This is a genomic window from Dysgonomonas sp. 216, from assembly GCF_010501065.1.
GTDB lineage: Bacteria > Bacteroidota > Bacteroidia > Bacteroidales > Dysgonomonadaceae > QVMM01.
In genome coordinates, this window is sequence record NZ_QVMM01000006.1 from 57,672 (window position 1) to 115,342 (window position 57,671).

The window sequence follows — 57,671 nt, forward strand, 5'->3', positions numbered from 1 at the left end:
AATCGCAGGAGCTTTTAAAAAATCATCCCGTAAACCTGAAACGTATAGCAGAAGGGAAAGATCCTGCAAATAGTATCTGGCCTTGGTCGCCGGGCTATCGTCCGCAAATGGAAACTTTACAACAGCTATATGGTATAAAGAGCGGTTCGGTAATTTCGGCCGTCGATCTTATAATGGGTATAGGTGTTTATGCGGGGTTAAAGCTCATTCATGTAGAGGGTGCGACAGGCTTATACGATACCAATTACGAAGGAAAGGCTCAGGCTGCAATCGACGCATTAAAGAACGATGATTTTGTTTATTTGCATATCGAGGCCAGCGATGAAGCCGGTCACGAAGGCGATTACGAACTTAAAACTAAAACAATAGAGTATCTCGATCAGCGGGTTGTTAAAACCATATACGAGGCTACAAAAGATTGGGACGAGCCTGTTGCTATTGCCATATTACCCGATCATCCTACTCCGTGCGCCATAAAAACACATACCAATAAACCTGTTCCGTTTATTATATACAGGCCCGATGCCGAAGGCGATTCTGTGCAGATGTACGATGAATTTGAATCGGCAAAAGGAGCTTACGGAATGCTGAAAGGTCCTGAGTTTATGGAAACTTTTTTAAAGAAACAATAATATCCTAAAATAATGAAATACTACAGTACTAATAAACAAGCACCCGAAGCAAGCCTTCAGGAAGCAGTAGTGAAAGGGTTGGCTCCTGATAAGGGACTTTATATGCCCGAAAAGATAAAGCAATTACCTCAGTCGTTCTTTGATAATATTGAGGACATGAGCTTTCAGGAAATAGCTTATGTTGTAGCCGATGCGTTTTTTGGTGAAGATATAGAAGCCGATACGCTGAAAAAAATAGTATACGATACACTGAATTTTGACGTGCCATTAGTACATGTCGATAAAAATATTTACAGTTTGGAGCTTTTTCATGGCCCTACGCTTGCTTTTAAAGATGTAGGAGCCCGTTTTATGGCTCGTTTGTTAGGCTACTTCATTAAAAAACAGGGGCAAAAGGATGTAAAGGTTCTTGTTGCTACTTCGGGCGATACAGGCAGTGCCGTTGCTAACGGATTTTTAGGTGTAGAGGGTATACATGTTTATGTTCTATATCCGAAGGGAAAAGTCAGCGCTATACAAGAATGCCAGTTTACAACCTTGGGACAAAACATTACATCGCTCGAAATAGATGGGACATTCGACGATTGTCAGGCTTTGGTTAAATCTGCATTTATGGATGATGATTTAAACAAGGCACTGAATTTAACATCGGCAAACTCAATTAATGTAGCTCGTTTTTTGCCACAGGCATTCTATTATTTTTATGCTTATGCGCAATTGAAAAAGCAGGGTAAAGCTAATAAAGTAGTTGTTTGTGTACCTAGCGGAAACTTTGGTAATCTTACAGCCGGATTAATTGCCAAACGTATGGGATTGCCTATCGAGCACTTTATTGCTGCAAATAATGCGAACGACGTGTTTTTTGAATACCTCGAAACCGGAGAATACAACCCTCGTCCATCTGTTCAAACATTGGCTAATGCCATGGATGTTGGCGATCCTAGTAACTTTGCGCGTATACTCGATTTATATAATCATTCGCATGAAGCTATAACAAACGAGATAGAAGGCTATACCTATCGGGATGAAGCTATCCAAAACATTGTTAAATACACATACGACCGTACCGGATATATTCTCGATCCTCATGGGGCTTGCGGGTATGCGGCATTGGAAGATGGTTTGAGAACCGATGAAACAGGAGTGTTTTTGGAAACAGCGCATCCAACAAAGTTTCTTGATACGGTTGAATCTATTCTCTCCCGAAAAGTAGAAATACCGGCTAAGCTACAAGCTTTTATGAAAGGTGAGAAAAAAAGTATTGAGCTTCCTGTTGATTTTTCGGCATTTAAAAACTTTTTATTAAAGGAGGCTAATTAAACTTTTTGCCTTTTTATTTGTCTTAAGTTTTATACAAAACTAATAACATATGAAAAAGAGACTACAACAATTTGCAATTATTGCTTTAACCTTGACAGGTTTTTTATCATTAAACTCATGTGGAGATGATATAACTGAGCTGCACGAGCATTATTACGAAGATCCGAGTACCTATTGGGATATTGTATTCCTAACCGTTGGAGATTCCAGTTCGGGCGAGAAGTACAAGTGGAAATGGAATTCTGATATACATAAATATTATTGTGTGATACCGGTGTCCGAAATTTCAGAAAAAGCGTATGACTATGGTGCAATCTTAGCTTATACTTTTTACGGTAAGTATGATGAAGATGAAACACAACATCAATTGAGGCATTATGCAAATAATGGAGCAATAATAGATTATGATATTTCGTATGATATGGAACAAACTATCTGTTTCTATTATTATTGGGACGATTACATGAATACCACGCCTCCCCCTACTTTCAACTTTAAGGTAGTATTGCTAAGCCCGGGCAAATTGAATTAAAAAAAACAGACAAGAATTTGTCTTGTCATTTTATTATATGAATAAAGGCTTCCTGTTACGGAAGCCTTTATTGTTAATCTACATAATGCCTTTTTCTCTTAGCTTTAACTGCCATTTCCAGGCCGAAAGCATTGTATCTTCAATATTTTCTTTAGCTGTCCATCCCAGCACTTTGTTTGCTTTGGTTGGTTCAGCCCATATTTTTTCGATGTCGCCTTCACGACGTCCAACAATCTTGTAGTTTAGTTTTACGTCAGCAACTTTTTCGAACACCCTTATCAGTTCAAGAACCGAAACTCCGTTTCCTGTGCCAAGGTTAAATAGTTCTACTTTATCTTCGCTTTTATTGCCTAACATTCTGTCGATAGCAATTACGTGAGCTTTAGCCAAGTCTACAACATTAATAAAATCGCGTATGCACGAACCGTCAGGCGTATTGTAATCGTCTCCAAATACACTCAATTCTTTACGTACACCTATGGCTGTTTGAGTAATATATGGAACAAGGTTTTGAGGTACACCATTTGGCAATTCTCCGATTTCGGTGCTGGGGTGTGCCCCTATAGGATTAAAATAACGTAGAATTATGCTTTTGATGGTAGCCCCCGAACGGATATAATCCTGAATGATTTCTTCGTTTATTTGTTTTGTGTTTCCGTACGGAGAAGCAGCAGGTTTAATAGGAGCTGTTTCGTCAATTGGATTCACATCGGGTTCGCCATATACAGTGCATGACGAAGAGAAAACAATGCCTTTTACGTCGTATTTTGGCATTAGTTCCAACAGGTTTATTAGCGAAACTATGTTGTTGCGGTAATATAGTAGAGGTTTTTCAACCGACTCACCTACAGCTTTGCTTGCTGCAAAGTGGATAATACCTTGTATTCCTTTGTGTTTTTCAAACAATTTTTTTAATCCTTCCAGATCGTTACAGTCAAGTTGTTCGAAAACGGGACGAATTCCTGTGATTTTTTCAATACCGTCAATCGAATCGGCAGTCGAGTTCGACAAGTCATCAATTATTACAACTTCATACCCTGCGTTCTGTAGTTCAACAGCTGTATGCGAACCGATATATCCGGTGCCGCCCGTTACTAAAATTTTACCTTTCATACATTTATTCTTTTATCTGGTTATCCTACCATAGTTAAAGCACAAAGATAGTTAAAGATGATAATAAAAACTTGCATTGATTTGTCAAAATTTCACTATATTGTATTATTGCAAGTATAGTATGAATTTGTTTTTTTACCTTTGCTTTAAATTTAAGAAATGGTCAGGATTAAGATATTCTTTGTTTTAACAGCAGTTCTTTTTATCTTCGTATCTTGCTTGGGCGACAAAATAGAGAGTGATGCAATAAAAGCAGTTGAGTTAACTAATGCCTCGCTGCAATATACGGAGGAGAAAAATCTGGAATCGGCAGAGAGGGCATATTTAGAGTTTCGGAGAATTATCGAAAAATACGAAAAGGCTGGTCAAGGAGAAGAATTTTATAATATTTACAATAACTATTTATTAAATCCTGAAGGTTAATTAATATATTCTACTGGAATTTATGGAAGAGATAGTAAACAACAATGCAGAAGAAAAGAAAAAGAGCCTGAATTTTATTGAGGTTATAGTTGAAGAAGATTTAAAAGAAGGTGTTGTTGACAAAATACAGACGCGTTTTCCACCCGAACCCAATGGGTACTTACACATTGGGCATGCTAAGGCTATTTGCATGGATTTTGGGTTGGCAAAAAAATATGGAGGTATCTGTAACTTAAGATTTGATGATACCAATCCGGTAAAAGAGGATGTAGAATATGTCGATTCTATAATGGAAGATATTCAATGGTTGGGTTTCGACTGGAAAAATGTATTTTATGCATCAGACTATTTTCCTCAGCTTTGGGATTTTGCTATCCGGTTGATAGAGGAAGGAAAAGCTTATGTTGACGAACAGTCGGCCGAGGTTATAGCCCAACAAAAAGGAACTCCTACTCAGGCCGGAATAAATAGCCCTTACAGAGACAGGCCTGTTGCTGAAAATCTTGATCTTTTCAGAAAAATGAACGAAGGCGTTTTCGAAGAAGGCAGTATGGTGTTACGTGCTAAAATAGATATGGCTTCGTCTAATATGCATTTTCGCGACCCTATTATATACCGTATTATAAAACATCCGCATCACCGCACAGGTAATACATGGAATGTTTACCCTATGTACGATTTTGCGCATGGACAGTGCGACTATTTCGAAGGAGTAACACACTCTCTCTGTACTTTAGAGTTTGTTGTGCATCGTCCGTTGTACGATTGGTTTATAGATCAACTGAAAACCGGGGATTATCGTCCACATCAATACGAATTTAACCGTTTGAATCTGAATTATACGGTTATGAGTAAACGCAAGCTTCTGCAATTGGTAAAAGAAGGGCTTGTCAGAGGTTGGGACGACCCTCGTATGCCAACCGTATCGGGATTGCGACGCAGAGGATATACGCCCGAATCGGTAAGAAATTTTATAGATAAAATAGGGTATACTAAATTTGACGGTATAGTAGATGTTGCTTTGTTAGAGCACTCTGTCAGAGAAGATTTAAATACCCGGGCTACCCGTGTTTCGGCGGTGCTCGATCCTGTAAAGCTTGTTATAACTAATTATCCCGAAGGTAAAACGGAGGAACTCGAAGCTCAGAATAATCCGGAAGATGTATCTGCCGGAAATCATATGGTGCAGTTCTCCCGTGAATTATATATCGAGCAGGATGATTTTATGGAAGATGCTCCTAAAAAATATTTTCGTTTGACCCCCGGACAAGAAGTACGCTTAAAACATGCTTACATAATAAAATGTACAGGATGTAAGCGCGACCAAGAAGGTAAAGTAGTGGAAGTGTATGCCGAATACGATCCTACCACCCGTAGTGGCATGGAAAATAGCGGACGCAAAGTGAAAGGTACAATACATTGGGTGTCGTGTGCTGATGCTATTGACGCCGAAGTGCGTGTATACGATAGGTTGTTTATGGTTGAAGATACGTCGGAAGATAAAGATCGTGATTTCAGGGAAATGATGAACCCCGATTCGTTGAAAGTGCTGAAAGGATGTAAGATAGAACCTTTTTTGAAAACAGCGAAACCTTTCGATAATTTTCAGTTTCAACGTTTAGGCTATTTCAATGTCGACCCCGATTCTACTAAAGATAATTTGGTGTTTAATCGTACAGTCCCATTGAAGGATTCGTGGAGTAAAATAAAGAATAAATAAACATATTGTTTTTTGTCTTTTATGAGAGAAAAAGATATTTCTGATTTACTGAAAAAATATAAGCAGATGCTTGAATCGGGCAGAAGTATCTATTTTGATGCCGAAGAATTTGAAGAACTGTCTGATTATTATGATATGCTTGATGAGGGTCAGACGGCTAAAAAAATTATAGAGATAGGATTAAATATTCATCCTACGAGTGAGATTCTGCGTCTGAAAAAGGCTAAGTTTATGCTTTACGAAAGAAAGTATGAACAGGCGCTTGAATATCTTCAAACAAACTTTAATGGATATAGCCTTGAGCTATACCTGCTTAAGGTCGAAAGCTTTTTACAACTAGGCTTATATGACGATGCACAAAGGTTAACCCGTGATATATTAGAGACTGAAGAAACAGATAGGGGCGATGCTTATGCCGAATTAGGTTTTTTATATACCGAGGCTGATTATTTTGATGATGCTGTTTTCCTTTTCGAAAAAAGTATAAAGTATAAGCCGGATAATATAGAGGCATTAACCGAGCTTGCTTATGTTTATGAAATGCAAGACGACTTTGATTCGGCTATCAGAATAAATAATAAAATACTGGATGTTGATCCTTACAGCTACGAAACATGGATTAACATAGGAAAACTATATACAATAAAAGAAGCATACGAGAACGCTATAGATGCTTTCGATTTTGCGCTGACTATCAATGACAGCGATATAAATACACTGAAACTGAAAGCGCACAGCTTGTTTTTGAACGAAAATATAGATGAGGCGATAGAATTGTTTAAGGCGTGTATAGAATTGTTTCCGGACGATGCTTCGCTATATTATTCGTTGTCGGAATGTTATATGGTTGTTGAGCAATATGATAAAATGTTGCAGAGCCTTGATAAGTATCAGGAAATTGAAGGCGAATCGATCGAAATACTTGCCAAAAAGGCTTTTGCATTTATGCAGGGAGGCGATTTGCGCACTTCGGCTGAACTGATAGAGAAAGGGCTGGAATCAGAACCCGACTCGGAAGATATGAACGCCATAGCCGGAGAACTGTATTTTCAGCAAGGCGAATATGAAAAATCCGAAATGTATTTTTTGAAGGCATATCGTACCAGTATCGAAAATAGTACAATACTCGATCGTCTGTCAATTATCAGTATACAAAAAGGAGAATATGAAAAAGCCATTGAGTATTTGGAGGAACTGCTGACTGTAGATGTTCAGCCGGTAACAAAAGTGCGTTTGGCCCTATTATATTTCGAAATTGGCGACCAAAACAGGTTTAACCAATACCTCGATTATTTCAGTAATGACGATCTAAAAAAACTATTTACTGTTTTCTTTCCTGACGATCAGTTCGATACCGATAATATAGCACGCGAATCATTGGTCAAGCGTTTGATCGACGCTCGTGAATGCAGGCAACTATTCAAGAATATTAATTTATAAGATTCATTTATAGAAGATCTACGCTTTTTTCCAGTTCTAACCCTCTTGAACCTTTAATCAGTATGTAGCTGTTCTCCAATACGTTTTTTTTCAAATAGTCTTTAAAATCGTCCAATGTTTTATAAACAGAGACATTACTGTTTTCCGAAATTTTTACTTTATTAAAATTTTCGCCGATAAGAAATGCTTTATTAAAGTTTTTTGTTACAATAAAGTCTGCAATTCTTTGGTGTTCTTCTATACTTTCGCTCCCTAATTCGCGCATGTCTCCTAAAATGAGGACTTTATTATTTACATTCATTTCGGCAAAGTTGCTTAACGAAGCTATCATGCTTGTGGGGTTTGCATTGTATGCATCTATTATTAAATAGTTTTTATCCGTTTTGGTAAGTTGCGAACGGTTATTCGTAGGTTCATACTCTTCAATGGCTTTGCATACTAATTCCGATTTTACACCAAAATACTTACCTATGGTAACAGCAGCTAATGCATTAGATAAGTTGTAACCTCCTATCAAATGCGTTTTTACTATATGTGGATTTTTAGAAAATCGCCACTCGAAAGTTAAGTATGGATCGTTGGCAACAGTACGCCCCGATACAAAAAGATTTTCGTCAGTTCCGTACGAAATGGTGGTTATGCCTTCCGCTATATGATTCAGAAATTCGTTATTATTGTCTATGAATATTTTACCGTCTTTTCGGCTGCGTATAAATTCGTACAGTTCCCCTTTGGTTTTTTGAATATTTTCGAATGACCCGAATCCTTCGAGGTGAGCCTTTCCTATGTTGGTTATTAAACCATAATCGGGCTCGGCTATGTTACACAAAAACATGATTTCGCCAAGATGACTGGCTCCCATTTCTATAACTGCTATTTCGTGCTCTTTCTTTAATTGCAACAGTGTTAAAGGAACCCCTATGTGGTTGTTTAGGTTTCCTTGTGTATAAAGTACATTATATTCTTTTTTCAATACCGATGCAAGCAGCTCCTTGGTTGTTGTTTTGCCATTTGTGCCGGTTATGCCTATAATAGGTGTCTTCAATTTTCGCCTGTGATAATTAGCTAAATCCTGTAGCGTTTTTAAAACATCGTCAACTAATAATATATTGTTTGGCTCGTCGGCATATTCGGCTTCATCAACAATTGCATATTTGCAGCCTAGTTCTATTGCTTTTGCTGCATATTTATTACCATTGAAATTCGCCCCTTTCAGAGCAAAAAAAATAGAATCGTTTGTGTTACTACGTGTATCGGTAGTTACAATAGGGTGTTTTTTATAAATTTCGTACAACTGAGCTACATCCATGGTTGTTATTTTAACAAAATAAAGTTTAGATATAAACGTGCGTTATATTTTTTTTGTTCATCCGGCATAGAATTCCATACTATAAATGTGGTATGTAAAATACCACATTTAAACGATTTATTTACTGATAAAATCGAGATGTTTTTGCCTTTGTAAAATAACGAAATAAAATTGTGAAAAGATTAAGATAAAATGGAAAAGATTACTAAAAACAAACGAGCCTGATTACGAATACACCTTTGTTAGAGTTAACAAACTATAATAAAGAATAGTGTAGAAGCTTGAGTAATTACAAAGCTTGAGTATTTTAGCCCTACATCAAAGGACTAAAAATTGTATTACCTCTTGTTTTAAATATTTCAGACATTATAAATTTCAAAAAAGTAAAGAATATAAATCTTTTTGTAAAATAAACTTGACTATTTGAAAAATATAATTTACATTTGTGATGTAATACTAATAATTTAAATATATGAAAACGAACAATTTCTTATTGCCTGCCTGTTTCAGGAAAATCGGTTGGATTATATCATTGCCTCTGGCAGCAATTCTTATTTTCTATTTATTGGGATATTTTGATTACAGCGAAGCATCAACGACATGGAATTTCTTTGACGGCATGTTTAATAATTCCTCAGGGCGTGTACTTAACCTTATAGCGGGAAAGCTGATTCTTTCGGTATGTATGATTTTACTTGTTATAGGGCTACTTTTCATCGCATTCTCTAAAGAAAAAATAGAGGATGAATATATTGCCAAGTTAAGAGGGGATTCCCTTATTTGGTCGGTTATTGTAAATTCAGTATTATTAATTGTTACATTCCTGTTTGTTTATGGAGATGGTTTTATATTTGTATTGTTTTTGAATCTTTATGCACTGCTCATTTTATTTATTATAAAATACAACATAGCATTGCGAAATTTCAAAAAATCCAATGATTATGAAGAATAATATTAGAGTTGAACGAGCAATACTCAGGATAACCCAACAACAATTGGCAGAACGGATTGGGGTTAGCCGCCAGACAATAAATGCAATAGAATCGGAAAAGTATGTACCGTCAACCGTATTGTCATTAAAAATCGCAAGGGTATTTGAAAAACCCGTTGAAAGCATTTTTACATTGGAAGATACCGATTAAGTAATATAAGTGAAACTAAAAACAAAAAAGCGGCTAACTCATTCGGATAGCCGCTTTCAATATTATCATAAAACAGTTTTACAATGTAACTCCTGTTTTGAATATCGCGATTTCCTTAAATCCTGTTTCTTCGTGTTTCAACAGTTTTCCGTCACATGTTTCAACAATGAAGTTGACAAAGTCCTTCAACACTTTCTCCATGCTCTGACCTTCAAGAAGGCTTCCTGCATTGAAGTCAATCCAATTGTTTTTGAATTTGAACAGGTTCGAGTTTGTCGAAATCTTCATCGTAGGAACAAAGCTACCAAATGGAGTTCCGCGTCCTGTGGTAAACAATACCAACTGACAACCCGAAAGAGCCAGCGCCGATGCCGCCACAAGGTCGTTTCCCGGAGCATTCAACAAGTTCAGCCCGTGAACTGTAACAGGTTGAGCATAATCCAACACGTCAACTACTTCGGAATTACCGCCTTTTTGCGTACATCCCAACGATTTATCCTCAAGTGTTGTGATACCACCTTTTTTGTTACCCGGAGACGGATTTTCATATATCTCCTGATCGAATTTGCGGAAGTAATTTTTGAAGTTGTTAATCAGCGAAACAGTGTCGTTGAATACCGATCCGTTTTTCGCACGGTTCATCAGGATAGTTTCCGCTCCGAACATTTCAGGCACTTCGGTCAGTATAGTCGTACCGCCCTGAGCTATCAACCAGTCGGAGAATTGTCCGACAAGCGGATTAGCTGTAATTCCGGAGAAACCATCACTGCCACCGCATTTCAAACCTACTTTCAACAACGACAACGGAAGTTCTTCGCGCTTGTCTTTCTTCATATTCTCAACAAGTTCCTTCATCAGTTGGAATCCTGTTTCGATTTCGTCTTCCACCTCCTGAGCAATGACAAAGCGAACACGGTTTTCGTCCCACGTACCCATCGCCTTCTTAAACTCAGATTGCTGGTTGTTTTCGCAACCCAGACTGAATACAAGCACACCTCCCGCATTCGGATGTTTTGCCAATGCAGCTAATGCTTTTTTAGTGGTTTCGTGGTCATCGCCTAATTGCGAACAACCATAATTGTGCGTATACACACGGATATCGTCGATATGGCTCGTATCGAGTTCTTTTTTCACACGGTCGATAACCATTTGCGCCTGCCCGTTAACACAACCTACGGTCGGAACAATCCACAGTTCGTTGCGGATCCCCATTTGTCCGTCATAACGCAGATAACCGTTGATTTTCAAATCGCTTTTCGGTATATCCAGTTTCGGATAAACAGGCACGTATTTATATTCCAGATTGTCGTGCAGGTTGGTTTTTACATTATGCGTATGCACGTGCTCCCCCACCCCGATGTCCAACAACGCATGCCCTATCGGGTAGCCGTATTTTATTACGTTTTCATCCTTCTTAATCGGACGGATGGCAAATTTATGCCCCGTTTCGATCGGGTTTTTTATCGTCACCTCCGTTCCGTTCACGTTAACAATATCACCTTCGCTCAGGCTGTCGATTGCTACCGCTACGTTGTCGGAAGGGCTAATTATCAAAAACTTACTCATTTTCCTAACTCCTTTTTAATTTTGTCAACCATTTCGCTGTATTCGGTGTCCGACAGATATTTCTGCTGCGGATTCATCACAAATACACCTCCAAAATCCGTGCCATCGACGTATTTCGGCACGAGGTGCATATGCAGGTGTTTCAGCTTATCCGAATAAGCTCCATAATTGATCTTTTCGGGATTGAACAGCTTTTTCATTGCTGCCGCAACCTTGTTCGTATCTTTCATATACGCCAGCAGATCTTCGTCGTTCAGCTCATACAGTTCCACATTGTGGTCTTTGTAAGCGACAATGCATCTGCCGTAGTATGTTTGCTCCTTGAACAGGAAAACCGTGGATACGCTCAAATCGCATATCTCTATCATCAAATCTTTTTGTGTCTCGTTCCTGTCGCAGTATAAACAACCTGTTGCCATATTTGTTTTTTGTTGATTATTTTAGATGATTTCCTTCAAAGCAGCCGGCATTCCTTTCGCAAGGATAGCTTCCACGCCTTTTGCCACTTCGTCGACGAAGAAAGGAACTTCCGCAAAGTTTTCTTTCCACATTTGCTTGTTGTTTACAACACCGGCAACCCAACCTTTGATGTCGTCAGCCTTGAATGTAGACTGAATGAATTCGAGGAATTCAGGCGTATCGTTCGGCGTGAAATCAGGAGCAGCCGATTTTCCGGTATATAATACCAGTAAAGCAGCAAACGAGAAGATTGTCAGTTTAGCATCTTTGTTCAATTTCTTATAGTTATCGAAAACAGTAGGATAATCGCGAGTTTCCCATTTAGAGATCGAATTCAACGAAATATCTTTCAGATAGTGTTTCAGATAAGGATTGTAGAAACGCTCCAGAATTTTATCTGCAAACACTTTCAGTTCGGCAGGATCTTCGTCGATAACCGCCAATACTTCCTTGTACACCATTTCGTTGATATACCTCTCAACTTCAGGCGTATTGAAAGCGTCCATTACTGTTTGGCAGCCCAATTGCAACGCTACAGGAACCATAGCTGTGTGTGCACCGTTAAGGATACGTACTTTTTTGGCACGGAAATCCTTGATATCGTCCATAAACAATACGTTCAAGCCTGCTTTATCCAACGGGAATTTTTGTTTGATGATGGGATCGCCACCGATTGCCCATACATGGAAGTACTCGCCTTTCACTACCAAATTGTCGTCGAAACCGATTTCTTGTTTGATTTCATCGATGTTTTCGCGTGGGAATCCCGGCACGATACGGTCAACCAATGTATCGTAGAAATGTACCGAATTTTTTACCCAGTTGATGAAGTCGGCACCCAAGTTGTTTGCTTCGGCATGTTTCAGCACATATTCACGCAATGTAGAACCGTTATCCTCGATCAATTCGCAGCAAATAACCAACAAACCTTTATTCGGGTCGCCGTTGAATTTTTTGAAACGTTTGTGCAACAAGGCTGTCATTTTAGCAGGGAACGATTTAGGAGGCTGTGCATTCAAATCGTCGCCTTCTTCGTAGCGGATACCCGCTTCCGTTGTGTTAGAAATAATCATTTCCAACGCATCGCTCAGGAACAGTTCTTCGTATTTTGCATATTCGTCGTAAGGATTCAACGCATCCATGATGCTTTTTACCAACGCTATTTCTTTAACGGGTTGTTTGTCTTTTATACCTTCCAGATATACATGGTACATGCAATCCTGTTTGCGAAGCATATCCGCCATCCCTTGCGCGATAGGCTGAACGGCAACAACACCGTGATTCATAACACCTGCATTGTTTGCTTTGTCGATCATCCAGTCAACAAACGCGCGAAGGAAGTTACCCTCTCCGAATTGGAGGATTTTTACAGGAATATCCTTCTTTTCTACTGTGCTTTTATTTAATTCTTTCATTTAATACGCTTTTTATTAGTTAGATATAGGGGTTAATTCAAAATTTAAAGAAGTTTTTTGCGTTGTAATAAGATATATCTCCAACCATTTTGCCTAAGAATGGTAACTCGGATGATGGTAATAAACCTTTTTCTACATCGTTACCTATCAGGTTACATAGAATACGGCGGAAATACTCGTGACGGGGATAGGACAAGAAACTGCGTGAATCGGTTAACATTCCTACAAACCGGCTCAAAAGTCCGAGATTGGATAACGAGTTCATTTGCGCTTCCATTCCTGTTTTTTGGTCAAGGAACCACCAGCCCGATCCGAATTGGATTTTTCCGGCAACCGAACCATCTTGAAAATTACCAATCATGGTCGCAATCAAATCGTTATCTCTTGGGTTAAGATTGTAAATGATTGTTTTCGCCAATTTATTATCTGTATCTAATCGGTTAAAGAATTTCGACATAGCTTTAGCTACCGAAAAATCGCCGATAGAGTCGAAGCCTGTGTCGGGGCCTAATTGATTAAACAAACGGGTATTGTTGTTGCGGATAGCACCATAATGGAATTGCTGTGTCCAGCCTTTTTCCCAATCCATGATTGCTCCTTCGAACAACATTGCAGATTTAAACTTGATTATTTCTTCTTTTGTAAGCTGTGTTCCGCCATATACTTTATTGAAGATGTTCTCTATTTCGGCTTGAGTAAAATCTTCGGCATAAAACTCTTCTATTCCATGATCGGAAAGTTTACAGCCTACGCTTGCAAAAAAATCGTGACGGTTACGTAATGCTGCTATAAGATCACTGAATTTATTGATTGTAATGCCCGAAACCTCAGAAAGTTTCTCCACATAAGCACGGTAATCGGTAGGAACTTCAACAGCCATTGCCTTGTCGGGGCGCCATGTTGGGAGTACTTTAACAGAGAAGCCTTCGTTTTTCAACGAAATATGATGCTCAAGGGTATCAACAGGATCGTCAGTTGTACAAACGGCTTCAACGTTGTACTTCTTCATAAGTCCGCGAGCCGAATACTCGGGGGTGCGAAGCTTTGCTGTACATATATCGAATATTTCTTTGGCAGTATCAGGATTTAGTAAAGTTTCAACTCCAAATGCCGTTTTAAGTTCGAGGTGAGTCCAGTGATATAACGGATTTCGCATTGTATAAGGTACGGTTTCAGCCCATTTTTCGAATTTTTCCCAATCGGTAGTATCTTTTCCTGTGCAATAACGCTCGTCAACACCATTAGTACGCATCGCACGCCATTTGTAATGATCGCCTTCGAGCCATATTTGTCCAAGGTTGTCGAACTTATGATCGTTGGCTATATATTCGGGTATTAAATGGCAATGATAATCGATAATAGGCAACGATTTTGCATATTCATGATACAGCATTTGGGCTGTTTCGGTTTCGAGAACGAAATTTTCGTCTAAGAATTTCTTCATGGTTACTTTATTTTATGGTTATTCTTTTATTTTGACTGTTATTTTTTTGTTTAGGCGATTCATTACCTCATCAATACATTTTTGAAGGTCTTCTTTTGTCCTGACAGGCTCCCAATCGAGTTCCCATGTAGGCATAAAGTAATAATCTACATATCCGTTATCGGGTTTTAGCACCACCACATGATTTAGCTTATCTTCGGTAATCTCTTTCAATTGCTTTGTTCTGAAGAAGATGACAAGCCCTTGCATATCTTTATTCAAACTTTGTTTTCCGAATGTTGCTATGTAAGACCATTCGTTGCTATTATCCGATTTCAATATCTCAGTCTCTTTGCTTTTTATTATGCCTGTAGCCAGATTTTCAAGGTTTTTATCTGTCAGTAACTCCATATGTGAAGCGCGGCTTCCTGCATCAATTGATATAAGAGACTCCAGTGTGCATTTTGTTCCGTTTGCGTTCCATCCGTAATATGTTGTCATTACCTGCGAACGGATTTTGCCATCGGCTTTAATGTACGATACAATGCTATCGGCATTGTTTACACGCACAGCTTTTTCTCCATCCCAAACGGCAATCGAGCCGATGCCCAAACCATCGCCCACTTTCATATTATCCATACCCCAAATGCCCATATTGTGATAATTGTCGTATCCGTCAACACCAACGAATGGTAGTACTATTTCGGGTGTTTTTTTTCCGAATACATCTATTCCGTTACGCCAGTCAAGATAAAAACGGAATGCCGCCTTGTCGCTTTCCCAGCCCGGACCTTCGTATTTAATGTAATAAGCATGGTCGGTAAAGTCGTCGGGGACACGCAAATAATTAGGCTTTACCCATGCAAAATCGCCTTTGTATTGATTCCAGTTATGGCGTTCGGTAATTGTTCTTTCAAACTTGCCTCCAATCTTGTGCACAATCTCGGCATATGTGCGTTTCGGATATTTGTGTGCGCACCCACCTTGTATATTTAAAGAAATTGATGAATTGGGCATAATTGTAGAAATAGGGAAAATAACCGAAGCATTACCTTTTATATCGGATACAACTTCTACGGGAACGATTTCGCTTTCATTTACAGCAACATAATTGTTTATTGGCAATTTCAATTGATTTGCAGGTATCTCAACCGTATAATCTACAATCTTTTTTTCAGCCTTGTTTTCCAGTACAACAGTCTTTGTTTGCGCAAACATTCCGGCGGAGAAAAGAAATTGTCCGGCAAAAGCATAGTAAAATACTTTTGTCAGTTTTGCTCGTGTTCTGAATATATTCATAGTTAAATTGCAAGTTTTTGATTTTAATACAGAGATACTATTCGTATAATTGATTTTCAACGAGACAAATATAAGGCAATCATTTCTTTCGAGAACGATAAAAATTACTTTTATCATGGAAAATCTGTTATTTTCTATTAAAAAAATGACACGAAAGCACTACTTTTTTATTAGGTAATTGTTCTTTGTGTTTTTAATAAAATTAGTGGCTGATGTCTTGGCCCGAAACTCGATAAAAAAAGTTACCTTTGTGAGATTTATATTCTACATAACATATTTGTTTGTACTTTATTATACGAATGGCAAAAAAGAAAAAAACGAAGAAAAAAGGCGGAAAAGGAAAATTCTCTATACTCCTCGATTTCATGAAAAGTGAAAGAGGCAATTTTATACTTGGAGTATCAATATTGTTTATTGCAGCTTTTATGTTGTTGGGTATGGTGTCTTTCTTTTTCACAGGGGCTGCCGACCAAAGTAAAGTTGTGAATAAAACTTTTTTTGAACTGATTCCTCTAAAGAAAGAGATAAGTAACTGGGGCGGTGTTGGCGGAGCCTATATTTCCGAACAATTTGTAAATGGGTATTTTGGTATTTTTTCTCTACTGATTCCGATTTATGTTGGGCTTATTGGAATGAGATTAATGAATATACTGTATATATCGTTAATCAGATCGTTTTTTGTTCTGGCATTTGTTCTTATATGGGGGTCGGTAACAAGTTCTCTGATCTTGTCTAACCTGTTTAGCGACAGCTATATAATATGGGGCGGAAGTCATGGCTTGGTTATCGAACAATTCTTAGAGTCGGCAGTAGGGATTCCCGGTGTTGTGATGATAGTGCTGTTATTACTTATTTTGTTTATAGTTGTAGTACGAAGCACTTCTGTTACTTTTTTCAGAGATATGTTTGCAAAACCTTTCAACCTGAAAAGAAACAGGGTTTTACAAGAGGAGGAAGAAGGTGCTTTGGTTATCGATAATTTTGATGATGATTTACTTGCGGTTGAAGAAGAAAAACCGAAGAAATCTATTTTTGATATTTTCCGTAGAAAGCAAAAGGACTTGAATAACAATACGGAATCAGGAAATGAATTTGCTTTTGTTGGTAATATCGAAACAGCCGATAAAGAAGAGGAGCAGCATATAACAATGGATGACGATTTTGAGATTGTTGTGCCTACTGACGAACAACCTTATCGGAAAGAAAACGAAAATAATACAGCCCAGCCAAATTCGGAAGAAGATGATGACGACTTGGATAAGGATACAGAGGGAGAGGATTTTGAGGAAGAAGAACTTGAAGATTATGACCCCACGGCTGATTTGTCCCGCTTTGCATTTCCTTCTGTAGAGCTTCTGAAAATATATGACTATTCGGGCAAAGGCGTCGATATGAACGAACAGCGCGCCAATAAGGAAAAGATTATAACTACTTTGCGTAATTATGGAATAGAAATTACATCGATAAAAGCAACTGTAGGTCCTACCATAACTTTATATGAAATTGTGCCGCAAGCAGGCGTGCGTATTTCCAAGATACGAAACTTGGAAGATGATATCGCCCTCAGCTTATCGGCATTAGGTATACGTATTATTGCACCAATGCCGGGTAAAGGTACCATAGGGATAGAAGTGCCTAATAAAGATCCGCAAATAGTGTCGATGCAGTCGATAATAGCTTCCCGTAATTTTCAGGAGTGTGCTTACGATTTACCTGTTGCGTTAGGTAAAACTATTACCAATGAGGTGTTTATGTTCGACCTGTGCAAAATGCCCCACCTTTTAGTTGCCGGAGCAACAGGGCAGGGGAAATCTGTCGGATTGAATGCTATAATAACTTCGTTGTTATATAAGAAACATCCTGCCGAAATGAAGATGGTATTGGTAGACCCTAAGATGGTCGAATTCAATATTTATTCGCGTATTGAGAAACACTATCTGGCAAAGTTGCCTGACGCAGAAAAAGCTATTATTACAGATGTAACGAAAGTTACTCAAACCTTAAACTCCCTGACAAAAGAGATGGACGACCGTTACGAATTGTTGATGGCGGCCAGTGTAAGGACAATAAAAGAATATAACGAAAAGTTTAAGAAGCGTCGTCTGAATCCGTTGAAAGGGCATCGTTTTCTTCCGTATATTGTTGTGATAATAGATGAGTTTGGTGATTTGATAATGACCGCAGGAAAGGAAATAGAAATGCCTATTGCCCGTATTGCGCAAAAGGCCAGAGCAGTAGGCATACATATGATTATTGCAACGCAACGTCCTACAACAAATATTATTACAGGTACTATAAAAGCTAACTTCCCTGCCCGTATGGCATTTAGGGTAACTTCGCAGATAGACTCCCGAACCATACTTGATATGTCGGGGGCAAATCAGCTGATTGGACGAGGCGACTTATTGTTTTCGCAAGGTAGCGATCTTATTCGTATACAGTGTGCGTTTGTCGATACGCCCGAAGTTGAGGGACTTGCTCAATTTATCGGAAATCAGCAAGGGTACGCCCATGCTTTTGAATTGCCCGAATATGTTAGCGAAGGCGGTGGAGATGATAAACCCGGAGCTGTGGATTTAAACGATAAAGATCCTTTGTTTGAAGAAGCGGCACGTTTGCTGATTATTCACCAACAAGGTTCAACTTCGCTCATTCAACGTAAATTTTCGATAGGGTATAACCGTGCAGGTCGTCTTATGGATCAGTTGGAAGCTGCAGGAATTGTAGGGCCAACCCAAGGAAGTAAGGCTCGCGATGTGCTTATTGCAGACGAATACAGCCTGGAACAAAAATTAACAGCATTAAGATAAGCAGAATTAAACTTTCGGGTAAAAAAAAAGTCTATTTATTTAAACAATAAAAGTAAAAATGAAAGCAAGGTTATTATTCTTATTTATATTTATTTCGGCTCAAATAGCTGTGGCACAAAATGCAAAGGACATACTAGATAAAGTTGCTACAACATACAAGCAATCGCCGGGATTTATCCTTTCGTTTACGATAAATACAAATGATATTGCAAATAAAACAACATACAGTCACGATGGCACAGCACATATAAAAGGGAATAAATTTAAAATACAAGTTCCGGATGGAATAACTTGGTTCGATGGAAAAACTCAGTGGGTGTATATGACAGGAGGCGACGAAGTGAATGTTAGCAACCCAACGGGAGAGGAGTTAGCGGCTATAAGCCCTGTAGCGTTGCTCAATTTATATAAATCGGGCTTTAAGTTGAAGAATAAAGGGGAGAAAACCGAAAACGGAAAAAAAGTATATTTAATAGAAATGATTCCTGAAAAAAAAGGATCTGATGTAGAGAAATTCGATCTTAAAATAGATAAGGCTTCTAATTTATTTACTTCAATATCTATCTATCAAAAAGATAAGGTAAATAATCAGTTGATTATAAAATCGACAAAAGAGCAATCGTCGATAGACGACAAAGTATTTACCTTTAACCAAAATGATTACCCTGATGTTGAGGTTATAGATCTTAGGTAAAATCAGTTTTCTGCCAATATATAGATAAATATTATATCTATATAGATAAAATAGAATGTATTTATTTTGAAAATAGGGTTTGATGCCCTATTTTTGTTTTATTGAAATTAATAGAAAAATAATATTTAATATGAATGAAAAAGTACGTTGCTTAATAATTGGTTCGGGTCCGGCAGGATTTACGGCAGCTATTTACGCATCCAGAGCAAATCTGGCACCGGTTTTATACGAAGGAATTCAGCCCGGTGGACAGCTGACAACCACTACGGATATTGAAAATTTTCCCGGATATCCCGAAGGAATAAGTGGAACCGAAATGATGGAAGACTTGAAAAAACAAGCTACGCGTTTTGGTGCTGATATCCGTGCCGGAATAGCTACATCTGCCGACTTGACTGCTACGCCTAAAAAAATAGTGATCGACGGAGAGAAGACAATAGAAGCCGATGCTGTGATTATTGCAACCGGCGCTACAGCTAAATATTTGGGAATGCCCGACGAGACAAAATATGCAGGTATGGGCGTTTCGGCTTGTGCTACGTGCGATGGTTTTTTCTATCGAAAAAAGGTTGTGGCTGTTGTGGGCGGAGGCGATACTGCTTGCGAGGAGGCTACTTATCTGTCGGGTTTGGCCGATAAAGTTTATATGATTGTTCGTAAACCTCAGCTTAGAGCGTCGAAAGTTATGCAGAAAAGAGTATTGAACAATCCTAAAATAGAAATGCTTTTCGAGACAAATACACTCGGCCTGTTTGGCGATAATGGAGTAGAAGGGGCTCATCTTGTAAAAAGAATGGGTGAAAAGGATGAAGAAAAATTTGATATTGCAATTGATGGCTTTTTTCTGGCAATAGGACATAAACCAAATACAGACATATTTAAAGGTCAGATCGACTTGGATGATTCAGGTTACATAAAAACAATGCCCGGAACGCCCAAAACAAATATAAGAGGGGTGTTTGCTGCCGGCGATGTTGCCGATTCTGTTTATCGTCAGGCTATAACTGCTGCCGGTACAGGATGTCAGGCTGCATTGGAGTCGGAAAGATATTTAGTGGAGCTTGCCGAAGCCGAATGTGAATTATCTAAGTAAGATATACACTTGCCAAAGTGAAGTAGCGACTCTGTTTTATGGGGTCGCTTTTTTTATCGAAAAAGTTACAAACCTATTCGCTTTTTTATGAATCGGAATATAATAGATTGCATTATTCCGCGCATAGCCAGATAGATGATAAATGCCAACCATAGCGCATTATTACCAAGGCTGTTTTGGAACAGGTAATATATTAAAAAGAACGAAGCCGTGGCAACAAACATGGAGTTTCGCATTTGTGCCGATGCTGTCATACCTACAAATACCCCATCCCATAAAAATGCCGAGAATCCGGCGAATGGGATAAGTAATACCCAAAACCTGTATTCGTGCGCAATATTTATGATGTTTTGTTTATCGGTAAGTATACCTAATATATTGTCGGCAAATAACCAATATCCGATTGTAAAGAATATCATTAAACCTATTCCCCAACGAAACAGGCGGCTTATAAGTATTTTTAGCTGCAAAGGTTGTTTTGCTCCTACATACCGTCCGGTTAAGGCTTCGGCGGCGTATGCAAATCCATCCATCATATAAGAGAAAAGTATAAATAATTGCATCAGCAAACTGTTAACCGCTAATAATGTATCGCCCATTTTTGCCGATGTTGAAGTAAAGAAGGTTGTGACTGCAACTAGGGCTAAAGTACGAAGAAAAATATCGCTATTAACTTTAAAGAATGGAACAAAATCCCTGATGCTTTTTATAAAACTTATATTCAGAAACGGTTTAAGTTTCCTGTATTTTCTGCTCCATATTATTAATGATAAAATAAAACCCGAATATTGAGCAATGAGCGAGCCTAACGCAACCCCTTTCAGCTCAAGATGTAGAACGAATACCAATAATATACTCACGCATATATTAATAACGTTTACGGCTATAGATATGTACATAGGTGTTTTCGAATCCTGCATACCTACAAACCAACCCGAAAAAGCATACATGCTCAGAACCGCAGGGGCTGCCCAAACGTATATATAAAAATAGGAGGATGCATATTCTTTTATGCCACTGCTTGCTCCAATAAGAATAAAAGCCAATTGCAGAATAAAATATTGCAAAATTACAATGAGCAACCCTATTACTATAGCTACCAATAATGAACGTAGCAAGATATTTACTGTTTCTTGCTTATCTTGCGCTCCAAACGCTTGTGCCGTAAAACCACTGGTACCCATACGCAGAAAACCGAAGTTCCAGTAAATAAAGTTGAATATCATTGTGCCCACAGCGATAGCTCCTATAAAAAGTTCGGAGCTGAGATGTCCTACAATAAACATATCTACCATTCCCAGCAAGGGTACAGTAATATTCGATATAATATTGGGGATTGCTAACCGTAATATCCGTTTGTCCAATTCTTCCTTTTTTTTACAAAGGCAAAGGTAGCTAAAAGCAAGATATAAAAAATGGTAATCCTTTTATATTAGCTGACAGCGATACAATAATTAAAGACAATGCCTAAACATAGTAGTTGATGTTGATTTTTAAGATGAAAACTCGTAACTCCATAAACAAAAAACCGATGAATATAAATCCATCGGTTCTTATAATATTTTAGAACAAACACTGTTACCTTATTTCGGGGGCGAGACAGTAAAGCAATTAAATAAGTTTAATACTTCTGTTTATAAAGTTACTTAAAGCTTCGCCTTTAAGCATTCCATTCGAAAGTAATGCTAGATCTATTAATTGACGAACAACTGCGTTGTCCGACGCATAAGCATTTATCGCCTCCGTATCTTTACCCTCAACCTCTGACAGAACCTGCTTAATCAATGGATGCTCTACATTTAACACCATATTCATATTATCGGGCATCTCGCCATACAAGCCAAATCCTGTTTGCATAGCCGACATTTCCTTCATACGCCTCATAAACTCGTTCTGAGTTATTTGTATAGGCTTAGCATTGGTGCCCAAAGCTTTATACTCTATTGTAAAGTCAACCTTGTCAATTTTAGGTAATTGCGATTTAAAAGTTTCGCTAAGCTCCTCCTTTTGTTTGTCGGTAAGCGTAACTTCAGCCTCGTCTCCTTTTTTTATCAGATTATCAACAACATCACTATCGACGCGTACGAAATGGCTTTTTTCGAATTTTTGCTCTAGCAAACCGGCCATATGTACATCCAATTGTCCATCAAATAATATCACGTCATACCCCTTGTCCAGAGCATTATTGATGTAAGAGAACTGTTCGTCTTTATTGCTTGTGTACAGATATACTAAATTTCCATCTTTATCAGTCTGATTAGAACCTATAAGCGTTTTATATTCTTCAAACGTAAACGCCTTTCCGTCAACATTCTTCAGTAAACAGAATTTTTGAGCCCTGTCGTAAAACTTTTCATCGGTAAGCATGCCGTATTCGATAAACACTTTAAGGCTATCCCATTTTTCTTCGAATTGGGGGCGGTCATTTTTAAATATTTCTTCAAGCCTGTCCGCAACTTTTTTCGTAATGTGATTCGAAATCTTTTTTACATTTTGGTCGCTTTGCAAGTAAGACCTTGAAACATTCAAAGGAATATCGGGCGAATCTATTACCCCGTGCATTAAAGTCAAAAACTCGGGAACAATACCTTCGACCGAATCTGTTACATATACCTGATTCGAATACAGTTGTATTTTATTCCTGTTCATATCCACATTGCTCTTTATTTTAGGAAAATAAAGAATACCTGTAAGTTTAAACGGGTAATCGACATTCAGATGTATCCAGAATAAAGGTTCGTCGCTAAAAGGATAAAGATCCTGATAAAACTTCTTGTAATCTTCATCGGTTAACTCGGTTGGTTTACGAGTCCACGCCGGATTTGTTTCGTTTATTATATTGTCTTCATCTGTTTCGACTGACTTTTCATCTTTCCACTCGGTTTTTTTGCCAAATGCAATAGGAATGGCTAAGAACCGACAATACTTTTTCAGCAGTTTGTCAACTTCGTTGTTCTCCAGAAAGTTTTGATTCTCATCGTCGATATACAGAATGATATCTGTTCCTCTGTCGGTCTTTTCTACACTTTCTATTGTATATTCGGGTGTTCCGTCGCAGCTCCATTTTACCGGTTGTGCACCCTCTTTATAAGACAAGGTTACAATTTCGACTTTTTTAGAAACCATGAACGATGAATAAAACCCTAAACCGAAATGACCGATTATAGAATTCGCATCGTTTTTATACTTATCAAGAAATTCGTTTGCCGACGAAAGAGCTATCTGATTGATATACTTCTCTATTTCTTCGGCTGTCATACCTATACCTCTGTCCGAAATAGTTAATGTGCCTTTTTCTTTATCAATACTTACTTTTACAGTAAGGCTGCCCAATTCGCCATTAAACTCGCCTATAGACGATAATGTTTTAAGCTTTTGTGTAGCATCTACCGCGTTTGAAACGATTTCACGCAAAAAAATCTCGTGATCGCTGTACAAAAATTTCTTAATAATGGGGAAAATATTATCGGTTGTTACCCCAATGTGTCCTTTTTGTTGCATAATTTGTAAATATTTAGTTTTTCGTTAAAATTCTATGATCCATAATTACAAAAAAAATGCCACTAACTAATTAGTGACATTTTGTCATTATATTTTTTTTGAGAAATTAATACCAAGTGGGGTCGTAAGCAGTCTGACGTCCACGTTGTTCATATTTCAAATCTTGCAGCAGTTGAGAACTTGCTCTGAGCGACACAAAATAGCTTTGATATACCCCCACCGGAACAAATGTGGCAGAGATGCTCCAGCAATGCAGGTTACGTGTTAATGAACAGTTTAAGTAGGAAAATCCACCTGTGTCGAAATTATAACTTGTTGTAAAATTAAAGTTCCAGTTTTTGGTGGGTTGTATACTTCCACTAAGTCCTAAACTATGAGTTACCTTTCGTTTATATTCCATATTCTTTACATCAATCTCGCTCGAGTTAGCATAGGTAAACGAATAATTAGCCGAAAGATTCCACTTTACTTCATTTTTTAAGTACCCGTCATCGTCGTACTCTCCGTCTTTCTCCTTGGATTTATTTAAGATGCTTCCTCCGCCCGAAGATTCTTCTTCACTTGTTGAAAAAGAACTTTCTTCCGAAGTTGATTCTGTTGACGAAGAGGTTTCGTTTTCACCTTTTGCTTTATCGCCTCCTTTTCCAAACCATTTTTTGAAAGTATCCTGATTGATAGATGGAGAAATAGAGTAGCCTGTGCGTATAAGGCGTCCAATGCCTTTTCCGTTCGATATACGTAAACGATCTACCTTGTTCAATCTTACAGGAGTTTCCCTGCCCGGATCAGAAGCCGAATATACAGGGTCGTACATATATGGGTCGAAGGTTCCATTTACGTTAACCGTCAGGTTTTTACTTAATTTCAACCTGAGAGATGCATTTATATCACTCCATTTTAGGGAGTCCTTCATCATATTATAGCTGAATCTTACCCCAAAGTTATCGATAAGGCTAATGATGCGGGTCGAGTCGTTAGGTGTGTTAAGTTTCATTTCGATATTATTATCGAAACTGAAGTTTAAACTACCCTGTTTGCCCGAAGGAGCCGTTCCGAATATACCTCCCTCGTAAGGCGAATAGTCAATGTATTGGCGTTGCCCTTGTGCATCCTCGTAATAAACCCGTTCGTAAAAGCCCCACGATGGATCGCTAAAGTCGGGACGGGCGCTTAAGCTAATAGATGGAGTAAACACATGTCTGATTCGGTTTATTGTACCGGCCTTAAAAATAGGGACCTTAAATATGGGCTCGAAGAATCCATATAATTTAGTTTGAAAGCCTAACGCAAAATTAAAGTCATAGACTCTGTTAAACGAATATGTTGTGTCAGAATTAACAAGTGTGTTTCTCGCTACATCCCAATGCTTGTTTATCTTTTGAGTATACCAACGTTCTTTATAGTTTAGCGAAGGGGTAATATTCAGATAATTAAACACGCTGAAAGTTGCACTTACGGGAATAGAATGCTGCATGGCATTGCGCCAGTCTTTCTGTAAACTCGATTTTAAAAGTTTATCTTCCTTTGTTGTTATACTGTTTCGTAAATCGCCCGTATAGCTCATTTGTATTTTCTCGTACCACCGTTGAGTACCCACAGCCTCTTTACGTTTAAACGGATAAATACGGCTCATCGAAACCGTAAGGTTAGGAAGCGTAAGCGCAACTGTAGAGTCTCTCGAAATTTGTGCGGCACTCATATTTGCCGATACAGTAAATGGCGAGTTCGGAAAACGCTGGGTTAATGTAACTGTAGAGTTTTTAGTGTTTTCGGTACTATATTGGTTCTGTATACTATTTAAATTGTTCTGATTATACGAACTTGTTTTAAAGTTAACACTAGCCGAGAGCGTACGATACATGTTCGCTTTAGGGTCTTGTGTGTGACTCCATGTTATGCCAAAGTCTTTATATTCGCTATAATCGGGGTCGGCCTTTTCGCCATATCTGGTGTAGCGATACGAGATGTTAAAATTACCCGAATGTCTGTAACGTTTACGGTAAGTAGAACGGGCATTTAATGCCCACGACCCCTTGGTGTATATATCGCCTGTTACGGCAAGATCCACGTAATCGTTTATTGCAAAATAATAACCTCCGTCCCGAAGCCCAAATCCACGATCCATCACATCGTCGAAACTGGGCATTATAACTCCCGACTGATATTTATTGGTAAAAGGGAAAAAAGCGAAAGGTAGCCCCAGAAAATAAATAGGGACATCTTCTATCACAAGGTATCCGGGTCCTGATATAACATCTTTCTTTGGCCTTACTTTTCCTTTGGTAACCATAAAGTAGAAGTGGGGATGCTCGTGATGGTCGCAGGTTGTATATTTTCCGTTACACATAAAAAACGAATCATCTTCGTTTTTCTTTGCATTTTCGGCAACAATATAACCTTCGCCTTGCGTAGTTACAACGTGTTTAATAATACCTTTCTTGGATTTAAAGTTGTATCGCATCGATTTTGCTTCGTAATCGGTGCCGCCGCCCGAACCTCCATCTGTAAAAACTGGATAGCCGAACTCTTGCCCTATCGAATCGAGACCATATGTAGCACTAACAATACTGCTATCCATACTAATCTCAATATTTTCGGCTTTCAGCGCAATTGTTTGGTAATTTATATGCCCATCGCCGTAAAGATATCCTATATTACCTTCCGAGAAAAGGAATACAATAGAATCGTTCGATTCATAATCGACAGGGGCTTCTATGGCTGGTTTTTTCTTTTTTACCGAATCGGTTGCAATACTATCAACCGATAATGTGTCTGAAATAAAGGTACTATCGATGGCTGAAGAGTCAGCCGGTATACGATTATCGGCTATGACAGAATCGTTAAGCAAAGACAAACGCTCGTCGGCTACATTGAACGCAAATAGGGAACCGACAAGCGGTACCGTAACAAACGTTAAAAATAATACATATATGAATAGCCGAAAGTTTCTCATTTAAAATAAGGGAGTTCGTACTTTTTATTCCAAACTGCAAAACTAATCAATATATGAAAAACGAAATGCAAAAAATATAAAAATATGAATTAAAGTATGTAGGTTTTCCTTTCTTATTGTAAAAAAGCGAATATTATGCCGCTAAATTTTATTAAATCACTTATTTTACAAAGCCTATAAGTATAACATAAACTTATTTTTTAAATAATTTCTAATATATTTGCATCGCATAAAAACTAATAACACTTAATTAATTATGAATAAAACGCTTCTTTTATTATTAAGCACATTTGCAGTGTTCTCAAATGTAAGTGCGCAGGACAACGATCCGGTTTTAATGAAAGTTAACGGACATCCTGTTCATAAATCGGAGTTCGAATATTTATACAAGAAAAACAGTGCCTCGGTACAACAGTCCTTAGATGAATATTTACCTTTGTTTATCGATTATAAGCTGAAAATCGAGGAAGCAAAAAGTCAAAAACTCGATACAATTCCTGCATTTATTAAAGAGTTTGCCACTTATAAAAAGCAACTATCGCGTCCTTATTTAACAGACACGGTAAGTATACAAACTGTGGCTCATGAGCTGTATGACAGCATGGGCGAAGGCGTAGAAACAAGCCATATTTTATTTAGATTTCCCGAAGGCGTAATTTTACCGAAAGATACACTGGCAGTATACGAAAAAGCTTTATCGGTGCGTCAAATGTTGGAAAAACCAAAAGGAAAAAAAGCGAAGAAGAATTCGACAGTTAAATCTTTCGAAGATTTAGCACTCGAATATTCAGAAGATCCATCGGCAGCAAGAACCGAAAAACCTGGTTATTTAGGATGGACCACCGCCGGGATGCTTGTCGAACCATTCGAAAAAGTAGCTAACACAACCCCAGTGGGCGAGGTAAGTATGCCTGTACGTACATTGTTTGGCTACCATCTAATAAAAGTGCATAACCGCCGCCCCAGCCAAGGTAAAATAAATATTGCTCATATTATGTTTGGGTTTTCTCACCCCGACACATCTGTTGAACAGAAAGACAGTATTAAAAAGATTGCTCAAGAGGTATATAATAAGCTTGTTGCGGGAGCCGATTACAGCGAACTGAGTAAAGAATACTCAACCGACAGACAATCTGCTGAAAAAGGTGGGAAAATGGGGTGGATAGATGAATATACTCGTTTGCCTCGTTCTTTTACGCAAGCAGCATACTCTATAAAAAAAGAAGGTGATATAACCGAGCCTATCGAAACCGCTTACGGATATCATATATTGAAATTAGAAGGCAAAGCTCCACGCGATTCATGGAAACAATCGAAAGAGCGTTTGGTTAATATTGTAAACAGTTCCGACAGAGTTGAAGATGTCAGAGCTTTGAAAAACCAAAGATTAGAAAAGCTTTTTAACTTTAAAGCGAACAAAGCAGCCTACGACGAATTAAATGCCTTGGCAAATGACTATAGTCCAGCCGACTCTGTATTTAACGAAAAAACGGCGAACAACAATGAAGTGTTGTTTAACGCTGATGGCGTAAATTATAGAATATCCGATTTTTCGAAGTATGTTGCTAATAATGCAAAAAGTTCGAGAACACGTTTTTCTACCGATATGCTTAAACAGTTGTTGAGTAGTTACGAGGAATCGGTTCTGTTTAATATAGAAGAAAACTCGTTGGAAAAACGTTTCCCCGAATACCGCAACCTGCTACGGGAATATAACGATGGAATACTTTTGTTCAATGTAATGAACGAAGAGGTTTGGGATAAAACGGCAAAAGATGATGAAGGTTTGGCCGAATATTTCAAAAATAACAACTCAAAATATGTATGGGAAAATCCTAAACACAAAGGATTGATTATACATTGCGCTGATGAAGCGACATTGAAAGCCGCAAAAAAACTTGCAAACAAAAATAAAAAAGCTAAAAACCAAGGCGAAATTATTCTAGAAGCTTTAAACAACGATAGTGTAAAAAATGTAAGGGTACAGCGCAGCTTATTTGCAAAAGGAGAAAACAAATTTGTAGATCAGGAGGTGTTTAAAACTGGAGAAAAAGCTGAGCCTCTAGATAAATATCCATACTTTTTTGTTATAGGAAAAGTAATCCCTAAACCCGAAGAATATTCCGATGTTAAAGGACAGGTAATTTCGGATTTGCAAGAAGTAAGAGAAAAAGAATGGATGGAGGCGCTTCGTAAGAAATACCCTGTTGAGGTTAATGAAGCCATTCTAAAATCAATCAAATAAATTAAGCAATATATAACAGTCACAGGAAATACGTTTTCTGTGACTGTAATTTAGAACGCTATTATCAGCATAACATAGATAAAGAGGAATGAGATTTATTTCACGGTTACTATTTTCAATTTTGTTTATTACCACAACTGTATCTTCATGTATCAAACAAGAAGGAACAAATAAGGTAACAGACAATACTATATTGGTTGAAGTAAACGGTAAAGCTCTTTATCTGGAGGAAGTTGCTGAATCTATTCCTAAGGGACTATCGCCAACCGACAGTACTTTAAATGCTGAGGCATACATTAAAATGTGGATAAAAGACGAGTTGATGTACGAAAAAGCCTCGGAGAACATTACCGACAAAAAGAAAATTGATGAGCTTGTCGAAAATTACCGACAAAATCTAACGATTTTCACTTATCAGGAACAATTGCTTAAGCAACGCTTGTCGAAAGAAATTTCGGAAAATGAATTGAAAGATTATTACGATAAAAATTCGCAGAATCTGGATTTACAGACCGATATAATTAAAGGTCTTTTTCTGAAAGTGCCATTAACTTCTACTCGTTTAGAAGATTTGAAAAAATGGTACAAATCGACATCGGAAAGCGCTATTGAGAATATTGAGAAATATTCGCTCGAAAATGCCGTTATTTACGACTTATTCTATAACAATTGGGTAAGTTTCGACGATGTTTTACTAAATATCCCCCAAGTTATCCCCGACAAAAGAATATTTCTGAAAGAAAATAAACAAATAGAAGTTGAAGACTCGTTATATGTTTACCTGCTTAACATAAAGGATTATAAACTTGCCGGCGATAATGCTCCTTTCGAATTTACAAAAGGTCAGATTATGGAAATCCTTTTAAATCAGAGAAGAGAGGATTTCACAAAGCAAATCGAAGCCGATTTATACGATGAAGCACTAAAACAAGGAAAAATAACCTTTTTCGACAAGTAACAACAGTACTGTATAACTTCTTTTAATAATATTAAGACAAAAGAATAGGTAGTATATAGCTATATTTACGACCTCTTTAAAATTCTAAACAAGAATGAAAAAAATATTTTGCAAAGTAATCCTTCTGTCGGCATTGTTGATGTCTGTGAATTATTCCGAGACTAAAGCCCAAAATAATGTTATAGACGAGATAGTATGGATTGTAGGAGATGAGGCTATTCTTAAATCGGATGTCGAGAATACCCGTTTACAAATGCAAATTGAGGGCGAACGTTTCGATGGCGACCCATACTGTATTATACCCGAACAAATAGCGGTAAACAAACTGTTTTTGCATCAGGCAAAGATCGATAGTATTGATATTCCGGCGGCATCGGTAACGCGTGAAGTAGAACGACGTGTAAATAATGCTATCGGACAGGTTGGCTCACGCGAGAAGCTTGAAGAATGGCTCGGTAAATCAGTTAGGGACTTACGCGAAGAATGGAAAGAGCAGATACGCGAAGGAGAGATTGTTCGTGAAGTACAAAAAAAGATAGCGGGAAATATTCGTCTTACTCCTGCCGAGATAAGAAAATACTACACAAGTCTTTCTCAAGACAGTTTGCCATTCATACCTACGTCGGTAGAGGTGCAAATAATAACAATGCGCCCTATTATTCCGATGAAAGAGGTTGATGCTGTTAAAAACCGTTTAAGAGAATACACCGATCGAATAAACAAAGGAGAAACCTCTTTCTCGTCGTTGGCTCTATTATATTCGGAAGATACAGAGTCGGCTAAAAAAGGAGGAGAATTAGGATTTATAGGTCGGGCCATGTTAGCTCCCGAATATGCAAGTGCCGCTTTCTCTTTAACCGACCCAAATAAGATATCGAACGTGGTTGAAACCGAATATGGTTTCCATATCATACAGTTAATCGAACGTCTGGGCGATCGAATTAATACGCGTCATATATTACTTAAACCTAAAGTTCCGACAGAAGAAATGCGAAAAACCATTTCCAGAATGGACTCTTTAGCAATAGAAATCCGAGACAGCAAATTCTCGTTCGAAGAAGCTGCCATGTACGTTTCGTCCGACAAAGACTCTCGTAACAATGGAGGTTTGATGGTTAACAAAAAGGAGTATAGCAGTAATGCAGGTACAAGCCGTTTCGAGATGAAAGACTTGCCACAGGAAGTAGCCCGTATTGTAGATAAAATGAAGATAGGAGATGTATCGACAGCCTTCTCTATGATTGACGAAAAGGGCAAAGAAGTGGTAGCTATTGTGAAACTTAAGCAAAGAATAGACGGGCACAAAGCCAACATGTCGGACGACTATCAGGTAATGAAATCGATAGTAGAAGCTAACAAACGTACTGAGATATTAAAAAAATGGGTTCAAGATAAAATTAAAACTACTTTCATCCGTATTGACAGCGATTGGGTTAACTGCGACTTTCAATATTCGGGGTGGGTAAAGGATAATAAATAAAACGAATATACCCTATAAAACAAGGTATGTTAGAAAAAATAAAGAAATTCTTTTCAGATGGGCACAGAATACGGTTAACCGCTATTTTGTGCTTCATCGTTCTATACCTGTCGGCACAAACAGCCCTTCAGCCTAACAATGACCCGGTGCCTGAGAAAAAGCGTGTGGAATTGAAAAGAGCAGGAGAACTGAAAACACGCGAAGGGTTTGAACCGCAAATACTTATCGATAGTGTTGTCTTTTTTCACGATGGAGCTTACATGCATTGCGATAGTGCATACCTCGATCAAAAAAGCAATAGTTTCGAGGCTTTTAGCAATATTGTGGTAGAACAAGGTGACACCCTGTTTCTTTACGGAGACTATCTGTATTACGACGGAAACACAAAGTTACTGATGGTACGCAACAATGTACGTCTCGAAAATAAAGGAGTAACGCTTTTTACCGACAGTCTGAATTACGACCGAATACTCAATTTTGGTTATTATTTTGATGGAGGAATGCTTGTAGACTCGCTGAACGAACTAACTTCGTATTGGGGACAATATGAGCCCGGTATAAAAATAGCTACATTTAGCGATAGTGTTAAGTTAGTAAACAATAAATTTACCCTTTATTCAGACACTCTGAAATATAATACCACTACTAAAATAGCAACCATACTGGGGCCTTCGGTAATAATATCAGACAGTGGTTACATCGAAACCCGAAAAGGTTGGTACAATACGCAAACCGAAGAATCGTTACTACTCGATCAATCGCTTGTTACCAGTAAAGACGGAACTAAAACCCTTACAGGCGATTCAATTTCGTATCATCGAGCCAGTGGATATGGAGAAGTATTTGGAAATATGGTAGTGACCGATACTTTACAGAAAATGATTCTGCATGGGCACTACGGTTATTATAACGAACTCACAGGCTATGCAATGGCTACCGATTCGGCTTGGTGTGTAGACTATTCGCAGGGAGACAGCCTTTATTTGCATGCCGATACTCTGAAAATGATAACCGACTCTATATTCAAACAAGTAAAAGCATATTATGGAGTGCGCTTCTATCGTTCCGATTTTCAAGGAGTTTGCGACTCCATGCAATTCAACTCGCGCGATTCTATATTGTATTTATATAAAGATCCTATTTTATGGAATGAATCGTATCAGCTGACCGGCGATACAATAGAGATATTTATGAACGACAGTACAATCGATCATATTCATATGAAAAAGTACTGTTTTGCTATAGAAGATAAAGACTCGGTACACTTTAATCAGCTGAAAGGGCGTGATTTGAAAGCATTCTTTAAAGATAAACAAATACATCACATACTTGTAGAAGGCAATGCCGAATCGATATTCTATCCGGAAGAGAATGATAAAACAATGATTGGGCTGAACCGAACCGAGAGTGGTTTTCTGTCTATTGGCTTAAAGAATAAAAAAATAGATAAGCTGAAAATATGGCCTAAACCGAAAGGAAAAATTACTCCTTTAGCCGACCTTGTACCGGATGAAATGAAGTTAGAGCAATTCAGGTTATTTGATTATATCAGACCTTTAGATAAAGACGATATCTTTAGAAAAATAAAAATAAGAAACGATCAAATAATTAAACGGATAAACGTACCTGATAATTTATTCGATCAAGGAGGCGACTACTAATCCGAGTTGTGAAATTTGGGGGGAGTATTTATCTATAAAGTAGGGTATACCTGTAACAACAATAATTCCAGAAGTAGAATGAAGATTATAAAAACTGTCAGGTTTTTATAGAATACCTATAACAGAAATTGATAATCCAAATCCAGTTCTGTATAAATAAAGTTTCGATATAGCCAAACTAAACACCATCTTCGAGTGCATGGTTTCTAAAAATGAAAAAAGTGTCAGGTGTGTCAGGTTTTTTTAATTTTAGTCTTTTCAGAGTGTTTTTTGCTAGGGGTAATTCTATATTGATAGAATAAGCCTATAGCAAGTGTTCTTTAAAATAATACTAATTTACTGTTGTTACTGCGCGTGATCGAAGATCACTTGCATTCCTTTTGCCCTATGCCGCAAAAGGAATCAAAAAGGCATTTTGCGGCTCTACCTTCTTGGGGACAGCATTGCAGGCGCAGTCTTGATTTTTTGGTTCGTTTTGCATCAAGGCAAAATGAACGAAGGCAAGCATCGGTAAGATGCGCGGCAGTAAATAAGCATAATTTAAAAAAACGATAAATCCGTCAGATGTGTCAGGTTTTGTAAAAAACATATGTAGGAACGGGATAAAACGGGTGTGCAATTCTATATAAATAGAATTATTAACGGCATTATCGAAAAAAGATTAAAAAACAAATACGTTCTCTGTGATTTTTTATACTTTTATTACACTTATTAGGTAAAATATTAATTAACCGAAATGTGTTTACAATTATGAGAAAGAAAATTTTCCCCATTTTTAGTCTTGCCATTATGCTGGCAACAATCTCAGGATTCTTCTATTCATGCGAGTCGGGCGTAAAACATGCGCCTATTTTACCACTCGAAGACTTTTTTAAGAACCCTGAAAAAACATCATATCAGATTTCGCCCGATGGCAAATATTTTTCGTTTCTAGCCCCATACGAAAACAGGATGAATATTTATGTTCAGGAGATAGGGCAAGACTCGGCTATGAGGTTAACCTCCGAAACCGCGCGCAGTGTAGCCGGATATTTTTGGGGAAATAACAATCGTATACTATTTTTGAAAGACACTGGAGGTGACGAAAATTTTCAACTATATGGTGTCAACATCAATGGATCGAACCTGCTACCCTTAACCGCTTTCGAAGGAGTAAGGACTACGATAATTGACGATCTTCCCGAAATAGAAAAAGAAGTAATAGTAGGGCTTAATAAAAGAAACCCTCAGATATTCGACCCTTACCGTTTGAATATAGAGACCGGAGAAATGACAATACTAGCCGAAAATCCCGGAAACATTCAGGGATGGATGACCGACCATGACGGTAAATTACGCATTGCCATAGCTTTAGATGGTGTGAATCAAAGTTTACTTTATCGCGATAGCGAAGATCAACCGTTCGGCATAGTTATTACAACCAACTTTAAAGAGTCGCTCTCGCCCCGTACCTTTACCGAAGACAATAAAAAATTGTATGCAACCTCAAACTTAGGACGCGATAAAAGCGCTCTTGTTATATACGATCCGCAAACGGCAACAGAAGAAAAACTTATTTACGAAAACGATACTTACGATATAACCGGTATTATATACTCTAACAAAGACAAAAAACTACAGGCTGCATCGTATATGGCACATAATGGAACGCAACGTAATTTCTTTGATTCAAGCTTGAAAAACGTATACGATAAGATTTCAGAAAAGGTTTCGAATATGCCTTTCGGAATAGCAGACAGAACCAAAAATGAAGATGTATACATTATACGCACATATAATGACAAAACGCCCGGAGCGTATTACCTGTACGATTCGTCGAACGATAAACTTACGCATATTTCGGATGTATACCCTTGGCTGAAAGAAGAAAATATGGCAGCAATGAACTGCATAGAATACACCAGCCGCGACGGATTAAAAATAGAAGGATATTTAACTCTACCTGTTGGTTACACAATGGAGACAGCTAAAAAACTGCCGGTTGTGATAAATCCGCATGGTGGCCCATGGGCACGCGACACATGGGGTTTCAACCCCGAAGCTCAGTTTCTTGCAAACAGAGGTTATGCCGTTTTGCAAATGAACTTCCGAGGCTCGACAGGATTCGGACGGAAATTTTGGGAACTATCGTTTAAAGAATGGGGGAAAACCATGCAAGACGATATTACCGACGGTGTAATCTGGTTGACAGAAAACGGAATTGCAGATGCTGACAGAATCGCTATTTATGGTGGTAGTTATGGCGGTTACGCCACTCTTGCAGGCTTAACATTTACACCCGATTTGTATGCTTGTGGTATAGACTATGTGGGAGTATCTAACCTCTTTACATTCCTTAATACCATTCCTCCGTATTGGAAACCAATGTTAGATATGATGCACGAAATGGTGGGCGACCCTCGTGCCGATAGCACATTATTAGTTAGTTCGTCGCCAGTGTTCCATGTCGACAAAATACAAGTTCCTTTGTTCATTGCCCAAGGCGCAAATGACCCTCGCGTGAACAAAGACGAGTCGGATCAGATGGTTAAGGCTTTGGAAGAACGAGGTATAACTGTACAATATATGGTAAAAGACAACGAAGGGCATGGATTTCATAACGAAGAAAACCGCTTCGAGTTTTACAAAGCTATGGAAACCTTCCTCGAAGAAAACATGACGATAGGTGCAAACTAAAAATCTTATAAACAACAGACAGCTTGGATGCCAACATCCTGGCTGTTTGTTTTATCTATAGCTATATAGTTCTGCTGATGTCGATATTCGAAAAGCTAAAACTTAAAGATTTCTTCTCTTATAACGAAGGAGACAAAAGAGCGATTATACTATTGTCTGTTCTCATTATTATATGCGGAGGTATTTGCCTGTTTTCGGAATATCTGTTTAACGGTAATCAGCCTATCGGAAATTCTGCGGCTTTTGCCGAGTTCGATAAGTTGCAAAAAAACAGAATCGAAGCTGCCAGTTCCGATAAAACAATGGAAGAACAGGAACAACCCCCTTTAGCTACCAATAATAATAGCACGCAGCTAAAAAAACTCGCAAAAGGAGAAGTAATAGATATAAACAATTGCAATGCAATCTCTATAAAACAAATACCGGGAATAGGCAATGAATATGCAAAACGGATTATAACATACAGAAATAAACTCGGAGGCTTTGTTTATAAAGAACAATTGATGGAAGTAAAAGGTATCAGCCGGAAACGGTATGATAACATATCGCAATATGTTATTATAAAGAAAGGTCACAAGGCTATCGACATAAATAACGTTACAGAAGCAAACTCTGTTTCGCATCCTTATTTGAAGCAAGCGCATATAGCCGCCATTATTAAACATATTGAAAACAATGGACGCCTAAGCTCGACAAAAGAGTTGTCAAAAATACCGGGTTTTACATCTGAAGAAATAAACAAGCTGTCTCCTTATTTAAGCTTCGAATAATAAATTGCGCTCTTTTATTTTTAATTAAATATTATTTTTTACCTTTGTGCCACAATCAGACTCCGTAGCTCAGTTGGTAGAGCAACTGACTCTTAATCAGTGGGTCGAGAGTTCGAGCCTCTCCGGGGTCACACATAAACCAAAGGCAATTAAATTTACCTAGGTAGCATAATGGGGCATTAGCTCATCTGGCTAGAGCGCAACACTGGCAGTGTTGAGGTGATCGGTTCGAGTCCGATATGCTCCACAAAGAATAAAATCCTCAGACAGAAATGTTTGGGGATTTTTATATATCCATATGGGCATACTAACCCCATATTCTTATTCGTCTGATTTTTGTGCCTTTTCTAAATTCCGAAGGTTTTAATATTGTCATATCACTTTCGAAAACGGGCCCCGATTTATCTATAAAATCGCTTCCATCAAGAAAAAATTGAATTCCTTCTAGTTTCGTTGTTTCAATTACATATATTCCACTTATGTAAGAAAACCAAATCTTGAAATCAGGATATGCAGCTATAAATTCGTCAAGAGTCGAGTTCAGTCCTATGCCTTCTGCTGTTTTAACTTTATCTGATAGTATGAAAATATTATCAATTCTGTCTGCATCATTATCTGCTTCCATAAAAAGACGTTCTATCTTCAATATCTCTTGTCCGTTTTCTGATACCGTATGTACAAGTATTTCAAAATCCTCTCCTTCTTCGGTTATTGTTTCAACACTTTTAGTTATCACATAACCACCTGTTTGAGCAGGTATTCGTTGGCCAACTAGAAATATATCGACCCCATTCTCTTTTATCAAATACTTTTGCTCGGGAGGGATGCTAACATTTTCTAATGCTTGATATTCTTCGTTTGAGCAAGTTTCCATCTCAAGTGTTTGGCTACAAATGTCTGCAGTTAGGAAAAAGAGACTTAAGACCATTGCTGTTATTTTTATTGCCATATTTTATCTAAAATAATGAAGTTAACAATTTTCTTCAAAACCCTCACAATAAGAGTTCTATGGCTTGGGGCTATTTGTCTTGCTTTATTAAAAAGAAACACCCTGTTGTGAAAAAGTTTCTGATGAATGGAATTTTGCCTATTACTAGAGATAGTTTTCGCGGTTTCAACTTAAACTTAATTTCGTAATGAGGATTAATAAAATAGAGTCTTTCGTTTACAATATCGTATCCGTTTGTTTTACTATATTTTCTGAATTGCTCTATTGTTATTCCGCACTCTTTTATCGAGATTAGCTCATCTATAGTTCCTTTATTCTCTTTAAAGGCTGAAAGAATCCCTTTATATAAACTTGTGGGCAGAATATGAAAGAATGGCAAGTGAGACAAGAATTTATTTCGGCAAAGCTGCTGATGTCCTCCAAAAGGCATATACCATGCAGGAAAGCCGAAATAGGCAACTCCGTTTTCTTTAAGGAAGCCTTTCATGTGGCGAAAAAAGTTTTCTTTGTCGGGAATATGCTCAATTACATCCCGTACAAGTATGATATCGAATTTTCCTAGTCCGTTAACTTTAAATACATCTTCGCAGAACAAATTTACTTTAGGGTTATTATCTGCATCCAGAATTTTTCTAGCTTCTTCAATACGAGGCTTGTTCAGATCGAAGCCTGTAATTTCGCAACCCATTTCGAGAAAAGGCAACAAGTTTCCTCCTGCTCCACACCCGATCTCCAAAATTCTCATATTCGAAGCTATCGGGTAATATTTATTTATATACGGAATTATATATTTTTTAGTCGAATATGTCAGTTCGTCAAAATATAACTTTCCGTTCAGATGCCTTTCTTGCATAAACGTTTATTTTGTAACCCGATATTATGGGTAGTCTTAGATTTATTTAGATATCAAAGTAAAAAGCTATTTGCCTGATACTATTTTCTTTATTTCGTTTAATTTGTTCAATGCATCAACAGGCGTCAGATTATTAACATCAAGCGATAATATTTCGTCCCTTACCTGACTGAGTATTGGGTCGTCCAGCTGGAAAAAGCTGAGTTGAAGTCCTTCACGTTTTTCGGTTATATCCTCAATTGGGCGGCTTACATCTCCCTGTCTGTTGTTCGACTCCAATTGTTTCAGTATCGAATTTGCTCTTTTCACAATGCTTTGAGGCATGCCTGCCATTTTTGCAACATGTATACCAAAGCTGTGTTCGCTACCTCCTTTTACCAGTTTACGTAAAAATATTACTTTGTTATCGACTTCTTTAACCGAAACGTTGTAGTTTTTTATTCGTTTGAACGATTTCTCCATTTCGTTCAGTTCGTGGTAATGTGTTGCGAAAAGGGTTTTTGCCCTAAATTTGGGGTGTTCGTGTATGTATTCTACAATAGCCCATGCTATCGAAATTCCATCATATGTGCTTGTCCCACGCCCTAACTCATCAAATAATACAAGGCTGCGAGCCGATAAGTTATTCAGAATATCGGAAGCTTCGTTCATTTCAACCATGAAGGTCGATTCTCCGAGCGATATATTGTCAGAAGCTCCTACTCGTGTGAATATCTTGTCTACGAGCCCGATTTGAGCCGATTCGGCAGGTACAAAACAACCTGTTTGAGCCATTAGTGTAATAAGTGCCGTTTGACGTAACAAGGCAGATTTACCCGCCATATTGGGCCCTGTAATAATAATTATTTGTTGCGAATTGCTATCTAAATGAACATCGTTTGCTATGTAAGATTCGCCTACAGGCATTTGTTTTTCTATAACAGGATGCCGTCCGCCTTTTATCGTTAATATATCCGAGTCTATAATCTCGGGACGGATATACTTGTTCTCTTTTGCAGTTTTGGCAAACGATAGCAAACAATCGGTTCGGGCTATCAGGTTTGCATTCAGTTGTATGGTTGGGATGTAATCGACAAGGCTTGTAACCAGATCGTTAAATATGGTTGTTTCTAAAGCCAATATCTTTTCTTCTGCTCCCAGAATCTTCTCTTCGTATTCCTTAAGTTCTTGAGTTATATAGCGCTCGGCATTAACCAGTGTTTGTTTACGTATCCATTCTGCCGGAACTTTGTCTTTATGTGTATTTCTTACTTCGATGTAATATCCAAATACATTATTGAAGCTTATCTTTAACGATGTGATTCCCGTTGCTTCAATTTCCCTTTGTTGTATCTGTAACAAATAGTCTTTACCCGAATAGGCTATTTGGCGAAGCTTGTCCAGCTCTTCATTCACCCCTTCGCGAATAACGCCTCCCCTGTTTATCATTGTTGGAGGGTCGTGGTTAATTTCTGCATTTATTTTATTGCGAATAACGGGGCATGGGTTCAGCTTTTCTCCAATCTCCTTTAAGCTAGGTTCGTCCGATGCCAGAAAAGCATTTCGTATAGGTTCAATGGCATTAAGTGCAATTTTGAGTTGTACAACTTCTCTGGGATTTATGCGGTTGACAGCAACCTTCGAAATGATACGTTCCAGATCGCCGATAAGCGAGAGTTGTTCTTCCAGTAATTGCTTTAGTTCTACATCCTTGAAAAAATATTCGACAGCCGATAGCCTGTCGTTTATAGGTTTTACTTCTTTCAAAGGAAAAACCAGCCAACGGCGAAGCATACGTGCTCCCATAGGCGATACAGTGCGGTCTATTATGTCGAGCAAGCTTTTACCTCCCTCATTCATTGTCGAAATAAGCTCCAGGCTGCGCACGGTAAATTTGTCGAGCCTTACATATCTGTCTTCTTCTATACGTGAGAGAGTTGTTATATGTCCTATCTGATGATGCTGGGTGATGTCGAGATAATGAAGGATTGTTCCGGCAGCAATAACTCCGTTTGTCAAATGGCTTACACCAAAACCCTTTAGGTTTTTAGTCTCGAAATGTTTTAATAAACGGTCGTTTGCCGCATCGCTTGTGAATACCCAGTCGTCAAGCTCGAAAATAAAGAAGCGGCTTCCAAAGTTTTCCTCAAAATCTTTTCTTTTACCTCGTTCGATAAGAACTTCTTTAGGCGAAAAGTTAGCCAGTAGTTTGTCTATATATTCGCGGGTACCTTCTGTTGTCAAAAACTCTCCTGTCGATATGTCGAGTAAGGCTATACCGTACGAATTTTTATACCGGTGTATAGCACAAAGAAAGTTGTTTTCTTTATGGTTTAGTATGTTGTCATTAATTGATACTCCGGGTGTAACTAGCTCGGTTACGCCTCTTTTTACCAGTTTGGTAGTTTGTTTAGGGTCCTCTAGTTGGTCGCAGATGGCAACTCTTCGTCCGGCTCTTACCAGTTTAGGTAAATATGTATCGAGGGCATGATGTGGAAAACCTGCCAACTCAATGTACTGAGCCGAACCATTGGCTCGTCTGGTAAGGGTTATCCCCAATATTTCGGAGGCATCAATGGCATCTTGCGAGAATGTTTCGTAAAAATCTCCTACCCTGAAAAGCAATATTGCATCGGGATGTTTTTCTTTTATCTCGTTGAATTGCTTCATCATTGGGGTTTCCACTATCTTTTTTGCCACAATTTTTTAGGTATAAAATTAGTATGAGAAACAAAGGTATGAAAAAATCCCTTAAACTTGTATTGTTAAATTTGCCGTTGATTTAACTTTTTAAGGTATTGAACATGGTATGGAAATTAATCGATGAGAAATATAATACAGTTAGCACAATTTATTTTGTAATTTGCAGTTTAATAAGTAAATAATAATTAATTTCGCAACAATTAAAAAAGGACTTATTCCTTTTGTTTATTTTGTGAAAGAGGGTAAGCTTGCTTAGTGAATAAAGTAATGAGGCTGAGCACAAATGGTGATAACCTTGAATTGGATTTTGTTAATGAACTTGAGATACTTTCTGATAATAATACTTTTGGTAATATGCGCTACTTCTGCTTATGGGCAGTGGGATCCGCAAATAAGCCAATATTGGAGAGTGAAGACGTTTTTTAATCCGGCTTTTGCAGGCGAAACAGAAAATATACAAATGACAGGTTTGTATCGTATGCAATGGTTGGGTGTGGAGAATGCGCCTAAAACTCTTATTATATCAGGGGATATGCCATTTAAATTTTTAGGGAGGGTTCATGGTGTTGGTCTGCTTATGATGAATGAATCGATAGGATTATATTCGAATTCTCAAATGGCAGGACAATATGCCTATAAGAAAAAGTTTAAAAAGAACACTTTAAATATTGGTGCACAAATAGGATTAACGCGAATTGGTTTTGATGCCGATGGTATAAAGGATGTCTGGACAGACGAAAATGATGAAGCCAAACCTACAATGAGTGAGCAGGCTTCGGTTTTTGATGCTAATATTGGTGTGTCGTGGATTGCTCCTAACTACTATGCCGGAATATCGGTAACACATATAATGGAGCCTTCTTACGAATTAAATGAAACATATTCATCTTTTATAAACAGGGCATATTATTTAACTGCGGGATACAATATTCAGCTACGAAATCCGTTGATAGAATTACAGCCTTCGGTTTTAGTGAAATCCGATGTTGTGTTTACTCAATTTGACTTTACCGGGCGAATTGTGTACAATAAAATGTTTAATGGCGGTATTTCTTGGAGAAAAGACGACGGGTTCGTATTTTTGCTGGGAATAAAATATAAAGGTTTTGATGCGGGGTATGCATACGACCTGTCAAACTCGGGGATGTCAAGCGGAACAAGTGGCAGCCACGAGCTTTTTGTTCGTTATTCGATGCCGATTAAACTAAACAAAACTCAGAGGAACAGCCATAAAAGTATCAGGTTATTATAGACAGATATTTGTTTGAAGTGGCTTTTATTATTATATTTTGAAATGAAAAAGGGTTGAAGAACCCAAATACTGATAGAAAAGTAATATGAAGAAATTATTTTTTGCACTCGTAACTTCCGTTGTATTGTTAACTTCCTGTGGTAAACCTCAGGGGGGATCTGTAGGCGGTGAATTAGTTGGGCTTGGCGGTTCGTCATGGGCCGAACCGAATCCATATGGGATGGTTCTTGTTTCAAGGGGTGCTTATGAAATGGGCCCGGCAGACAGCGACTCGCTTTGGGGTATTCAGGCTTCGGCAAAAGGTGTATCTGTTGATGCTTTTTGGATGGATGATACTGAAATAACAAACTCCGAGTATCGCCAGTTTGTATATTGGGTAAGGGATTCTATTATCCGTGAACGTTTGGCCGATCCGGCCTACGGTGGAGATGAAACCTTTAAAATAACAGAAGACCGTTATGGCGATCCTGTAAAGCCGTACTTGAACTGGAAGAAAGTAATTCCGTTTAAGCGCCCTACCGAAGATGAAGAAAGGGCTATTCTTAGCGTTACAGCCGTGCATCCGATTACAGGTCAGCGGGGAATAGATGCTGCTCAAATGAATTTCAGATACGATTGGTACGATCATACGGAGGCTGCTAAGCGCAGGAATCGTTTGAATCCGGTGGAGAGGGTGCTAAATACTGATATAACGGTTAACCCTAACGAAATAATAATGATTTCGAAAGACACCGCTTACATTGATGAAGAAGGACGTATAATAAATCAAACTATAACCCGTCCGCTAAGTACACTGTTCGATTTTTATCACAGTCACATTGTGAATATATATCCCGATACAACAGTATGGGTGAACGATTTTAATAATGCTTATAACGAACCGTATATGCGGATGTATTTTTCACATCCCGGATATAACGATTATCCTGTTGTGGGGGTTACATGGGAACAAGCTACGGCATTCTGTAACTGGCGGACAATTTTCTATCGTATGGGAATGGGGCCACGTTCGCGCGATATAGAGCCATTTAGACTGCCAACAGAAGGGGAGTGGGAATTTGCTGCGCGTAATGGAAAGACCGAAAATAAATATCCATGGGATTCGGAGGGTACTGTTACCGATAAAGGGTGTTTCATGGCAAACTTTAAACCGGGTGATGGAGATTATACTCAGGATGGAGAACTGATAACTTCGCGTGTAGCCAGTTATAACCCGAACCGCTACGGTTTGTATGATATGGCGGGTAATGTATCGGAATGGACATCTACTACATACGTAGAGTCGGGTAATGCTGTTGTTAATGACTTGAATCCTGAATACGGCTATAATGCAGCTAAGGAAGATCCATACGCCGATAAGAAAAAAGTTATAAAAGGCGGTTCGTGGAAAGATGTCGGAATGTTCATACGTGGCGACATGCGTGACTTTGAATATCAGAACCAACCTCGTTCGTATATCGGATTCCGTTGTGTAAGAACCCAGATCGGGACATCTAAATCAAGAAGATAATTATTGTTAGATCGATTTATAAATTACAAATAAAAGACTCAAGAAATCATGGGTAAAAAATATAGAAGATATAAAAATGCTATAGAAAAATATCTGTCGAGCGAAAAAGGCAGTCTGTTATTTCACAGGGCATATAGTTTTGGTGCGGCTATTGTTATTATCGGAGCCTTGTTTAAGATAAATCATTATGCTTACGGAACAGAGATATTAGCAATCGGTCTTATTACAGAGGCTGTTATATTCTTTTTGTCAGGTTTCGACAGACCGGCCAAAGATTACAAATGGGAAGAAGTTTACCCGGTGTTGGCTAACGAAGCAAGCAGTCGTGATAGTCTGACGGACGAGGAAAAGCAGGAGAATGAGCAACCTGTTGGAGGTAAGCGAGGTTATGCCGGTGGTGGAGGCGCTGTTATTATAGGTGGCGGAGGCGCATCTTCGTCATCAGCGGCTGTTTCCGGTGGAGTTTCTGTATCGGGTGGTGGAGTTGTTGGCGGCATTGTAAGTGATATGTCAGGGGCAGTTGATGCATCTGAAAAATATGCCGAACAATTAGGCAAAGCTTCGGAGAATATGGAAAAATTTGCCGAAATAACCAATTCGTTAGCCGAAATGTCGAATGCTCTTCTTTCATCCTTCCAGAGCATTAATGATAATTCGGAAGGATTGGGTAATAATACTAAGGGATATATTTCACAAATGGAAAGTCTTAACCGCAATATCTCAGGGTTGAATACTATTTACGAAATACAGCTAAAGGGTGTTAGTGGGCAGATAAATACCATAGAGCAAATTAATGCAGGTCTTGATCGCATTAAACGTTTGTACGATGGTTCATTGTCCGATAGTGCGATTTTTAAGAACGAAACCGAAAAGATGGCACAACAGTTGGCCGAGCTTAATAGGGTGTATGCTCGTCTGTTACAGGCTATGACTGTTAATATGAACATGAGTATGGGAGGTGGTTTTATGAATCCGACTCCGGAACAAGAAGATAAATAAAATATTCGTTTTATAACAATATAGAATGGCAACAAACAATCCAAATTCTCCAAGGCAGAAGATGATAAACCTCATGTATCTGGTGTTTATCGCAATGCTGGCTCTCAACGTATCGTCAGAGGTGCTTGATGGTTTCGACTTGGTAGAAGAAGGCCTGCAACAAACAATAAAAAGTAGCGACGGTCAGAATGATATTCTTGTTAACCGTATGCAAGAATTATATACCCAGAATCCTGTTAAGACCGAAGAATGGCATTCAATGGCAATGACTTTCAAGCATCGTTCTGACTCATTGTATAATCACATTCAGGACTTGAAAGAGCGGATCGTGAAATATGCTGATGGTAAGCATGGAGATGTGAATAATATAAAGAGTAAAGAGAGTCTTGATGCGGCTTCGTATGTTATGTTATCCCCTCTCGAAAAAAGAGGGAGCAAACTGAAAGAAGCAATAGATTCATATCGTGGATATGCGGTATCTATGGTTAGCGGTACACGTAAAGAGCATGTAGAGGATAGGCTGAATACAAATATATCGAAAAGGGTAGATGCCGGAAATAAAAACTGGGAACAGGTATTATTTGAGCAAATGCCAACTTCGGCAGCGGTTACGCTGTTAACGAAGCTTCAGAGCGATATTCGTGCTGTTGAAGGTGATGTTCTTGGCGAATTAGTTGGTAATATTGGCGCAGATGATTACCGTGTGAATAGTTTGGAAGCTTATGTTGTTCCTGAATCAAGATTCGTAACACGAGGAAGCGCATATAGGGGACAAATCATTCTTGCGGGTATTGATACAACTAAACGTCCGCGTATAGAACCAACGAGCGGAACAGTGAATGAGGATGGTTCATTTTCCATTCCTGCTTCGGGGGTAGGGGAACGTAAGTTTACAGGAAAAATGTTTCTGTCTCGTCCAGGTAAAGAAGAATTTGAAGTTCCTTTTTCGTCCGATTATATGGTTATAGAGCCAATGGCTACAGTAGCTCCCCGTTTAATGAATGTGTTATATGCAGGTTATAGTAATGAAATAGATATTTCTGTTCCGGGAGTGCCTAACAACAGAATAAGGGCTTCGGTAGCGAATGGAAGCGGTCAACTAGAGGCGAGAGGAAATTATTGGATTGCCCGTCCTTCGAAGGTAGGGCAGGAAATGATAGTTTCGGTAACTGCCGATTTTGGAAATGGACGCTATATAGAAGTAGCTAAAAAGCCTTTCCAAGTACGTAAGTTACCCGATCCAACTCCGTACATTGAGTATGCCGATGCTAATGGAACCCCCAACAGATTTAAAGGCGGACGAATAAATAAAACAGTTATTGTTAATGCACCGGGAATAAAGGCTGCGATGGATGATGGTGTTCTTAATATCCAGTTTCAGGTACTTCGCTTTACAGTTGTGTTTACCGATGGTATGAACTCAATAAGGGAGAATTCGGATGGTGCTAATTTTTCTGACAGGCAAAAAAATCAGATAAGGCGGCTAACCAAAGGACGTTCATTCTTTATAACCGATGTAAAAGTAAAAGGTCCCGATGGTATGGAGCGAGATTTGTCCTCTGCTATGGAAGTACGTATAAATTAAAAGAAAGCAAATTCTAATTAGGAATTTTAAGATATGAAACGATTATTTTTATCAATAACAATAATTCTAGCCGGAGTTCTCTTTGTTGGGGAGTTGTCGGCTCAAGAGTCTTCGGTTCGCGACAGAATTGCCCGCAGGCAGCAGGTAGAAAAAAATAAACAATCGATACCTCAACTGACTGTTCGTGCAAATAATCGGAATCAATCGCAAACTCAGGAAATAGCGAATGCTCCATGGGTTCGTGAAATTTATCGTTTCCTTGATCTGAATAAGGAGAAAAACGCATCGTTATATTATCCGGTAACGCCAATTGGTGATAGGATGAATTTATTTACGATGATGTTCAGATTATTGTCGAATAATGAGATTACAGCGTATGAGTTTCCTATCGATAGAGTAGAAACATTCTCGGATGCCGATAAGTTGAATTTTAAGGATCTGCTCGATCGTTTTGGAATAATGTATACCGAAGAAAATGGCGTATATTCTATCGAAGATGCGGATGTACCGAGTAATGAGGTTACAGGTTATTATGTGAAAGAAGCTTGGTATTTCGATAAATCGAATTCTGTTGTGGATATTAAAATATTGGCTATTTGTCCTGTTATTTTTTCGCAAGGCGATTTTGAAGCAGAGACTACCCGTTATCCCCTGTTTTGGTTGCCATATGAAGAAATTCGGCCATATGCCGCCCGTATGCCTATAATGTTGTCGAATCTGAACAATGCATCGAATCAGACTATCGACGATTTCTTCCGTAAACGATCTTTCGAAGGCGATATATACAAGACAACGAACATGAAAAACCTTACTTTAGCCCAAACGGTTAATTCAGGTAATGGAATGGACGAAATTGCTCCTATTGTACAAGATTCGCTTTTGAAAAAAGAACAAGCTAAGATAGAAGGACAGCTAAAACAATTTAAAACAAATCTTTGGGCTGTTGAAGAACCTGCTCCTAAAGTGAAAGACTCGAAAAAGAGCGACGAGAAAAAAGAAGACGAATCGGGAGAGAAAAGTGATTCGGACGAAAAAGTGCGAACCAATGAGGTTAAACAAGAGAAATCGTCATCTTCTTCAAAATCAGCACCGGTTCGAAGTATGAGAGGACGCAGAAGATAAAGCAAGTTAGAATTGATTAATATGAAAAGACTTGTTTTTTCGACAAACAATGCGCATAAACTGGAAGAAGTAAGTGCAATTCTGGGTAATGATTTCGAGGTGTTAGGATTGAGGGATATAGGAATAAACGAAGATATACCCGAAACAGGTAAAACACTTGAAGAAAATGCTTTTATCAAGGCCTCTTATATTTATGAGAAGAAAAAGTGTGATTGTTTTGCCGATGATACAGGACTTGAGGTTGAAGCATTGGATAATGCTCCGGGAGTGTATTCGGCAAGATATGCAGGAGAGCAATGTTGTGCAAAAGATAATGTAGAGAAGCTTTTGTCGGAACTTGAGGGTGTTGAAAACCGCAAGGCTCGTTTCCGCACGGTAATAGCAGCAATTATAGACGGAAAAAAGTATTCTTTTGAGGGAATTATAAAGGGAGTTATTATTAATACCCCTAAAGGAGAAGCCGGATTCGGATACGATCCTGTATTTATGCCCGATGGCTACGATAAAACATTTGCCGAATTAGGTAACGATATAAAAAACAAGATAAGCCATAGGGCGTTGGCTGTAAAAGAATTAGATACCTTTCTTAAAAACAGATAGATATTTGCAAGGTGTTGAAAAATAAATTTGCGTTAGTTAGCATATTAAGCGTTGTATTGCTCTTTATTTCGTGTTCTAACCAAAAGAACACTAAAACAACACGTCTTTATCACGAGATAAATACCCGTTATAATATTTACTTCAATGCTGAAGTTGCATACGAAGAAGCTCTTCAGAAAAAAATGGATTCGTACGATGAAAATTTATCGAAAATCATCTCTGTATATCCTTATTATGCACCTAACGAAAAGGGGGAATATCCTAAAAATAGCAGTTTTGTTACAACTATTGATAAATGTACCAAAGCCATAAAAATACACTCGATACAGGTAAAACCCGAACGAAATCCGGGTAAGCGGGGGAATATTGCTTATCAGAAATGGCTCGAACAGCGTGAATTTAATCCGTTTTTAAAAAATGCATGGTTATTGATGGCAAAAGCCGAATACCAGAGTGTTGATTACCTGAAAGCATTAACTACATTTTCATACATAACACGTCTTTACAGACAGGATATAGATGTTGTAGTTGAAGCTCGTTTATGGATGGCCAAGAGCTATACACAAATGGGTTGGTTTTACGAAGCAGAGAATGTTTTTAAACAAATAGAAATGGCGGGGGGAGTTCCCGATAGCCAGAAAAAACTATATGCATCGGTATATACAAATTATCTGATTCAGAGTAAAAAGTATGAAGAGGCAATTCCTTTTTTGCAACAAGCTATAAAATACGAAGGAGGAGAACAAAGTACCCGTTTAAAATATCTGTTGGGACAAGTATATGCAGAACAGGGCAACAAAGAAAAGGCTTACGAAGCTTTCAGTAAAGTGTCGGGGCTAGGAGTTTCGTTCGATTATGTATTTAACGCACGTATGCAGGAAGCCCGTAATTTGAATATTGCGGATTTGCAACAAAAGAAAAAAACTTTGTCGTCATTAAATAGAATGACGAAGCAAACAAAAAATAAAGAATACCTTGATCAGGTATACTACAATATCGGATATATTCATCTACAAGATGGTGATACCACAAATGCTATAAAAAACTATAGATTGGCGGTCGAAAAAAGTACTCGTAGTGGTTATGACAAAGCTATTGCGCAAGTAGCTCTGGGCGATTTGTATTTCGAGAAAAAGGATTATGTGCGGGCTCAGCCTCTTTATCCCGAGGCTTTAGGTATTTTGGGTAAAACCTACGAAAGATATGATAAATTAACACTCAGATCGGAGGTCCTTAATGAATTGGTTGTTTATGTTGAGGCTGTTCATCTACAAGATAGTTTGCAGGTTTTAGCTAAGATGCCCGAAGATGAAAGGCTTGCTGTTGTGGATAAAATTATTGAGAACCTAAAGAAACAACGGGAAGAAGAGCGTAAACAACAGGAATTAGAAAAACACAATGCTAACAGACCAAGCGGTGGAGTTTTAGGAGCACAGCAGGTAACGGCACCACAAACCCCACTGTTGGGGCAAACAGATGCATCTAAATTTTATTTCTATAACACTCAAACTGTATCCCAAGGAAAACAGTCGTTCAGAAATCAGTGGGGAGACCGCAGATTGGAAGATGATTGGCGTCGGAAAAATAAAACCAGTGCCGCTTTTGACGATTTCTTTAAACAGGAAAATCAAGGCGAGGAAGTTGCGGAAGAAGGTATACCTCAGCCGGGCGTAGAAGAAAGACCGGAAGGTGCTCCTGTTATAGATAAATCGCAACAGGTAACAGACCTTGATCGAGAGTATTATCTTCGTCAGATTCCAAAAACAAATGCTACATTAAGGCAATCAAACGATATTATTGAAGATGCTTTGTATCAGATGGGCTTGATTTATAAGAATAGGCTCGAAGATTTAGGTTTGTCTGTCGATGCTTTTGACGAGGCTATAAAACGATTTCCTAAAACCCGGAACCTTGAGGAGATTTATTACCAATTGTTTATTATTTATATGCAATTGGGGAATAAAGATATGGCGGAGCTGTATCGTTCAAAAATATTGGCAGAATTTGCAGGACGCGATTATGCAACCATGCTATCCGACCCTAACTACGAATGGAATATCCGTAACCTCAAAACGCTAGAGAATAGTTTGTACCAGCAAACTTACGACGCTTATATGGGAGGAAGCGTTAGTGCAGTGCGTAGTAATTATAGTACGGCGAAGGAAAAATATACGCTTTCGGAGCTTATGCCCAAATTTATGTTCCTTAATTCGTTGACATTTGCCCAGACAGGAGATGTTGAAGAATTTAAGAAAAGCTTGCGAGAACTTATCGATAAATATCCGAATGCTGATGTTACAGCGTTGGCCTCTGAAATGTTGAAAGGTGTTTTGGAAGGACGTTCGCTTGTTGGAGGTCTGACAGGAATGGTGTGGAATATGCAATTTGGGGGAGGAGGTATAACCGAAGGTGATTCGGCAGTCGTGTTTACCGATGTTCCGGAAAGTAAACATTTAATGATGTTGATATTCGACCCTAAAAAAGTGGATAGAAACCAGTTATTATACGATGTAGCCGATTACAACTTCTCGAATTTTATATTACAAACATTCGACTTGAGTTTCTCGGATGTAGGACCTTTACAGATGTTACAGGTAAAGGGTTTTGATTCATTTAAAGATATTGCAGAATATACGAATAAGGCTTTTGAAGATAGTTCGCTAGTGCAGCAAATAGATTCTTCTGTAATATTTGTGCCTATATCGGCTGATAATTATGATATCCTGCAACGAGGTAAGAGTTTAACAGATTATTTTTCTTTTGTTCAGGAACACTATGCTGCACCTTTGGCAAAACTCATTTCGTATTGGAATCTACAAATGACAAAATCGGAAGATGAGGAGGCAGAAGTTATAGAACCAGAAAATATTCCGAAAACGGAAGTTCAGATACAACCAGATAGGAATGCAGAATCGGAAGAGAAGGAACCGGAGATAATACATACTGAAATTCCTGATAATATTAAATTTACCGATCAGGATGAGGTAAAACCTGTGTTGCAGGAAAAAGTTGACCAAGGTGTAGAAACAGTAGTTTCGGATGAGACTGTAAATCAAGTTGGACGAGGCTTTGATGATGCGCAGGATACATTTGATGAAATAGCTGATAATCCTGTAGATGGAATAAAAGGTTTGATAGAAAAAATAAAGAATAAGCCTAAACTCACGAAGGAAGAAAAAGAAGCTGCAAAAGAAGAAAAGAAACGCTTACAGCAACTAGAGAAGGAGCGTAAAGCGCGAGAAAAAGTGGTTCAGGATTCGATACGAGCGATTGAAAAAGCAGTTCAGGACTCAATAAAACAAGAGGAGCGCGAGCAAATAGAGTTTGAAAAAGCGGCGAAAAAAGCTAAGGAAGATGCAATTAAAGACGCAGCCAAAGCTAAAGAAGATGCTCGTAAAGCTAGGCAGGAAAAACTGAAGACCAAAGAAAAGGCTCGAAACGAAGAACTTAAGCGTAAAGAAAAAGAGCGTGAAGAGAAGCTGAAAGAACGGGAGAAACAGCGCAAAGAAAAAGAAAAGCAAAGAGAAACCGAATTAAAGGAACGTGAACGTCAAGCTCGAGAACGGGAGAAACAACGTAATCGAAGATGAAAGGAATGATGCGTTTCGTTTTGATATTAATGAGTGTTTGTACACTTTCATGTTCTTCTACTTCTCAAGAAGGTAAAAAACTGGTTAGTGGGATAAATCCTGAACTGATAAAGTTTAACTATTCTCAGGTATCTTCTACCGAAAAGTACCTGAGGTCGTTAGGATTGGTTGATATTGCAAAACATGATTCTTCGATAGTTATAGATCTTAAGTATGCGACATCCGATAATTTTACAGGAGTTATTCTTTATATCGAGATTGGAAATGCATATCTGCATCCTTTGGCGATGGAGAAGCTTTGTAAAGCATCTCAAATACTGAATAACGAAAATTCGGAGTTACGTTTGCTTATATATGATGCAGCACGTCCCTTATCGGCGCAAAAGCGAATGTTTGAAGTTGTACAAGGAACAAAATATCAGGCTTATGTTGCTAACCCTTCACGAACGGGATTGCATAATTATGGAATGGCCGTAGATCTGACTATTTGTGACGAGAACCGTGTTCCTTTAGATATGGGAACTCCTTTCGACTATTTTGGAAAGACGGCAGGGATAAATGACGAAGATTTGTTTGTGTCGCAAGGTTTGTTAACAAGGGAGCAGGTAAATAATCGTCGATTATTGAGAAGAGTTATGCAAGAATCGGGATTTATAGCTATAAGAGGCGAATGGTGGCATTTTAATGCTTGTTCGTTAAGCGAAGCACAACGAATAGCGAAATTGATAGAGTAATTGACTTATAGTATTGTAATGGGTACACAAAGAAATATTTATATCGATTATATAAAGGCGGTAGTCATAATACTAGTTGTGTTGGGACATAGTATTCAATGTTTTGATTATGGGGTAACTTCTTTGTTATGGTCCGATTGGTTATTTAAGTTAATATACACTTTCCACATGCCTTTACTTTTGGCTATTAGTGGGTATTACTCTTATTTTTCTATAAAAAAACAGTCATTGTACATCTATACTAAGAAAAGAGTACAGTACATATTTGTCCCAATGGTTGTTTGGTGTGTGCTATATTCTATAATAGTTCAAGTATGTTTTGCTCAGACTTTTGATGTTATTTCTTTTGTGAAGGTATTAGCCGAAAACATTCAGTATGGTTATTGGTTTATTTGGGCTATACTATTTTCTGCTATATATTCAGCCGTATTACATAAACTGAGGTTAGATAATGTTATAGGTTTTTTGGTTAGTTCCATATTATTAATGTTTATTGATATCCATAACTTTCAGTTTCCAATTGTAATTAGTTTCTTTCCTTTTTTTGCAATAGGTTATTTATTAGCAAAAGTTGATATAAACAAGTTAATTTCATTTTGTAAAAAGTATTTTCTCTTGTTTCTTATAGCTTCTTTGATATGTTACTTTTTGTGGACCGACAAAGCATATGTTTATATAACTCCTTCTAATTTTGAAAACTGGAGCACTGTATTATTCAGAGATATAACGGCAATTGTTATTTCTGTTTCGTTCCTTATTATCTTTTATTATATTTATCGATACATTTCTAGGTCGAAAGTCGTATCATTTTTATCGGAAGTAGGAAAAGAGACGTTGCCCATTTATTTATCCCATCATCTAATCGTGAATTTATTTCAGGCAGGATATTTATATTTCAATGTTTTTGAAACTAAATATAGTATCATCTTTATCATACCAAGTTTATTGTTTGTTGTGCTGTTTTATTATTTTACTCGCATTATAAATAAAAATAAAATTGCCGCTTATTTATTGCTAGGGAAAAAGCTTTGAAGAACTCTAAAGATACTTTACTTCTTTAAAGGCATATCTGTGTATGTTGTTTTTATCTGTTTTTAAAACCAGCATTCCCGAAGGTTCTATATCTTCTATTTGTGCCATAAAAGAACCGTCTTTGTCGCAAAAAGGGAAAGTCCCTTTGCCTCTATATAAATGTTGCTTGTATTCATCGACGATAGGCTGAGAATTGCTCTTAGATTGTTCGTATAGTTTTGCTATATTATCCACAACCTCATGCAAAATTTTCATTATGTCGAACTCAATCCCTGTGACTTGTTTTAGCGATACAGGATTAGGGGCACTTCCGACAAAGCTTTCCTGATTAATGTTTATGCCTATGCCTATGACCGATTGTGATACAGAATTGCCGACAAAGCTATTTTCTAAAAGAGTTCCGCATATTTTCTTATCATTCCAGTAAATGTCGTTAGGCCATTTAATCGATATATTGCCGACATATTTGTTCAGAGTTCTTCTGATGGCAACCGCTATAAGTTGTGATAGGATAAAAGGCTCGGACGGTTTAACGTGTTTGGGATAAAGCAGGATGCTGAATAAAATATTTTTCCGCTTTTCCGATTCCCACGAGTTACCTTGCTGGCCTTTTCCCGATGTTTGAAAATCTGTATATACAACAGTTCCTTCTTGTAAGTCGGTTTCTGAGACCGATAATCCTTTAAGGTAAGTACTCGTAGAATTAACTTCCTGCAAATAAATATAATCATTCTTCATTTGCCATATTCTTATAAATTTCCTGCTGTTTTTTAGGTAGTTTGTTTATAACTTCTTCTACCGAGTGATCGATCCATTGTTTTATCTCAATGTCGGACATATCGCCTTCCTGATTAATAGAATTCCACAACTTTTTGTTAGCATGAATTCCCGGAATAACAGCTGTGTATCGTTCGCGCAGATCGATAGCTTTTTCGGGGTCGCATTTTACACTAACCCAAAAACCATCCTCTGATGGGTCTATCGAAGTGTAGGCAAACATTTTATTCATAACTTTAAAAACGAGTACTGTTTCGTCGAACGGAAAACTTTCGTTCGCTCCCTTTACTGATAAACAATACTCCCTTAACTCTTCAATATTCATAACAGTTTAGTTTAAAGGGGCTAAAAATGCATCCTCGAAATGTGTTATCTGATAATCTGTTCCTTCTTGTAAAATTGATATTATATCAAATCGTATTGGCATATCAATATTATATTCGTTGGCATAAAAGTCGGCAGCATCTACCATTCGTCTTATTTTTATATCTGTTACTGCATCTTCGGGGTTTCCCCATCTGGCGGATTTACGTGTTTTAACCTCTATAAAAATAAGTGACAATTGGTCGGTTGCTATAATATCTATTTCAATTCTGCGATGTCGCCAATTCCTCTTCAAAATGGTAAACCCTTTGTTCTGTAAGTAAATTACAGCCGCATTTTCTCCCTGATATCCAAGATTGTTGTGATTTGCCATAATTTTGACCGCTTTACATTATAAAATGTCATCAAGGGAGGTAAAAATAGAACTTTTCTTTCTAATTTTGCGGGTAATGAGCCAGAAAAAAAAGAATACGATAATTCGTGATAAACAAGTTTCTTTTTCGTTGAGTGAAGAAGAATACAATCTTGTGGCTTCATATATAAAGAAGTACAAGATTTCGAATAAGTCGCGGTGGTTACGTGAAACGGTTATTGCTCATATTCTGAAAAATCTGGATCAGGATTACCCCACTTTGTTTGGAGAAAATGAAATGCGTCGATGAACGATATCCTTAACGATGAGTTTTATATGAAGCAGGCTCTAAAAGAGGCTCAGCAGGCTTTCGATAGGGACGAAGTGCCTATTGGCGCCGTAATTGTTTCTCAAGGACGGATTATAGCTCGTGCACACAATCTGGTTGAGGTATTAAACGATGTGACGGCTCATGCCGAAATGCAGGCTATTACGGCTGCTGCAAATGTGTTGGGTGGCAAGTATTTGAAAGACTGTACGCTGTATGTTACAGTAGAACCCTGTCCTATGTGCGCAGGTGCATTAGGGTGGTCACAGATATCAAGGATCGTTTATGGAACGAAGGACGAAAAAAGAGGTTATTCTTTTATTGCGCCAAAGTCGTTACATCCCAAAACTCAGATAATAGGAGGCGTTTTGGAAAAAGAATGTGCGGCTATTATGCAAAATTTTTTCAAAGGAAAACGCTGAAAAAATTATTTGATATTCTTGTTTACTAATAGATAAACTATATGAGAAAAATTTACATTATACTCATCTTTTTTTCTGTGTTGTTGCAATATTCGTGTAATTCGGATAAGAAAAATACAGAAGTGCTGAATTTAGGTGTAATGTCGTCAATGGATTACCTCCCTTTGGCTGTTGCAGGCAGAGAAGGTTATTTCGATAAGTTGGGTCTAAGAATAAAGATACATAAATTTTATTCGGCTAACGAGCGTGACGCAGCATTTCAGAGTGGAAATGTTGATGGAGTTGTTATTGATTATACAGGTGCTATTTTGCAAAAATCGGGAGGCTTCGATCTTAAGCTAACATCGAAGTGCGATGCTCCCTTTTACATTGTGGCAGGAGCGAATACCACAATTGACAGCTTATCTCAGCTAAAAGGAGCGAAAGTTGCAGTTTCTCAGAATACAGTTATCGATTATATTGTGGATATGGCTTTACAGTCGGTTGGATTAACAGCTTCCGACATCGAAAAGATAGAGATGAATAAAATTCCTCTTCGGTTCGAAATGCTGAGAAATGGAAAAATAGATGCTACAGGTTTGCCTAACCCGTTTGCTTTGATGGCCGAAAAAGCAGGAGACAAAATGTTAACTTCGAATGCCGATTTAGGTTTTTCTATTACAGGAATCATGTTTTCGCAATATTCAATCGATACCAAGAAGGATATGATTGTAAAAATGTACGAAGGCTATAACATGGGTGTCGATTACTTAAAATCGCATACAGTTGAAGATATTAAGGATATATTGATAAAAGACCTAGGCTTTACGGACGAAACTATATCGAAAGCAGTGCTGCCCAACTATACAAAAGCACAAATGCCGTCCGATGCCGATATTCAAAAAGTTGTGGAATGGCTGGCTACCCGTAAATTGATAGAGTCGTCGTTCGATAAAAATTCATTGTTAGACAATCAGTTTGTTCAGTAAGCAACCAACTTCCAAATGATCTCAATAAACAGTCTGACTGTAAAATATAACGAAACTGAGGTGTTGAAAAACTTCTCGCTTAATCTGGATAAAGGCGAAATATATTCGATGATAGGTCCTTCAGGCTGCGGAAAATCTACCTTGTTGAAGGTTTTATGTGGAATAAAAAAGGACTATATAGGAGATGTTTTATATAATGGAGAACCTATTGAGCATGCAAAGCTATCGGTTGGTTATGTGCCTCAAAATTATGGATTGTTAGATTGGAAAAAGGTAGAGGATAATATATACCTGCCATTAATGCTCGATAAAAATAAGAAAGTTAAGGAGACAGAAGTTCTTGATATTCTTAACTCGCTTGAGATTGAAGATTTATTGAAGCGTTATCCACGTGAGTTGAGTGGGGGGCAAAAACAACGGGTGGCTCTTGCTCGTGCTTTTATTTCGCAACCCGATTTGTTATTAATGGATGAGCCTTTTTCGGCACTCGATGCATTTACTTCATCTGCATCGCAAAAGTTATTCCTCCGTATATGGAATAAATATAAAGTTACAACCTTGTTCATAACACATAATATTCAGGAAGCAGTTTCTATAGGCAGGCATGTTTTACTGATGGGTAAGGTTTCCCGAAATCTTATTGATAATATTGATAATCCTACTTTTGGCGTTGCTGATAGTGATATGGAGAAGATGCAATTGGCAAATACAATAGTCAAAAAATTTGAAGAGACAGTATGAAAAAACGGTCGGTGTTAGATAATATCATTTATATATTGGTCGGTTTTGTACTGTTCAATATTATATGGTTTGTTTGTGCCGAATTGTTGCAGCTAAAAGCTTTGCCTTTGCCACTTGATGTTTATAGTGGTTTTGGTAAGGCTTTGGATAATGATATTGCAGGACATTTGTCGGCTAGCCTTTCGCGTGTTTGCATCGGGCTGATTATTTCGCTTAT

At 38.1% G+C, this 57,671-nt stretch carries 47 protein-coding genes and 2 tRNA genes (2 of these 49 cut by a window edge); 33 read left to right on the plus strand and 16 right to left on the minus strand.

What is annotated here, in order from left to right; all coding sequences use genetic code 11:
* The 3 genes in view from D0T53_RS05065 to D0T53_RS05075 are tightly spaced (at most 49 nt apart) and all read left to right on the plus strand, a layout consistent with a single transcriptional unit that may run on beyond the window.
* Nucleotides 1-632: the 3' portion of a cofactor-independent phosphoglycerate mutase gene (locus tag D0T53_RS05065; protein ID WP_163265728.1), read on the plus strand. Its footprint begins 580 nt before the window's first position; 632 of the gene's 1,212 nt are visible here — the last part of the coding sequence; its start codon lies off the left edge, out of view; the stop codon is at nt 630-632.
* Nucleotides 633-644: 12 nt separating this feature from the next.
* Entirely contained in the window at nt 645-1,952 is a 1,308-nt protein-coding gene (thrC, locus tag D0T53_RS05070) for a threonine synthase (protein WP_163265730.1), read from the plus strand.
* A 49-nt stretch (nt 1,953-2,001) separates the two neighbouring features.
* The gene (locus D0T53_RS05075; protein WP_163265732.1) at nt 2,002-2,484 is read left to right on the plus strand and encodes a hypothetical protein; all 483 of its coding nucleotides are present in this window, start codon (nt 2,002-2,004) and stop codon (nt 2,482-2,484) included.
* A 78-nt stretch (nt 2,485-2,562) separates the two neighbouring features.
* Here the strand turns inward: D0T53_RS05075 and galE are convergent, their stop codons facing one another.
* A complete protein-coding gene (gene galE, locus D0T53_RS05080; RefSeq protein WP_163265734.1) occupies nt 2,563-3,597 on the minus strand; it encodes a UDP-glucose 4-epimerase GalE in 1,035 nt (344 codons plus the stop codon).
* Between the two features lie 159 nt (nt 3,598-3,756).
* On the opposite strand from galE, the gene D0T53_RS05085 reads away from it, so the two are divergent.
* The 3 genes from D0T53_RS05085 to D0T53_RS05095 are packed head-to-tail and all read left to right on the plus strand — an operon-like array spanning nt 3,757 to nt 7,180.
* Entirely contained in the window at nt 3,757-4,020 is a 264-nt protein-coding gene (locus D0T53_RS05085; RefSeq protein WP_163265736.1) for a hypothetical protein, read from the plus strand.
* Between the two features lie 22 nt (nt 4,021-4,042).
* Nucleotides 4,043-5,740 carry a glutamine--tRNA ligase/YqeY domain fusion protein gene (locus D0T53_RS05090; RefSeq protein ID WP_163265738.1) on the plus strand — a complete coding sequence of 566 codons (1,698 nt, stop codon included), beginning with the start codon at nt 4,043-4,045 and terminating at the stop codon, nt 5,738-5,740.
* 21 nt (nt 5,741-5,761) lie between these two features.
* Nucleotides 5,762-7,180, plus strand: a complete 1,419-nt coding sequence (locus D0T53_RS05095) for a tetratricopeptide repeat protein (protein ID WP_163265740.1) — start codon at nt 5,762-5,764, stop codon at nt 7,178-7,180.
* Nucleotides 7,181-7,187: 7 nt separating this feature from the next.
* On the opposite strand, the gene murF is transcribed toward D0T53_RS05095, so the two are convergent.
* Nucleotides 7,188-8,489 carry a UDP-N-acetylmuramoyl-tripeptide--D-alanyl-D-alanine ligase gene (murF, locus tag D0T53_RS05100; protein ID WP_163265742.1) on the minus strand — a complete coding sequence of 434 codons (1,302 nt, stop codon included), beginning with the start codon at nt 8,487-8,489 and terminating at the stop codon, nt 7,188-7,190.
* 472 nt (nt 8,490-8,961) lie between these two features.
* Here murF and D0T53_RS05105 point away from each other — a divergent pair, with 472 nt between their 5' ends.
* The gene (locus D0T53_RS05105) at nt 8,962-9,441 is read left to right on the plus strand and encodes a hypothetical protein (protein ID WP_163265744.1); all 480 of its coding nucleotides are present in this window, start codon (nt 8,962-8,964) and stop codon (nt 9,439-9,441) included.
* The gene (locus tag D0T53_RS05110; protein ID WP_163265745.1) at nt 9,431-9,631 is read left to right on the plus strand and encodes a helix-turn-helix transcriptional regulator; all 201 of its coding nucleotides are present in this window, start codon (nt 9,431-9,433) and stop codon (nt 9,629-9,631) included. The genes D0T53_RS05105 and D0T53_RS05110 overlap by 11 nt, the downstream gene beginning before the upstream one ends.
* Before the next feature lie 78 nt (nt 9,632-9,709).
* On the opposite strand, the gene D0T53_RS05115 is transcribed toward D0T53_RS05110, so the two are convergent.
* From D0T53_RS05115 to D0T53_RS05135, 5 genes are read right to left on the minus strand one after another with little or no spacing between them, the layout of a single operon-like run.
* Nucleotides 9,710-11,197 (minus strand): UxaA family hydrolase, encoded by a 1,488-nt coding sequence (locus D0T53_RS05115; RefSeq protein WP_163265747.1) that lies wholly within the window; start codon nt 11,195-11,197, stop codon nt 9,710-9,712.
* On the minus strand, nt 11,194-11,616 hold the full coding sequence (locus tag D0T53_RS05120) for an HIT family protein (RefSeq protein WP_163265749.1): 423 nt from the start codon (nt 11,614-11,616) through the stop codon (nt 11,194-11,196). The genes D0T53_RS05115 and D0T53_RS05120 overlap by 4 nt, the downstream gene beginning before the upstream one ends.
* 21 nt (nt 11,617-11,637) lie before the next feature.
* On the minus strand, nt 11,638-13,071 hold the full coding sequence (locus D0T53_RS05125) for a tagaturonate reductase (protein WP_163265751.1): 1,434 nt from the start codon (nt 13,069-13,071) through the stop codon (nt 11,638-11,640).
* 37 nt (nt 13,072-13,108) lie between these two features.
* On the minus strand, nt 13,109-14,515 hold the full coding sequence (gene uxaC / locus D0T53_RS05130) for a glucuronate isomerase (protein WP_163265753.1): 1,407 nt from the start codon (nt 14,513-14,515) through the stop codon (nt 13,109-13,111).
* Nucleotides 14,516-14,533: 18 nt separating this feature from the next.
* Entirely contained in the window at nt 14,534-15,793 is a 1,260-nt protein-coding gene (locus D0T53_RS05135) for a DUF4861 family protein (protein WP_163265755.1), read from the minus strand.
* Between the two features lie 299 nt (nt 15,794-16,092).
* On the opposite strand from D0T53_RS05135, the gene D0T53_RS05140 reads away from it, so the two are divergent.
* From D0T53_RS05140 to trxB, 3 genes are all read left to right on the plus strand, one after another.
* Nucleotides 16,093-18,603, plus strand: coding sequence for a DNA translocase FtsK (locus tag D0T53_RS05140; protein WP_163265757.1), 2,511 nt, complete (start codon nt 16,093-16,095; stop codon nt 18,601-18,603).
* 58 nt (nt 18,604-18,661) lie between these two features.
* Nucleotides 18,662-19,297, plus strand: a complete 636-nt coding sequence (locus tag D0T53_RS05145; RefSeq protein ID WP_163265758.1) for a LolA-like putative outer membrane lipoprotein chaperone — start codon at nt 18,662-18,664, stop codon at nt 19,295-19,297.
* A gap of 130 nt (nt 19,298-19,427) precedes the next feature.
* A complete protein-coding gene (trxB, locus tag D0T53_RS05150) occupies nt 19,428-20,390 on the plus strand; it encodes a thioredoxin-disulfide reductase (RefSeq protein ID WP_163265760.1) in 963 nt (320 codons plus the stop codon).
* A gap of 65 nt (nt 20,391-20,455) precedes the next feature.
* Here trxB and D0T53_RS05155 read toward each other — a convergent pair whose 3' ends face one another.
* From D0T53_RS05155 to D0T53_RS05165, 3 genes are all read right to left on the minus strand, one after another.
* Nucleotides 20,456-21,754, minus strand: coding sequence for an MATE family efflux transporter (locus D0T53_RS05155; protein ID WP_163265762.1), 1,299 nt, complete (start codon nt 21,752-21,754; stop codon nt 20,456-20,458).
* Nucleotides 21,755-22,001: 247 nt separating this feature from the next.
* Nucleotides 22,002-23,891, minus strand: coding sequence for a molecular chaperone HtpG (htpG, locus tag D0T53_RS05160; protein ID WP_163265764.1), 1,890 nt, complete (start codon nt 23,889-23,891; stop codon nt 22,002-22,004).
* A gap of 106 nt (nt 23,892-23,997) precedes the next feature.
* Nucleotides 23,998-26,844 carry a putative LPS assembly protein LptD gene (locus D0T53_RS05165; RefSeq protein WP_163265766.1) on the minus strand — a complete coding sequence of 949 codons (2,847 nt, stop codon included), beginning with the start codon at nt 26,842-26,844 and terminating at the stop codon, nt 23,998-24,000.
* A 256-nt stretch (nt 26,845-27,100) separates the two neighbouring features.
* Between D0T53_RS05165 and D0T53_RS05170 the strand changes: the two genes are divergently transcribed.
* The 8 genes from D0T53_RS05170 to D0T53_RS05205 all read left to right on the plus strand — a co-directional run bounded on the left by D0T53_RS05170 (nt 27,101) and on the right by D0T53_RS05205 (nt 36,881).
* The gene (locus D0T53_RS05170; protein WP_163265768.1) at nt 27,101-29,089 is read left to right on the plus strand and encodes a peptidylprolyl isomerase; all 1,989 of its coding nucleotides are present in this window, start codon (nt 27,101-27,103) and stop codon (nt 29,087-29,089) included.
* An 88-nt stretch (nt 29,090-29,177) separates the two neighbouring features.
* Nucleotides 29,178-30,047 carry a peptidyl-prolyl cis-trans isomerase gene (locus D0T53_RS05175; RefSeq protein ID WP_163265770.1) on the plus strand — a complete coding sequence of 290 codons (870 nt, stop codon included), beginning with the start codon at nt 29,178-29,180 and terminating at the stop codon, nt 30,045-30,047.
* A gap of 94 nt (nt 30,048-30,141) precedes the next feature.
* A complete protein-coding gene (locus D0T53_RS05180) occupies nt 30,142-31,527 on the plus strand; it encodes a peptidylprolyl isomerase (RefSeq protein WP_163265772.1) in 1,386 nt (461 codons plus the stop codon).
* Nucleotides 31,528-31,553: 26 nt separating this feature from the next.
* A complete protein-coding gene (locus D0T53_RS05185) occupies nt 31,554-33,188 on the plus strand; it encodes an OstA-like protein (protein ID WP_163265774.1) in 1,635 nt (544 codons plus the stop codon).
* Nucleotides 33,189-33,977: 789 nt separating this feature from the next.
* Nucleotides 33,978-35,864 (plus strand): S9 family peptidase, encoded by a 1,887-nt coding sequence (locus D0T53_RS05190; protein ID WP_221411500.1) that lies wholly within the window; start codon nt 33,978-33,980, stop codon nt 35,862-35,864.
* Between the two features lie 77 nt (nt 35,865-35,941).
* The gene (locus D0T53_RS05195) at nt 35,942-36,634 is read left to right on the plus strand and encodes a helix-hairpin-helix domain-containing protein (protein ID WP_163265778.1); all 693 of its coding nucleotides are present in this window, start codon (nt 35,942-35,944) and stop codon (nt 36,632-36,634) included.
* Nucleotides 36,635-36,692: 58 nt separating this feature from the next.
* Nucleotides 36,693-36,765, plus strand: a tRNA-Lys gene (locus D0T53_RS05200).
* A 42-nt stretch (nt 36,766-36,807) separates the two neighbouring features.
* Nucleotides 36,808-36,881, plus strand: a tRNA-Ala gene (locus D0T53_RS05205).
* A gap of 60 nt (nt 36,882-36,941) precedes the next feature.
* Here D0T53_RS05205 and D0T53_RS05210 read toward each other — a convergent pair.
* The 3 genes from D0T53_RS05210 to mutS form a co-directional block, all read right to left on the minus strand.
* Complete coding sequence (locus D0T53_RS05210; protein WP_221411499.1) at nt 36,942-37,583, minus strand: hypothetical protein; 642 nt, start codon at nt 37,581-37,583, stop codon at nt 36,942-36,944.
* A gap of 70 nt (nt 37,584-37,653) precedes the next feature.
* On the minus strand, nt 37,654-38,436 hold the full coding sequence (locus tag D0T53_RS05215; RefSeq protein ID WP_163265782.1) for a bifunctional 2-polyprenyl-6-hydroxyphenol methylase/3-demethylubiquinol 3-O-methyltransferase UbiG: 783 nt from the start codon (nt 38,434-38,436) through the stop codon (nt 37,654-37,656).
* Nucleotides 38,437-38,502: 66 nt separating this feature from the next.
* Nucleotides 38,503-41,088 carry a DNA mismatch repair protein MutS gene (gene mutS, locus D0T53_RS05220; RefSeq protein WP_221411501.1) on the minus strand — a complete coding sequence of 862 codons (2,586 nt, stop codon included), beginning with the start codon at nt 41,086-41,088 and terminating at the stop codon, nt 38,503-38,505.
* Between the two features lie 343 nt (nt 41,089-41,431).
* On the opposite strand from mutS, the gene D0T53_RS05225 reads away from it, so the two are divergent.
* The 9 genes from D0T53_RS05225 to D0T53_RS13720 all read left to right on the plus strand — a co-directional run bounded on the left by D0T53_RS05225 (nt 41,432) and on the right by D0T53_RS13720 (nt 53,542).
* Entirely contained in the window at nt 41,432-42,370 is a 939-nt protein-coding gene (locus D0T53_RS05225) for a PorP/SprF family type IX secretion system membrane protein (protein WP_163265786.1), read from the plus strand.
* Nucleotides 42,371-42,455: 85 nt separating this feature from the next.
* Nucleotides 42,456-43,880 (plus strand): SUMF1/EgtB/PvdO family nonheme iron enzyme, encoded by a 1,425-nt coding sequence (locus D0T53_RS05230; protein WP_163265788.1) that lies wholly within the window; start codon nt 42,456-42,458, stop codon nt 43,878-43,880.
* 48 nt (nt 43,881-43,928) lie between these two features.
* The gene (gene gldL / locus D0T53_RS05235; protein WP_163265790.1) at nt 43,929-44,879 is read left to right on the plus strand and encodes a gliding motility protein GldL; all 951 of its coding nucleotides are present in this window, start codon (nt 43,929-43,931) and stop codon (nt 44,877-44,879) included.
* A 25-nt stretch (nt 44,880-44,904) separates the two neighbouring features.
* Nucleotides 44,905-46,464: a gliding motility protein GldM gene (gene gldM, locus D0T53_RS05240; protein ID WP_163265792.1), complete on the plus strand. Its 1,560-nt coding sequence runs from the start codon at nt 44,905-44,907 to the stop codon at nt 46,462-46,464.
* Between the two features lie 33 nt (nt 46,465-46,497).
* Nucleotides 46,498-47,586 carry a gliding motility protein GldN gene (gene gldN / locus D0T53_RS05245; RefSeq protein WP_163265794.1) on the plus strand — a complete coding sequence of 363 codons (1,089 nt, stop codon included), beginning with the start codon at nt 46,498-46,500 and terminating at the stop codon, nt 47,584-47,586.
* 21 nt (nt 47,587-47,607) lie between these two features.
* The gene (locus D0T53_RS05250) at nt 47,608-48,186 is read left to right on the plus strand and encodes a non-canonical purine NTP diphosphatase (protein ID WP_163265796.1); all 579 of its coding nucleotides are present in this window, start codon (nt 47,608-47,610) and stop codon (nt 48,184-48,186) included.
* 11 nt (nt 48,187-48,197) lie between these two features.
* Nucleotides 48,198-51,776 carry a tetratricopeptide repeat protein gene (locus D0T53_RS05255; protein ID WP_163265798.1) on the plus strand — a complete coding sequence of 1,193 codons (3,579 nt, stop codon included), beginning with the start codon at nt 48,198-48,200 and terminating at the stop codon, nt 51,774-51,776.
* Nucleotides 51,773-52,510 (plus strand): M15 family metallopeptidase, encoded by a 738-nt coding sequence (locus tag D0T53_RS05260; RefSeq protein WP_255489394.1) that lies wholly within the window; start codon nt 51,773-51,775, stop codon nt 52,508-52,510. The genes D0T53_RS05255 and D0T53_RS05260 overlap by 4 nt, the downstream gene beginning before the upstream one ends.
* A gap of 18 nt (nt 52,511-52,528) precedes the next feature.
* Nucleotides 52,529-53,542 carry an acyltransferase family protein gene (locus D0T53_RS13720; RefSeq protein ID WP_163265800.1) on the plus strand — a complete coding sequence of 338 codons (1,014 nt, stop codon included), beginning with the start codon at nt 52,529-52,531 and terminating at the stop codon, nt 53,540-53,542.
* 6 nt (nt 53,543-53,548) lie between these two features.
* Here D0T53_RS13720 and D0T53_RS05270 read toward each other — a convergent pair whose 3' ends face one another.
* The 3 genes from D0T53_RS05270 to D0T53_RS05280 are packed head-to-tail and all read right to left on the minus strand — an operon-like array spanning nt 53,549 to nt 55,016.
* Nucleotides 53,549-54,280, minus strand: a complete 732-nt coding sequence (locus tag D0T53_RS05270; protein WP_163265802.1) for a biotin--[acetyl-CoA-carboxylase] ligase — start codon at nt 54,278-54,280, stop codon at nt 53,549-53,551.
* Nucleotides 54,270-54,644, minus strand: coding sequence for an MmcQ/YjbR family DNA-binding protein (locus D0T53_RS05275; protein ID WP_163265804.1), 375 nt, complete (start codon nt 54,642-54,644; stop codon nt 54,270-54,272). The genes D0T53_RS05270 and D0T53_RS05275 overlap by 11 nt, the downstream gene beginning before the upstream one ends.
* A 6-nt stretch (nt 54,645-54,650) precedes the next feature.
* Nucleotides 54,651-55,016 carry a YraN family protein gene (locus D0T53_RS05280; protein ID WP_163265806.1) on the minus strand — a complete coding sequence of 122 codons (366 nt, stop codon included), beginning with the start codon at nt 55,014-55,016 and terminating at the stop codon, nt 54,651-54,653.
* A 76-nt stretch (nt 55,017-55,092) separates the two neighbouring features.
* Between D0T53_RS05280 and D0T53_RS05285 the strand changes: the two genes are divergently transcribed.
* The 5 genes in view from D0T53_RS05285 to D0T53_RS05305 are tightly spaced (at most 41 nt apart) and all read left to right on the plus strand, a layout consistent with a single transcriptional unit that may run on beyond the window.
* Nucleotides 55,093-55,305, plus strand: coding sequence for a hypothetical protein (locus tag D0T53_RS05285; protein WP_163265808.1), 213 nt, complete (start codon nt 55,093-55,095; stop codon nt 55,303-55,305).
* Nucleotides 55,302-55,745 (plus strand): nucleoside deaminase, encoded by a 444-nt coding sequence (locus tag D0T53_RS05290; RefSeq protein WP_163265810.1) that lies wholly within the window; start codon nt 55,302-55,304, stop codon nt 55,743-55,745. Before D0T53_RS05285 ends, D0T53_RS05290 begins: the two co-directional genes overlap by 4 nt.
* Nucleotides 55,746-55,786: 41 nt before the next feature.
* Nucleotides 55,787-56,713: an ABC transporter substrate-binding protein gene (locus D0T53_RS05295; protein WP_163265812.1), complete on the plus strand. Its 927-nt coding sequence runs from the start codon at nt 55,787-55,789 to the stop codon at nt 56,711-56,713.
* A 15-nt stretch (nt 56,714-56,728) separates the two neighbouring features.
* Nucleotides 56,729-57,454, plus strand: a complete 726-nt coding sequence (locus D0T53_RS05300) for an ABC transporter ATP-binding protein (protein WP_163265814.1) — start codon at nt 56,729-56,731, stop codon at nt 57,452-57,454.
* Nucleotides 57,451-57,671 carry the 5' portion of an ABC transporter permease gene (locus D0T53_RS05305; protein WP_163265816.1) on the plus strand. It continues 535 nt past the right edge of the window, so the window shows 221 of its 756 coding nt (coding positions 1-221); the start codon lies at nt 57,451-57,453; the stop codon falls past the right edge of the window. The genes D0T53_RS05300 and D0T53_RS05305 overlap by 4 nt, the downstream gene beginning before the upstream one ends.

Bases quoted from the DNA above. Each gene is read 5' to 3' on its own strand.
- D0T53_RS05095 (WP_163265740.1), top strand. From the start codon at position 5,762: ATGAGAGAAAAAGATATTTCTGATTTACTGAAAAAATATAAGCAGATG.
- D0T53_RS05090 (WP_163265738.1), top strand. From the start codon at position 4,043: ATGGAAGAGATAGTAAACAACAATGCAGAAGAAAAGAAAAAGAGCCTG.
- D0T53_RS13720 (WP_163265800.1), top strand. From the start codon at position 52,529: ATGGGTACACAAAGAAATATTTATATCGATTATATAAAGGCGGTAGTC.
- D0T53_RS05140 (WP_163265757.1), top strand. From the start codon at position 16,093: ATGGCAAAAAAGAAAAAAACGAAGAAAAAAGGCGGAAAAGGAAAATTC.
- D0T53_RS05195 (WP_163265778.1), top strand. From the start codon at position 35,942: ATGTCGATATTCGAAAAGCTAAAACTTAAAGATTTCTTCTCTTATAAC.
- D0T53_RS05280 (WP_163265806.1), bottom strand. From the start codon at position 55,016: ATGGCAAATCACAACAATCTTGGATATCAGGGAGAAAATGCGGCTGTA.
- D0T53_RS05120 (WP_163265749.1), bottom strand. From the start codon at position 11,616: ATGGCAACAGGTTGTTTATACTGCGACAGGAACGAGACACAAAAAGAT.
- D0T53_RS05290 (WP_163265810.1), top strand. From the start codon at position 55,302: ATGAACGATATCCTTAACGATGAGTTTTATATGAAGCAGGCTCTAAAA.
- D0T53_RS05260 (WP_255489394.1), top strand. From the start codon at position 51,773: ATGAAAGGAATGATGCGTTTCGTTTTGATATTAATGAGTGTTTGTACA.
- mutS (WP_221411501.1), bottom strand. From the start codon at position 41,088: ATGATGAAGCAATTCAACGAGATAAAAGAAAAACATCCCGATGCAATA.
- D0T53_RS05185 (WP_163265774.1), top strand. From the start codon at position 31,554: ATGTTAGAAAAAATAAAGAAATTCTTTTCAGATGGGCACAGAATACGG.
- D0T53_RS05270 (WP_163265802.1), bottom strand. From the start codon at position 54,280: ATGAAGAATGATTATATTTATTTGCAGGAAGTTAATTCTACGAGTACT.
- D0T53_RS05250 (WP_163265796.1), top strand. From the start codon at position 47,608: ATGAAAAGACTTGTTTTTTCGACAAACAATGCGCATAAACTGGAAGAA.
- D0T53_RS05300 (WP_163265814.1), top strand. From the start codon at position 56,729: ATGATCTCAATAAACAGTCTGACTGTAAAATATAACGAAACTGAGGTG.
- uxaC (WP_163265753.1), bottom strand. From the start codon at position 14,515: ATGAAGAAATTCTTAGACGAAAATTTCGTTCTCGAAACCGAAACAGCC.
- trxB (WP_163265760.1), top strand. From the start codon at position 19,428: ATGAATGAAAAAGTACGTTGCTTAATAATTGGTTCGGGTCCGGCAGGA.
- gldL (WP_163265790.1), top strand. From the start codon at position 43,929: ATGGGTAAAAAATATAGAAGATATAAAAATGCTATAGAAAAATATCTG.
- D0T53_RS05115 (WP_163265747.1), bottom strand. From the start codon at position 11,197: ATGAGTAAGTTTTTGATAATTAGCCCTTCCGACAACGTAGCGGTAGCA.
- D0T53_RS05125 (WP_163265751.1), bottom strand. From the start codon at position 13,071: ATGAAAGAATTAAATAAAAGCACAGTAGAAAAGAAGGATATTCCTGTA.
- D0T53_RS05110 (WP_163265745.1), top strand. From the start codon at position 9,431: ATGAAGAATAATATTAGAGTTGAACGAGCAATACTCAGGATAACCCAA.
- gldM (WP_163265792.1), top strand. From the start codon at position 44,905: ATGGCAACAAACAATCCAAATTCTCCAAGGCAGAAGATGATAAACCTC.
- D0T53_RS05180 (WP_163265772.1), top strand. From the start codon at position 30,142: ATGAAAAAAATATTTTGCAAAGTAATCCTTCTGTCGGCATTGTTGATG.
- D0T53_RS05135 (WP_163265755.1), bottom strand. From the start codon at position 15,793: ATGAATATATTCAGAACACGAGCAAAACTGACAAAAGTATTTTACTAT.
- D0T53_RS05075 (WP_163265732.1), top strand. From the start codon at position 2,002: ATGAAAAAGAGACTACAACAATTTGCAATTATTGCTTTAACCTTGACA.
- gldN (WP_163265794.1), top strand. From the start codon at position 46,498: ATGAAACGATTATTTTTATCAATAACAATAATTCTAGCCGGAGTTCTC.
- D0T53_RS05165 (WP_163265766.1), bottom strand. From the start codon at position 26,844: ATGAGAAACTTTCGGCTATTCATATATGTATTATTTTTAACGTTTGTT.
- D0T53_RS05210 (WP_221411499.1), bottom strand. From the start codon at position 37,583: ATGGCAATAAAAATAACAGCAATGGTCTTAAGTCTCTTTTTCCTAACT.
- D0T53_RS05225 (WP_163265786.1), top strand. From the start codon at position 41,432: ATGAACTTGAGATACTTTCTGATAATAATACTTTTGGTAATATGCGCT.
- D0T53_RS05295 (WP_163265812.1), top strand. From the start codon at position 55,787: ATGAGAAAAATTTACATTATACTCATCTTTTTTTCTGTGTTGTTGCAA.
- D0T53_RS05190 (WP_221411500.1), top strand. From the start codon at position 33,978: ATGCTGGCAACAATCTCAGGATTCTTCTATTCATGCGAGTCGGGCGTA.
- D0T53_RS05275 (WP_163265804.1), bottom strand. From the start codon at position 54,644: ATGAATATTGAAGAGTTAAGGGAGTATTGTTTATCAGTAAAGGGAGCG.
- D0T53_RS05175 (WP_163265770.1), top strand. From the start codon at position 29,178: ATGAGATTTATTTCACGGTTACTATTTTCAATTTTGTTTATTACCACA.
- galE (WP_163265734.1), bottom strand. From the start codon at position 3,597: ATGAAAGGTAAAATTTTAGTAACGGGCGGCACCGGATATATCGGTTCG.
- D0T53_RS05105 (WP_163265744.1), top strand. From the start codon at position 8,962: ATGAAAACGAACAATTTCTTATTGCCTGCCTGTTTCAGGAAAATCGGT.
- murF (WP_163265742.1), bottom strand. From the start codon at position 8,489: ATGGATGTAGCTCAGTTGTACGAAATTTATAAAAAACACCCTATTGTA.
- thrC (WP_163265730.1), top strand. From the start codon at position 645: ATGAAATACTACAGTACTAATAAACAAGCACCCGAAGCAAGCCTTCAG.
- D0T53_RS05145 (WP_163265758.1), top strand. From the start codon at position 18,662: ATGAAAGCAAGGTTATTATTCTTATTTATATTTATTTCGGCTCAAATA.
- D0T53_RS05285 (WP_163265808.1), top strand. From the start codon at position 55,093: ATGAGCCAGAAAAAAAAGAATACGATAATTCGTGATAAACAAGTTTCT.
- D0T53_RS05230 (WP_163265788.1), top strand. From the start codon at position 42,456: ATGAAGAAATTATTTTTTGCACTCGTAACTTCCGTTGTATTGTTAACT.
- htpG (WP_163265764.1), bottom strand. From the start codon at position 23,891: ATGCAACAAAAAGGACACATTGGGGTAACAACCGATAATATTTTCCCC.
- D0T53_RS05170 (WP_163265768.1), top strand. From the start codon at position 27,101: ATGAATAAAACGCTTCTTTTATTATTAAGCACATTTGCAGTGTTCTCA.
- D0T53_RS05085 (WP_163265736.1), top strand. From the start codon at position 3,757: ATGGTCAGGATTAAGATATTCTTTGTTTTAACAGCAGTTCTTTTTATC.
- D0T53_RS05215 (WP_163265782.1), bottom strand. From the start codon at position 38,436: ATGCAAGAAAGGCATCTGAACGGAAAGTTATATTTTGACGAACTGACA.